Annotated in this window: 45 protein-coding genes and 3 tRNA genes (2 of these 48 cut by a window edge); 32 read left to right on the top strand and 16 right to left on the bottom strand. The window is 46.7% G+C overall.

Translation table 11 applies throughout. The annotated features are described in order from the left end of the window. From H6A28_RS00490 to H6A28_RS00475, 4 genes are all read left to right on the top strand, one after another. Positions 1 to 772, top strand: the 3' portion of a protein-coding gene (locus H6A28_RS00490; RefSeq protein ID WP_204478539.1) for an aconitate hydratase. Its footprint begins 1,484 nt before the window's first position; only the last 772 of its 2,256 coding nucleotides appear in the window; the start codon falls outside the window, past its left edge; its stop codon occupies positions 770 to 772. A gap of 7 nt (positions 773 to 779) precedes the next feature. Continuing rightward, a complete protein-coding gene (gene icd, locus H6A28_RS00485) occupies positions 780 to 2,045 on the top strand; it encodes an NADP-dependent isocitrate dehydrogenase (RefSeq protein WP_204474843.1) in 1,266 nt (421 codons plus the stop codon). 49 nt (positions 2,046 to 2,094) lie between these two features. Beyond that, entirely contained in the window at positions 2,095 to 3,435 is a 1,341-nt protein-coding gene (locus H6A28_RS00480; protein WP_204478538.1) for a citrate/2-methylcitrate synthase, read from the top strand. Positions 3,436 to 3,561: 126 nt separating this feature from the next. After that, positions 3,562 to 4,479: a DMT family transporter gene (locus tag H6A28_RS00475; RefSeq protein ID WP_204478537.1), complete on the top strand. Its 918-nt coding sequence runs from the start codon at positions 3,562 to 3,564 to the stop codon at positions 4,477 to 4,479. A gap of 25 nt (positions 4,480 to 4,504) precedes the next feature. On the opposite strand, the gene H6A28_RS00470 is transcribed toward H6A28_RS00475, so the two are convergent. Together H6A28_RS00470 and H6A28_RS00465 are read right to left on the bottom strand one after the other, a co-directional pair. Beyond that, positions 4,505 to 6,355: a YgiQ family radical SAM protein gene (locus tag H6A28_RS00470; RefSeq protein WP_204478536.1), complete on the bottom strand. Its 1,851-nt coding sequence runs from the start codon at positions 6,353 to 6,355 to the stop codon at positions 4,505 to 4,507. Positions 6,356 to 6,361: 6 nt separating this feature from the next. Beyond that, complete coding sequence (locus H6A28_RS00465) at positions 6,362 to 6,706, bottom strand: hypothetical protein (RefSeq protein WP_204474848.1); 345 nt, start codon at positions 6,704 to 6,706, stop codon at positions 6,362 to 6,364. A gap of 217 nt (positions 6,707 to 6,923) precedes the next feature. On the opposite strand from H6A28_RS00465, the gene H6A28_RS00460 reads away from it, so the two are divergent. The 5 genes from H6A28_RS00460 to H6A28_RS00440 all read left to right on the top strand — a co-directional run bounded on the left by H6A28_RS00460 (position 6,924) and on the right by H6A28_RS00440 (position 11,239). Further along, positions 6,924 to 7,640 carry a hemerythrin domain-containing protein gene (locus H6A28_RS00460; RefSeq protein WP_239465207.1) on the top strand — a complete coding sequence of 239 codons (717 nt, stop codon included), beginning with the start codon at positions 6,924 to 6,926 and terminating at the stop codon, positions 7,638 to 7,640. Next, entirely contained in the window at positions 7,637 to 8,245 is a 609-nt protein-coding gene (locus tag H6A28_RS00455) for a response regulator transcription factor (RefSeq protein WP_204474849.1), read from the top strand. The genes H6A28_RS00460 and H6A28_RS00455 overlap by 4 nt, the downstream gene beginning before the upstream one ends. Positions 8,246 to 8,540: 295 nt before the next feature. Next, positions 8,541 to 9,281 carry a (Fe-S)-binding protein gene (locus H6A28_RS00450; RefSeq protein WP_204474851.1) on the top strand — a complete coding sequence of 247 codons (741 nt, stop codon included), beginning with the start codon at positions 8,541 to 8,543 and terminating at the stop codon, positions 9,279 to 9,281. Then, positions 9,278 to 10,645, top strand: coding sequence for a lactate utilization protein B (locus H6A28_RS00445; protein WP_204478535.1), 1,368 nt, complete (start codon positions 9,278 to 9,280; stop codon positions 10,643 to 10,645). Before H6A28_RS00450 ends, H6A28_RS00445 begins: the two co-directional genes overlap by 4 nt. Positions 10,646 to 10,651: 6 nt before the next feature. Further along, positions 10,652 to 11,239, top strand: coding sequence for a LutC/YkgG family protein (locus H6A28_RS00440; protein ID WP_204478534.1), 588 nt, complete (start codon positions 10,652 to 10,654; stop codon positions 11,237 to 11,239). Between the two features lie 308 nt (positions 11,240 to 11,547). Here H6A28_RS00440 and pflA read toward each other — a convergent pair whose 3' ends face one another. Both pflA and pflB read right to left on the bottom strand, forming a co-directional pair. Further along, positions 11,548 to 12,276: a pyruvate formate-lyase-activating protein gene (pflA, locus tag H6A28_RS00435; RefSeq protein ID WP_204474856.1), complete on the bottom strand. Its 729-nt coding sequence runs from the start codon at positions 12,274 to 12,276 to the stop codon at positions 11,548 to 11,550. A 79-nt stretch (positions 12,277 to 12,355) separates the two neighbouring features. Beyond that, on the bottom strand, positions 12,356 to 14,578 hold the full coding sequence (gene pflB / locus H6A28_RS00430) for a formate C-acetyltransferase (RefSeq protein ID WP_204478533.1): 2,223 nt from the start codon (positions 14,576 to 14,578) through the stop codon (positions 12,356 to 12,358). A 259-nt stretch (positions 14,579 to 14,837) separates the two neighbouring features. On the opposite strand from pflB, the gene H6A28_RS00425 reads away from it, so the two are divergent. The 5 genes from H6A28_RS00425 to H6A28_RS00405 all read left to right on the top strand — a co-directional run bounded on the left by H6A28_RS00425 (position 14,838) and on the right by H6A28_RS00405 (position 17,953). After that, positions 14,838 to 14,924, top strand: a tRNA-Ser gene (locus tag H6A28_RS00425). 23 nt (positions 14,925 to 14,947) lie between these two features. Continuing rightward, positions 14,948 to 15,023, top strand: a tRNA-Glu gene (locus H6A28_RS00420). Positions 15,024 to 15,032: 9 nt separating this feature from the next. After that, positions 15,033 to 15,119, top strand: a tRNA-Ser gene (locus H6A28_RS00415). A 231-nt stretch (positions 15,120 to 15,350) separates the two neighbouring features. After that, a complete protein-coding gene (locus H6A28_RS00410; protein WP_204474860.1) occupies positions 15,351 to 16,700 on the top strand; it encodes an alpha-L-fucosidase in 1,350 nt (449 codons plus the stop codon). Between the two features lie 14 nt (positions 16,701 to 16,714). Further along, complete coding sequence (locus tag H6A28_RS00405) at positions 16,715 to 17,953, top strand: PNGase F N-terminal domain-containing protein (protein WP_204478532.1); 1,239 nt, start codon at positions 16,715 to 16,717, stop codon at positions 17,951 to 17,953. A gap of 97 nt (positions 17,954 to 18,050) precedes the next feature. Here the strand turns inward: H6A28_RS00405 and H6A28_RS00400 are convergent, their stop codons facing one another. Then, on the bottom strand, positions 18,051 to 19,622 hold the full coding sequence (locus tag H6A28_RS00400) for a S41 family peptidase (RefSeq protein WP_204478531.1): 1,572 nt from the start codon (positions 19,620 to 19,622) through the stop codon (positions 18,051 to 18,053). Positions 19,623 to 19,816: 194 nt separating this feature from the next. Continuing rightward, entirely contained in the window at positions 19,817 to 21,145 is a 1,329-nt protein-coding gene (locus H6A28_RS00395; RefSeq protein ID WP_204474864.1) for an OmpP1/FadL family transporter, read from the bottom strand. 212 nt (positions 21,146 to 21,357) lie between these two features. On the opposite strand from H6A28_RS00395, the gene H6A28_RS00390 reads away from it, so the two are divergent. Together H6A28_RS00390 and ffh are read left to right on the top strand one after the other, a co-directional pair. After that, positions 21,358 to 22,680: an MATE family efflux transporter gene (locus H6A28_RS00390; protein ID WP_204474866.1), complete on the top strand. Its 1,323-nt coding sequence runs from the start codon at positions 21,358 to 21,360 to the stop codon at positions 22,678 to 22,680. A 65-nt stretch (positions 22,681 to 22,745) separates the two neighbouring features. Further along, positions 22,746 to 24,071 (top strand): signal recognition particle protein, encoded by a 1,326-nt coding sequence (gene ffh / locus H6A28_RS00385; protein ID WP_204474868.1) that lies wholly within the window; start codon positions 22,746 to 22,748, stop codon positions 24,069 to 24,071. A gap of 72 nt (positions 24,072 to 24,143) precedes the next feature. Here ffh and H6A28_RS00380 read toward each other — a convergent pair whose 3' ends face one another. After that, a complete protein-coding gene (locus H6A28_RS00380; RefSeq protein WP_204478530.1) occupies positions 24,144 to 25,331 on the bottom strand; it encodes an exo-beta-N-acetylmuramidase NamZ family protein in 1,188 nt (395 codons plus the stop codon). Between the two features lie 49 nt (positions 25,332 to 25,380). On the opposite strand from H6A28_RS00380, the gene H6A28_RS00375 reads away from it, so the two are divergent. Further along, a complete protein-coding gene (locus H6A28_RS00375) occupies positions 25,381 to 25,917 on the top strand; it encodes an HD domain-containing protein (RefSeq protein ID WP_204474871.1) in 537 nt (178 codons plus the stop codon). A 191-nt stretch (positions 25,918 to 26,108) separates the two neighbouring features. Next, positions 26,109 to 28,760, top strand: a complete 2,652-nt coding sequence (locus tag H6A28_RS00370) for a putative LPS assembly protein LptD (RefSeq protein WP_239465218.1) — start codon at positions 26,109 to 26,111, stop codon at positions 28,758 to 28,760. Here the strand turns inward: H6A28_RS00370 and H6A28_RS00365 are convergent. The 3 genes from H6A28_RS00365 to uvrA are packed head-to-tail and all read right to left on the bottom strand — an operon-like array spanning position 28,757 to position 33,711. Further along, a complete protein-coding gene (locus H6A28_RS00365) occupies positions 28,757 to 29,494 on the bottom strand; it encodes a nucleotidyltransferase family protein (protein WP_204474875.1) in 738 nt (245 codons plus the stop codon). The genes H6A28_RS00370 and H6A28_RS00365 overlap by 4 nt on opposite strands. After that, positions 29,491 to 30,921, bottom strand: a complete 1,431-nt coding sequence (locus H6A28_RS00360; RefSeq protein WP_204478528.1) for a RapZ C-terminal domain-containing protein — start codon at positions 30,919 to 30,921, stop codon at positions 29,491 to 29,493. The genes H6A28_RS00365 and H6A28_RS00360 overlap by 4 nt, the downstream gene beginning before the upstream one ends. Before the next feature lie 12 nt (positions 30,922 to 30,933). Then, complete coding sequence (gene uvrA / locus H6A28_RS00355) at positions 30,934 to 33,711, bottom strand: excinuclease ABC subunit UvrA (protein WP_204478527.1); 2,778 nt, start codon at positions 33,709 to 33,711, stop codon at positions 30,934 to 30,936. 440 nt (positions 33,712 to 34,151) lie between these two features. Here uvrA and H6A28_RS00350 point away from each other — a divergent pair, with 440 nt between their 5' ends. The 9 genes from H6A28_RS00350 (at position 34,152) to H6A28_RS00310 (ending at position 44,815) form a co-directional block, all read left to right on the top strand. Next, a complete protein-coding gene (locus H6A28_RS00350; RefSeq protein WP_204474879.1) occupies positions 34,152 to 34,664 on the top strand; it encodes an RNA polymerase sigma-70 factor in 513 nt (170 codons plus the stop codon). Between the two features lie 65 nt (positions 34,665 to 34,729). Continuing rightward, positions 34,730 to 35,551 (top strand): FecR family protein, encoded by an 822-nt coding sequence (locus H6A28_RS00345; protein ID WP_204474880.1) that lies wholly within the window; start codon positions 34,730 to 34,732, stop codon positions 35,549 to 35,551. Then, the gene (locus tag H6A28_RS00340; protein WP_204478526.1) at positions 35,548 to 38,124 is read left to right on the top strand and encodes a carboxypeptidase-like regulatory domain-containing protein; all 2,577 of its coding nucleotides are present in this window, start codon (positions 35,548 to 35,550) and stop codon (positions 38,122 to 38,124) included. Before H6A28_RS00345 ends, H6A28_RS00340 begins: the two co-directional genes overlap by 4 nt. 6 nt (positions 38,125 to 38,130) lie before the next feature. Beyond that, a complete protein-coding gene (locus tag H6A28_RS00335) occupies positions 38,131 to 39,096 on the top strand; it encodes a DUF4249 domain-containing protein (protein WP_204474884.1) in 966 nt (321 codons plus the stop codon). A 31-nt stretch (positions 39,097 to 39,127) separates the two neighbouring features. After that, positions 39,128 to 39,760, top strand: a complete 633-nt coding sequence (locus H6A28_RS00330) for a porin family protein (protein WP_204474885.1) — start codon at positions 39,128 to 39,130, stop codon at positions 39,758 to 39,760. A gap of 165 nt (positions 39,761 to 39,925) precedes the next feature. After that, positions 39,926 to 42,250, top strand: a complete 2,325-nt coding sequence (locus tag H6A28_RS00325) for an outer membrane beta-barrel family protein (RefSeq protein ID WP_204478525.1) — start codon at positions 39,926 to 39,928, stop codon at positions 42,248 to 42,250. A 10-nt stretch (positions 42,251 to 42,260) separates the two neighbouring features. After that, positions 42,261 to 42,791 (top strand): DUF4858 domain-containing protein, encoded by a 531-nt coding sequence (locus H6A28_RS00320; RefSeq protein WP_204478524.1) that lies wholly within the window; start codon positions 42,261 to 42,263, stop codon positions 42,789 to 42,791. 232 nt (positions 42,792 to 43,023) lie between these two features. Beyond that, complete coding sequence (locus tag H6A28_RS00315) at positions 43,024 to 43,815, top strand: hypothetical protein (protein WP_204478523.1); 792 nt, start codon at positions 43,024 to 43,026, stop codon at positions 43,813 to 43,815. A 325-nt stretch (positions 43,816 to 44,140) separates the two neighbouring features. Then, complete coding sequence (locus H6A28_RS00310; RefSeq protein WP_204474890.1) at positions 44,141 to 44,815, top strand: DUF5041 domain-containing protein; 675 nt, start codon at positions 44,141 to 44,143, stop codon at positions 44,813 to 44,815. A 142-nt stretch (positions 44,816 to 44,957) separates the two neighbouring features. Here the strand turns inward: H6A28_RS00310 and H6A28_RS00305 are convergent, their stop codons facing one another. Further along, positions 44,958 to 46,988, bottom strand: coding sequence for an NPCBM/NEW2 domain-containing protein (locus tag H6A28_RS00305; RefSeq protein WP_204478522.1), 2,031 nt, complete (start codon positions 46,986 to 46,988; stop codon positions 44,958 to 44,960). Positions 46,989 to 47,507: 519 nt separating this feature from the next. Between H6A28_RS00305 and H6A28_RS00300 the strand changes: the two genes are divergently transcribed. Together H6A28_RS00300 and H6A28_RS00295 are read left to right on the top strand one after the other, a co-directional pair. After that, positions 47,508 to 49,010 (top strand): glycoside hydrolase family 10 protein, encoded by a 1,503-nt coding sequence (locus H6A28_RS00300; RefSeq protein ID WP_204474892.1) that lies wholly within the window; start codon positions 47,508 to 47,510, stop codon positions 49,008 to 49,010. Between the two features lie 214 nt (positions 49,011 to 49,224). Beyond that, positions 49,225 to 49,833: a porin family protein gene (locus H6A28_RS00295; RefSeq protein ID WP_204474893.1), complete on the top strand. Its 609-nt coding sequence runs from the start codon at positions 49,225 to 49,227 to the stop codon at positions 49,831 to 49,833. Between the two features lie 155 nt (positions 49,834 to 49,988). Here H6A28_RS00295 and H6A28_RS00290 read toward each other — a convergent pair whose 3' ends face one another. From H6A28_RS00290 to H6A28_RS00275, 4 genes are read right to left on the bottom strand one after another with little or no spacing between them, the layout of a single operon-like run. Next, positions 49,989 to 50,762, bottom strand: a complete 774-nt coding sequence (locus H6A28_RS00290) for a prephenate dehydrogenase (RefSeq protein ID WP_204478521.1) — start codon at positions 50,760 to 50,762, stop codon at positions 49,989 to 49,991. 18 nt (positions 50,763 to 50,780) lie between these two features. Next, the gene (locus tag H6A28_RS00285) at positions 50,781 to 51,851 is read right to left on the bottom strand and encodes a bifunctional 3-deoxy-7-phosphoheptulonate synthase/chorismate mutase type II (protein WP_204474895.1); all 1,071 of its coding nucleotides are present in this window, start codon (positions 51,849 to 51,851) and stop codon (positions 50,781 to 50,783) included. A 24-nt stretch (positions 51,852 to 51,875) separates the two neighbouring features. Continuing rightward, complete coding sequence (locus H6A28_RS00280) at positions 51,876 to 53,066, bottom strand: pyridoxal phosphate-dependent aminotransferase (protein ID WP_204474897.1); 1,191 nt, start codon at positions 53,064 to 53,066, stop codon at positions 51,876 to 51,878. Further along, complete coding sequence (locus tag H6A28_RS00275) at positions 53,041 to 53,883, bottom strand: prephenate dehydratase (protein ID WP_204474898.1); 843 nt, start codon at positions 53,881 to 53,883, stop codon at positions 53,041 to 53,043. Before H6A28_RS00275 ends, H6A28_RS00280 begins: the two co-directional genes overlap by 26 nt. Before the next feature lie 354 nt (positions 53,884 to 54,237). Here H6A28_RS00275 and H6A28_RS00270 point away from each other — a divergent pair, with 354 nt between their 5' ends. Further along, entirely contained in the window at positions 54,238 to 55,407 is a 1,170-nt protein-coding gene (locus H6A28_RS00270; protein ID WP_204474899.1) for a MalY/PatB family protein, read from the top strand. An 87-nt stretch (positions 55,408 to 55,494) separates the two neighbouring features. Here H6A28_RS00270 and H6A28_RS00265 read toward each other — a convergent pair whose 3' ends face one another. Next, positions 55,495 to 56,448, bottom strand: coding sequence for a tetratricopeptide repeat protein (locus H6A28_RS00265; RefSeq protein ID WP_204474900.1), 954 nt, complete (start codon positions 56,446 to 56,448; stop codon positions 55,495 to 55,497). Positions 56,449 to 56,544: 96 nt separating this feature from the next. Here H6A28_RS00265 and H6A28_RS00260 point away from each other — a divergent pair, with 96 nt between their 5' ends. Next, the gene (locus tag H6A28_RS00260) at positions 56,545 to 57,252 is read left to right on the top strand and encodes a TapB family protein (RefSeq protein ID WP_204478520.1); all 708 of its coding nucleotides are present in this window, start codon (positions 56,545 to 56,547) and stop codon (positions 57,250 to 57,252) included. 192 nt (positions 57,253 to 57,444) lie between these two features. Further along, on the top strand, positions 57,445 to 57,671 hold the beginning of the coding sequence (locus H6A28_RS00255) for a 1-deoxy-D-xylulose-5-phosphate synthase (protein WP_204478519.1). Its footprint extends 1,534 nt past the window's final position; the window shows 227 of its 1,761 coding nt (coding positions 1-227); its start codon is at positions 57,445 to 57,447; its stop codon lies off the right edge, out of view.

Genomic DNA, 57,671 nt, shown 5'->3' with positions numbered 1-57,671 from the left:
CGTGAAGTTGGATCCTCCTACGGGAGAAACCTTGCCTTTGAAGGGCTTTACGGTGGATGACAACGGGTATGTGGCTCCTTCGGCCGACGGAGGCAAAGTGGAAGTCACCATTCAGCCAGATTCACAGCGCTTGCAGAAACTGGAACCGTTTGCTCCATGGAACGGTGAAGATTTCCTGGAACTGCCGCTGCTGATTAAGACACAGGGAAAATGTACCACTGACCATATTTCGATGGCCGGACCGTGGTTGCGCTTCCGTGGGCACTTGGAAAATATTTCCGACAACATGCTGATGGGCGCAGTCAATGCCTTCAACGGCAAGACCAACTGCGTATGGAATCAGCTGACCGGTGAATACGAAGCAGTTTCGGCGGTAGCTAAACAATACAAGGCGAAAGGCATGGGTTCTATCGTCGTAGCGGAAGAAAACTACGGAGAAGGCTCCAGTCGTGAACATGCGGCCATGGAACCGCGTTTCCTGAACGTGCGGGTGATTTTGGCCAAGAGCTTTGCCCGTATCCATGAAACCAACCTGAAGAAACAGGGTATGCTGGCGCTGACTTTTGCTAACAAGGATGATTACGACAAGGTGCGTGAACACGACCGGATTTCCATCTTGGGATTGCAGCATTTTGCCCCAGGACATCCGCTGTATGCCGTATTGACGCACGATGACGGCACGACAGAGACTTTCGAAGTGCTTCACACCTATAATGAAATGCAAATTAACTGGTTCAAAGCAGGTTCTGCCTTGAACACCTTTAAAAAATAAGAGAGATATGAGTAACAGCAAGATGTATATGGAAGACGGGAAACTGATGGTTCCCGACAATGTGGTGATTCCTTTTATCGAAGGAGATGGAGTAGGTGCTGAAATTACTCCGGTATGTCAGAAAATTGTCAATTCAGCAGTAGAGCTGGCCTATGTGGGCAAGCGTAGCATTGAATGGAAAGAAGTGCTGGCAGGTGGCAAGGCATTTGAAAAGACAGGTGAATGGTTGCCGCAGGCTACGCTGGATGCATTCAAGGAATATCTGGTAGGTATCAAGGGGCCGCTGACTACTCCGGTAGGCGGAGGTATCCGTTCGTTGAATGTGGCATTGCGCCAGACCCTCGACTTGTATGTCTGTCTGCGTCCGGTACGCTGGTTCAAGGGTGTGGTTTCTCCGGTAAAAGAGCCTCATAAGGTGAACATGTATATTTTCCGTGAAAATACCGAAGATATTTATGCCGGTATCGAATGGGAACAGGGTACTCCGGAAGCGCAGAAGTTCTATAAGTTCCTGCACGACGAGATGGGGGTTACCAAGGTACGTTTCCCGGAAACTTCTTCATTTGGCGTGAAACCGGTATCGAAGGAAGGTACACAGCGGTTGGTACGTGCGGCCATCCAGTTTGCGTTGGACAACGGGCTGCCTTCAGTGACACTGGTACATAAAGGAAACATCATGAAGTTTACCGAAGGGGGCTTCAAGCGCTGGGGATACGAAGTGGCTGAAACAGAATTCAAGGACCGTACTTTCACCATGAACGAATATGAGCGTTTGAAGAAAGACCTGGGTGAGGAATCGGCCAAGGCTGCCGTAGCCAAAGCCCTCAATGAAGGTAAACTGGTGGTGAAGGACTGTATTGCCGATGCGTTCCTGCAGAATACGCTGTTGCTGCCGGAAGAATATTCCGTGATTGCGACATTGAACTTGAACGGAGACTATATTTCCGACCAGCTGGCTGCCATGGTGGGCGGTATTGGTATCGCACCGGGTGCCAACATCAATTATAAGACCGGACATGCCATTTTTGAGGCGACTCACGGCACGGCACCGAACATTGCCGGACAGGATGTGGTCAATCCTTGCTCTCTGTTGTTGTCATCGGTGATGATGCTGGAATACATGGGCTGGAAAGAAGCTGCCCAGTTGATTGTGAATGCATTGGAAAAAGCATTCTCCAACGGAGAGGCTACAGCCGACCTAGCTCGTTTCATGCCGAAAGGAAACGCACTGGGAACTAAAGATTTTGGACAGAGAATCGTTGAACTGCTGTAAGGACAGCGATTCTTTTGTTGGAGTGATTAACGGATAAAAGAAGAAGTTTATGAAGAAGGAATACATCGTTTACAAACTTTCCGAATGTGCCAAGCAGGCATGCCGTATTGACAATGAACTGTTTACAAAGTACAACGTGAAGCGTGGCCTTCGTAATGAAGACGGTACGGGAGTACTGGTGGGACTGACGAAGATTGGTAATGTGGTGGGTTATGAACGTACCGACCAGGGACTGAAACCGATTCCGGGCAAGTTGTTTTATCGTGGATACGACTTGGACGACATTGCGCATGCTTTGTTGCGTGAGAAACGTTTCGGTTTTGAGGAAGTGGCTTATCTGTTGCTTTCAGGGGAACTCCCGGACAGCGAGCAGTTAGCTTCGTTCAAGGAGCTGATTAACGACAACATGCCGCTTGACAAGAAGACCACGATGAACATCATCGATCTGGAAGGTCAGAACATTATGAATATTTTGGCACGTAGTGTGCTGGAGATGTATACGTTCGACCCGAATCCGGATGACATTTCACGTGACAACCTGATGCGTCAGTCTATCGAACTGATTTCCAAGTTCCCTACCATCATTGCGTATGCTTACAATATTTATCGTCACAGCATTCATGGACGTTCCTTGCATATCCGTCACCCCCACGAAAATCTTTCGCTGGCCGAGAACTTCCTCTATATGATAAAGAAGGAGTATACACCGCTGGAGGCTCGTATGCTCGACTTGCTGCTGGTATTGCAGGCGGAACATGGAGGAGGTAACAACTCTACGTTTACAGTGCGTGTCACCAGTTCTACCCGTACGGATACTTATTCCAGCATTGCAGCCGGTATCGGTTCACTGAAAGGGCCGTTGCATGGAGGTGCCAATATTCAGGTAGTCAAGATGTTCCACCATCTGAAAGAGGTGATTTCTGATTGGACCAATGTAGATGAAATCGATACGTATCTGACCCGGATGCTGAACAAAGAAGCTTACGACGGTAGCGGACTGATTTACGGTATCGGTCATGCGGTGTACACCATTTCCGACCCGCGTGCGGTTTTGCTGAAGGAACTGGCCGGGGAATTGGTGGCTGAAAAGGGATGCGAAAAGGAATTTGCCTTCCTGGAATTGCTGGAACAGCGTGCCATTGAATGTTTCAAGAAAGTGAAAGGCACCAAGAAACAGGTATGTTCCAACGTAGACTTCTACTCTGGATTCATTTATGAGATGATGGGATTGCCACAGGAAATTTATACGCCTTTGTTTGCCATGGCCCGTATCGTAGGATGGACGGCACATCGCATTGAGGAGCTGAATTTCGAAGGTCGCCGCATCATCCGTCCGGCCTACAAGAACGTGTTGGAGGAAGTGGACTACAAGCCGATAAAAGACCGCTGATTATTGCGATAGAAATAGATGAAAGAGGCTGCAGAAACCTGATGAAGGTTTCTGTGGCCTCTTTTGTGTTAGGTATATCGGTCTGAATTGTGTACCTTTGCGGCACTTATTTTGACATTTCGCAGTATGAACAGCTTGAAAGGATTTTTCTATGGACTTGCCACTTCGGTGACATTCGGTTTGATTCCCTTGTTTACCCTTCCGCTGATGCAGAAAGGGATGATGTTTGATTCCATTCTTTTCTATCGGTTTCTTTTTGCCACCTTTGCTTTGGGGGTGATGATGAAGGTGAAGAAGGAATCGTTTCATATAGAGCTGCGGGATATTCCGCTGTTTCTCTTGTTGGGATTGTTTTACACAGGTTCGGCCATGTTCTTGTTCTGGGGATATGGTTTTATGGGGGCGGGAGTGGCCACTACCCTGCATTTCACCTATCCGGTGTTCGTCACCTTGCTGATGTGGATGCTGTTTCGTGAGAAGGCGTCTTGGGTAACATGGGTTGCCATTCTGCTGGCGGTGTACGGAGTGTCTGAACTTTCATTGAAAGGAGATGAATTGTCGTTTGATGTGTCGGGGGTGATTATCGTCCTGCTTTCAGCAGTATGTTATGCCAGTTACATTGTGGCTGTCAACAAATCCCGTCTGCGCGATATGAACGGGCGTAAACTGGCTTTTTATGTGTTTATTGTCAGCACGGTGATGTTTGCCGTGAAGGCGCTGACTAATCAAGGAATACAGCCGGTGCCGGATGCTGTGTCGGTAGGGAATCTGGTGCTGTTGGCCGTAGTGCCGACCGTCATCTCCAATATCACGCTGGTGTTGGCCGTACAGCATATCGGGGGTACGCTTACCTCTGTCTTAGGAGCCATGGAGCCGGTAACGGCAGTCTGTATCGGTGCCTTGATTTTCGGCGAATCGTTTACGGCGCAGGAAGCTTGGGGAATTTTTCTGATTCTGGTGGCCGTCACGTTGATTGTGCTGACCAAGACCATTCAGAAAACATTGTCAACGGTGGTCCGTAAGATTCGTCCGCGTCATGCCTGACATGGACAAATTCCACGTAGACTCCTTATTTCCCGTATAGTTTGTTGATCAGGTCGTTCCGGCCGATTTTCCTCAGTTCGTTGATGATGGCCTTGCGTTCTTCGGGCTTGTACCAGAAGAAGAACATGCGCTGGGCCAGCTTTTCACGCGGCGTTTTGGCTGAGTAGACGGGTTCCAAGGTGTAGGGATGCAGGCCGGTGTACCATGCCTCCGTGGACACGGTCATCGGTGTCGGCGTGAAATCCTGTACCTGCTCCAGATGGAAATCCAGTTTCTTGGTGATGACGGCCAGTTCAGCCATATCCTCTTCCGTACATCCGGGATGGCTGCTGATGAAGTAGGGGATAATCTGCTGTCGCAGTCCGGCTTCCTTATTGATTTTGTCGAAGATACGCTTGAACTCATAGAACTGCTCAAAGGGCGGTTTGCGCATGAGGTAGAGCACCTTGTCACTGGTATGTTCCGGTGCCACTTTCAGTCGTCCGCTCACGTGACGTGTAATCAGTTCGCGTGTATATTCTTTGGTACTCTGGTTGGTTTTCGCGTCCTTACTTTGGTGAAGCAGCAGGTCGTAGCGTACTCCACTTCCGATAAAGCTTTTCTTGATGCCCGGCAAGCTGTCTACTGCATGATAGATTTCCAACAGTGGATGATGGTCGGTATTCAAGTTCGGGCAGATTTTGGGGTGGATGCACGACGGGCGTTTGCAACGCTGACAGAGGGAGGTGTCTTTTCCTCCCATCTGGTACATGTTGGCCGAAGGTCCTCCCAAGTCGCTCAGATAGCCTTTGAAGTCGGGCATCTCGGTGATGGCCTTCACTTCCTTGAGAATGCTTTCCTTGCTTCGGCTGACAATGAACTTTCCCTGATGGGCTGAAATGGTACAGAAAGCGCATCCGCCAAAACAGCCTCGGTGGATGTTGACAGAGAATTTAATCATTTCGTATGCCGGAATCCGTTTGTTTTTGTATTTGGGATGCGGCAGACGGGTATAAGGTAGGTCGAACGACATGTCCAGCTCTCCTTGTGTCATCGGGGGATAGGGAGGATTGGTGACCACCGTCTGTTTACCTACCTGTTGCAGTATGCGGGCTGCGGCATAACGGTTGGATTCCTCCTCGATGTGGCGGAAATTCTGTGCCTGTTTTTTCTTGTCTTTTAGACATTCTTCATGGGAATACAGGGTAAGGTCACCTTGTCCGTTGGGATTCTCTGGCAGGGTGGCAGCTTCTTTCTGTGAAATCAGGTAAGCCGTCTGTGGAATGTCGTGCGGCAGGTCGCCAGCATGTGTTTTACCTTCCACTTTCAACAACCGTTCGCTCAGTTCCGTTATAGGCTTTTCGCCCATGCCGTAAATTAGCAGGTCCGCTCCCGATTCCACCAGGATGGAAGGACGCAGCTTTTCTTCCCAATAGTCGTAGTGGGTCAGCCGTCGCAGGGAAGCTTCAATACCTCCCAAAACCACCGGTACGTCGGGATACAGCTTCTTCAGAATCTGCGTATAGACAATACTGGGATACTCCGGGCGCATGTCATGACGTCCGTCCGGAGTATACGCATCTTCACTTCTCAGTCGCTTGTTGGCTGTATATTTGTTCACCATGCTGTCCATGCATCCGGCAGAGACACCAAAGAACAGGCGAGGGCGTCCTAATTTCTTGAAGTCGCGTAAGTCGTCGCGCCAGTTGGGTTGGGGGATGATAGCCACTTTCAGTCCTTTGGCTTCGAGCATGCGTCCAATGACGGCAGCTCCAAAAGAAGGATGGTCCACGTAGGCGTCCCCGCTGAAAATAATTACATCCAGTTCATCCCATCCTCTCAGTTCGGCTTCTTTTTTGGTGGTAGGCAGCCAGTCGGTCAGCTTGTATTCTTTCAAGGTAGTTTATGAATTGGAGTTTTCTTCTGTAGATTCTTCTTCGTCTTCTTTCTCTTCTTTTTCTCTTTCCCATTTGATGTAGAGCAGGATGAGCTGGTGCAATCCGAAGGCCTTCATGTTGTTGTGGTAGATGACGTCGATGCACAAGTCGAGCAAATCCTTGCTGTTCTCTTCCATGGAAGCAATCAGTGAACGGATGTTCAGCTTCAGCTTGTCGAGCACGGTCTCGTCTACGATGCCGTTGCTGTCGATGAGTTGTTGAAAGAGGGAATATTTTTCAATAGTTTCCAGATGTTTCTCAGATACTTCGATGCTCCGTGTGCCGGAAGCGTTGGCTTGTATGGTATACATAATACAATGATTTTAATGTTTCTGTAACAAAGGTAACTTATTTCTGCATATCGGGGGTAGTTTTTCCTCTTTTTATTTAGAGAATTTTTGTATTTTCTGACTGGGAAAATGTGCCGTCCCGGTTTATCTTTGTTGGGATTAAAAAGGCTATTGAAATATACCTAAAATTGGGGATTGTGCCTTTTGTGTGGATTCCTTTACTTTGCACCGTAAAATAATGAATACGATATTTATGTGTAACCATACCACCCGGATGTATAAGCCGACTGACAAGATGAGCGACCTGATATGCGAGAATTATGCGCTTTTACAGGTGTTGAGCCGTTTTGGCGTCTCGCTCGGATTCGGTGACAAGTCGGTACAGGAGGTCTGTGCCATGAACCATGTGGACTGCAATACGTTTTTAATTGTAGTGAACTTTCTCGGAGAGGAGAGCAACCATATCCATGACCATTTGAGCGGGCTTTCCATTCCAGCCTTGATGGACTACCTGAAGAGGGCTCATTCTTATTTCTTGGATTTTCAGTTGCCCACCATCCGCCGGAAACTGATTGAGGCCATCGACTGTTCGTCGGAAAATGAAGTGGCTTTTCTCATTGTCCAGTTTTTCGATGCCTATGTACACGAGGTACGGAAGCACATGGAGTATGAGAATGAGAAAGTGTTTACTTATGTAGAACACTTGTTGCAGGGAGAGCGTTTGCCGGACTATAGCATCGGAGTGTTCGCACGTCATCACGACCAGATAAACGCCAAGTTGACAGATTTGAAAAATATCATTATCAAATATTATCCGTCGGGCGGTGACAACCAGCTGTTGAATGATACACTGTTCGATATTTTTAGTTGTGAGGAAGATTTGGCTTCACACAACCGGGTGGAAGATTACATCTTTGTACCTGCCATTATGGAGCTTGAAAAAGAAATAAAATGAAATCGCAGGAAACAATATACATTGCAGTAGCCGAAAAATCAATGATTGTCCGTAGCGGGTTGGTGTCTGTGTTAAGACGTCTGCCCGACTTGACCATACAAGTTATTGAGATTTCTTCGGAAGAGGGCTTGCGGCATTGTATGGAGGCGCATAAACCTCAGATATTGGTGATAAATCCTCAGTTTGGAGGATGGTTCGACGTTGTTGCTTTCAAGCAGGAGTATCCGGAGGCGCCGATGAAATTTGTCTCATTGATTTATACGATGGTAGATGCCAGCCAGTTGAAAGGATATGACGATTCCGTGGGGTTGTTTGATGACGTGGATTCACTGGCGCACAAGATTTTACAGCTGATGAATATGGCGGGAGAAGAAGACGGTGAGTCGGATTCCTTGAGTCAGCGGGAAAAGGAAATTGTGGGTTGTGTGGTACGTGGCATGACCAACAAGGAGATTGCCGAGAAGTTGTATATTTCCGTGCATACGGTCATTACTCACCGGAGGAACATCACCCGAAAGTTGCAGATACATTCGGCTGCCGGATTGACCATCTATGCCATTGTAAACAAGCTGGTGGAATTAAGCGAAGTAAAAATGAATCTGTAAGTGAATCCTGTTGTTTGGATCGATTCTAAAATACCCAATTTTAGGTATTGCCCGAAAAAGCGGATTCCCGTATCTTTGCAGTGTTAGTCATATAGAAATTACGTAAACCACAAAAGTAAAAGAAGTTAGTTATTAGTTGGGTGCGCCCTGCGAAGTGATTCGCGGGGCGCGCGCATTTGTAACATTTTGTTGTCCGAATTGAAATCATGTTCAAAATGCAAAGGAAAATTTTCATATCCGAAGAAAACCTCTTACTTTTGCCAACCGAAAGAAGACTAATAACTGATTTAGATATATGAAAGTAGGATTATTTATTCCCTGTTATATCAATGCCGTTTATCCACAGGTGGGAGTAGCTTCTTTTAAGTTGCTGAAGAGTCTGGGAGTGGACGTAGATTATCCGCTGGATCAGACTTGCTGCGGACAACCAATGGCAAATGCGGGGTTTGAAAACGAGTCTGTAGAGCTGGCTAAGCGCTTTGACCGGCTTTTTGAACAGTATGATTACATCGTAGGCCCGTCGGCCAGTTGCGTAGTGTTTGTACGCGACCATTATGGCAATCTGTTGGCGAAAGAGTCACACCGTTGTGCCAGTGAAGAGAAAATTTATGATATTTGTGAGTTTATCCATGATGTGGTAAAACCTACTTCTTTGAAGGCATCTTTTCCGCATAAAGTGAGTATCCAGAACAGTTGTCATGGAGTTCGCTTGATGCATCTTTCTTCTCCGAGTGAATTGAACATACCTTACTATAATAAACTGCGCGATTTGTTGTCGCTGGTAAAAGACATCGAGGTAGTGGAACCGGAACGTCCGGATGAATGTTGCGGTTTTGGAGGTATGTTTGCTGTGGAAGAACATGCCGTGTCCGGACAAATGGGACGCGACAAGGTGCAACGTCACATTGATACGGGAGCCGAATACATTGTGGGTGCGGACAGTTCTTGCCTGATGCACCAGAACGGAATCATTTCCCGTGACAAATTACCCATTAAAACCATTCATATCGTAGAAGTTTTAGCAGCAGGATTATGAGTACGAAACATTCAAAAGCTGCCGAGAAGTTTCAGGAAAACAGGGAACTGGCAGCCTGGCACGACCAGACGTTGTGGATGATGCGTGCCAAACGTGATAAGATGAGCCGGGAAGTACCGGAATGGGAGCATTTGCGTGACATGGCTTCTGCCATCAAGATGTACAGTAACAGTCACCTCGACCAGCTCCTGCAGGAATTTGAAAAAAATGCGCAGGCAAACGGGGCCCATGTATATTGGGCGAAGGATGCCGATGAGTATTGTTCTATTATTTATAATATTCTGCACGGACACAATGTGCATCACTTCATCAAAAGCAAGTCCATGTTGGCCGAAGAGTGTGGATTGAATGAGTTTCTGATGCAGAAAGGCATCGACGTGGTGGAAAGTGATTTGGGCGAACGAATTCTTCAGCTCATGCACAAGAAGCCGAGTCACATTGTGGTGCCTGCCATCCATATCAAGAAAGAAGAAATCGGTGAATTGTTTGTGAAGGAAATGGGTACGGAACCGGGCAACAACGATCAGACTTACCTGACACATGCCGCCCGCAAGAATCTGCGTCATAAATTTATCGAAGCAGAAGCTGCCATGACCGGTGCCAATTTTGCAGTGGCTTCTACCGGTGAGTTTGTGGTATGCACCAACGAAGGAAATGCCGATATGGGAACTTCACAGCCGAAACTGCAGATTGCCGCTTTCGGACTGGAGAAGATTGTGCCCGACCGGGAAGCCTTGGGGGTATTTACCCGTCTGCTGGCACGTTCGGGTACAGGACAGCCGATTACAACTTATACCTCTCATTATCGCAAGCCTCGTAAGGGAGGAGAATTGCATATCATTATCGTAGACAATGGACGAAGCAATATTCTGGCCGATCAGGAGCATGTGAAGACGTTGAACTGCCTGCGTTGCGGAGCCTGCATGAATACGTGTCCGGTATACCGTCGTTCAGGAGGTTATTCTTATACGTATTTCATTCCGGGACCTATTGGTATCAATTTGGGTATGCTGAAGGCCCCGTTGCATTATTACGACAATGTATCGGCTTGCTCTTTGTGCTATTCTTGCCAGAACGTATGTCCGGCTAAAGTCGATTTGGCTGACCAGATTTACCGTTGGCGTCAGAAACTGGATGGCTTGGGTGTGGCCAGCTCTTCCAAACGCGTGATGTCGGGCGGAATGAAGGTGCTGATGGAGCATCCGGGACTGTTTAATTTCGCCTTGGGTCATGCTTCATGGGTCAATTCATTCCCTCGTGTAATGGTTTACAATGGCATGAACGACTGGGGAAAAGAGCACGATATGCCGCAGTTTGCCAAGGAAAGTTTTAATGATATGTGGAAAAAGGGTAAAGTAAAATAAGTATTCATGAGCAGTAGAGAAGATATATTACAGAATATCCGTCGGAATACACGGGTACGTTATGAGAAGCCCGACTTATCGACACTGGAAAAAGAAGCGATTACTTATGCCGATCCAGTAGCACAGTTTTGTAAGACAGTGGGCGAGGTTGGCGGACATGTAGTAGAAGTGAAGCCGGGAGAAGATGTGAATGTGTTGATTCACAACCTGTATCCGGATGCCAAACGCATTGCATCCAATCTGAAAGAGATTACCTGCGCCACTTTCCATCCGGATGATGTGGCTTCTTCGGCCGAACTGGACGGGACCGATTTGGCTGTAGTACGTGGACGGGTAGGAGTCTGTGAAAATGGAGCGGTTTGGATTGAACAGGACGTAGAGCAGCGTGCCGTGTATTTCATTTCTGAAGCGTTGATTCTTTTGCTTGACCGGAAGAACCTGGTCAACAATATGCACGAAGCTTATCAGGAAATTGATACGGGTGAATACGGTTATGGGGTCTTTATTTCAGGCCCCTCTAAGACCGCAGATATTGAACAGGCCTTGGTGTTGGGTGCACACGGTGCCCGGGAATTGACTGTGCTGTTATTCTGATTGAATCATACAATAAGGACTTAAAAAAAGGTCGTTTCAAACTTGGGTTTGGAACGGCCTTTTTAAGTATCACCTTGCAGGTTTGATTAAGTTTTGATGCGTTTTCTCTGAAATGCAAAGTCATAAATGCCTCGTCATGAACGTGTCAACCTCTCGTCACGAACGTGATGAGACCTCCGCACGTGCGCGTCAAGACCTCGTCACGTTCGTGTCGAGGTAAATGCGAGGCGGCTTTTGGAATTTCTCACTTCATCCATCGGATTTGAATGACTGGATGGATGCTGAAATGCTTTTTGTGAGTAGAAAAATCAGTTCACGTAAACTGTCTTGAAATATTTACTGAACAGCTGTTTGGCCTCGTCTAACTGTTCCTGGGTATTGAGTTTGACATCCTTTAATTGATAATCCATTTTCATGGCCTCATATTTGTGCACACCCAAGGTGTGGTAGGGAAGGATTTCTACTCGCTCAATCATTTGATAGTCTTTAAAATATTCTCCTAATGCTTCGATGTCTTCCTTGAAGTAGCTGTAGTTTTGCACCAGCACATAGCGAAGCCAGAAGGGTTTATGGTTTTCTTCAAGCCAGGCTGCGGTCTTTAAGGTTTGCGCATTGCTCCGGCTGGTCAGCTTCTTGTGGCGTTCGTCATTGAATTCTTTGACATCCAATAAGACGAGGTCGGCCAGTGAAAACAGTTCCTTGACATCTTCGTTCCAGATGCCGCCGTTGCTGTCTACACAAATGTGGATGCCTGCTTCTTTCAGCATGCGAAACAAAGGAATCAGGGCCTTTGCCTGGAAGGTAGGTTCTCCGCCGCTGAAGGTGATGCCTCCTTTTTTCCCGAAGAAGGGCTTCTGGCTTACGGCCATTCTGAGAATTTCTTCCGGAGCGGTTTCCTTGCTTTCGCCTTTGGCATCGATGGTATCGGGGTTGGCACAATACAGACACCGGAAGTTGCATCCTTGCAGGAACACTACCAGTCGGATTCCGGGGCCGTCGTAAGTGCCTAATGATTCGTATGAATGTACTCTGATCATGGTGGATAAAAAATAATAGACACAAGCCACCTCTTTTTGCTGGGGCAACTTGTGTCTAAATGAAACTTTATTTAGCGAATTACATGCGTTCGTGGAAGCTGCGTGAAATCACTTCCAACTGATGCTCACGGCTCAGTTTGATGAAGTTCACGGCATAACCTGACACACGAATCGTCAGTTGCGGGTATTTTTCCGGATGTTCCATGGCATCTTCCAGCATTTCCCGGTTCAGTACGTTCACGTTCAAGTGGTGGGCACCCTTTACAAAGTAACCGTCCATCATTGTCACGAGGTTTTCGATACGGTTCTCCATATCCACGCCCAATGATTTCGGTACGATGGAGAAGGTGTTGCTGATACCGTCCTGTGAGTCGCGATAGCGCAATTTGGCTACAGAACTCAGAGAAGCGATGGCACCGTTCTTGTCACGTCCATGCATCGGATTGGCTCCGGGAGCGAATGCTACCCCTTTGGCACGTCCGTCAGGAGTAGCTCCTGTTTTCTTTCCGTACATCACGTTGGAAGTAATGGTCAGAATAGACAGTGTCGGTTTGGCGTTCTTGTAAACCGGCAGTTTCTTCAGTTCTTCGTCGAAGTAGTAAATCAGGTCGACAGCCAGGTGGTCTACACGGTCGTCATCATTACCGAAGCAAGGGAATTCGCCTTCGATGTCGAAGCCTTCTGTCAGGCCGATGTCATTGCGGCGGGCAGTTACTTTGGCATACTTGATGGCTGAAAGTGAATCCACGGCGATAGACATACCTGCTACACCGTAAGCCAGGTTGATAGCCGGGTCAGTGTCTACGAAGGCCATCTGTGCCTTTTCGTAGTAGTACTTGTCGTGCATATAGTGGATAATGTTCATGGCTTCGTTGTATACACGGGCCATTTCTTTCAGCACTTTCTTGTAGTTGGCCAATACTTCTTCGAAGTTCAGCACATCGCTGGTCAATGCCGGAATGCCCTTCACCATCAGTGTTCCTGTATTTTCACAACGTCCACCGTTGATGGCCAGCAACAAGGCTTTTGCCAGGTTGCAACGTGCACCGAAGAACTGGATGTGGCGGCCGATGTCCTGATAAGAAACGCAGCAGGCAATACCGTAGTCGTCTGAGTTGCGTACTTCACGCATCAGGTCATCGTTTTCATATTGGATAGAAGAGGTGTCGATAGATACCTGTGCACAGAATCTCTTGAATCCTTCCGGCAGTTCCGGACTCCACAGTACCGTCAAGTTCGGTTCAGGTGAAGGACCGAGGTTGTACAATGTCTGCAGGAAACGGAAAGAAGTCTTGGTGACTTTGGTACGACCGTCATTGAAACGTCCGCCGATAGATTCGGTTACCCAAGTCGGGTCGCCTGCAAAAATATCGTTGTAAGCCTGCATGCGCAGATGACGTACCATACGCAGTTTGATGACGAACTGGTCAATCAGTTCCTGTGCGTGAGCCTCATCCAGCAGACCACGCCTCATATCATATTCAATGTAGATATCCAGGAAGGAAGACACATTACCCAACGACATGGCCGCACCGTCCTGTTCTTTTACGGCAGCTAGGTAAGCCATGTATACCCATTGTACAGCTTCCTGTGCATTCAATGCAGGACGTCCTAATTCCAGTCCGTACTGTTCGCCCATGATCTTGATTTCCTTCAGGGCTTTGATCTGTTCTGCCACTTCTTCGCGAAGGCGGATGCGGGCATCCGTCATCGGACCTGTGAGGTGGCGCAGGTCATTCTGTTTGGCTTCAATCAGACGGTCCAAACCATAGAGTGCCAGACGGCGGTAGTCACCGATGATACGTCCACGGGCGTAATTGTCGGGCAATCCTGTCAGGAAGCCAAGAGAACGGAATGAACGGATTTCTTCTGTATATGCATCGAACACACCGTCATTGTGTGTTTTGCGGTAATGGGTAAAAATGTCTTTTACTCTGGGGTCTACTTCCACGCCATTTTCGCGGCAGGCTTTTTCTACGACTTTGATACCGCCAAAAGGTTTGATGGCACGACGTAAAACTTCATCTGTTTGCAAACCTACGATGACTTCGTTTTCCTTGTCAATATATCCTGGTGCGAAAGAAGTGATGGTGGATACAGTAGATGGGTCAAGAGAGCGTATTCCGTTGTTTGCGCGTTCTTCTGCCAGCGCTTCCAAGCATTTGTTCCAAACAGCTTTTGTACGTTCGGTTGGACCCGTTAGGAATGAAGCGTCGCCTTCGTAAGGCGTAATGTTTGTCTTTACGAAATCGGTTACGTTGATTTCATGGTTCCAACGACCCTCTTTGAAATTCATTGCCATAAAATTAAAATATTAAAAAGTGATGTGAATTTGGTTTCTCTAACCGTGTGCAAAGGTAGTGAAAAAGCCGTTGTTGCACAATACCTATTTTGTGGTATATTATTATTTGTATTAATTACAAAAATAGATGAGATTTAGAAATAGACCCGATAGGGAGGGGATTGCTTCATAAAAAAAGTCTGTAAAAGCTTGCACAACTCAAAAACTCACTCTATCTTTGCACCGCATTTGAGAGAAAATGCGTTTTCCCAAAAAGTTTGGAAGTTTGGGTGAGTGGCTGAAACCAGCAGTTTGCTAAACTGCCGTACGGGTTACCGTACCGGGGGTTCGAATCCCCCAGCTTCCGCTTTTGTATTGGGAAAGAGAAATGGCGCTTTCGTCTAGTGGCCTAGGACGCGGCCCTCTCACGGCTGAAACACGGGTTCGATTCCCGTATGCGCTACCATCAGCTACTGGAAGTTTGGGTGAGTGGCTGAAACCAGCAGTTTGCTAAACTGCCGTACGGGTTACCGTACCGGGGGTTCGAATCCCCCAGCTTCCGCTAGTTCTATTGTTTTTTAGAGTAAAGCATCATACTTTAGCGAGTATGGTGCTTTTTTTATGGGTTTTGGGTTTATGAAATGAGAGAAAAATTCCTGATGAGCAAAATTGTAGTGGATAAATCCGTATCTTTGAAAATCGAGGAAATAGGTTGTTTTTGCACACAAGATCTTTCTTGTAAAAGTGCAGGACAGGTTCTCATGGAGTTAATTGTTAATTTAAATCTTTTATTATGATGAAGAATCAATTATTTGCGACCCTGCTGTCTTTGTGTATTGTGGGGACCCCAGTTTGGGGACAGACATCGGATAAAGTATCGCAGGATGTGCAGAAGGAAAAAAGGATGGAGTGGTTTGCCGATGCGAAGTTGGGCATTTTTATCCATTGGGGAATTTATTCAGTGAAAGGGGTTTCCGAGAGCTGGTCTTTTTTCAACAAGTATCTGCCTTATGAAGAGTATATGAGTCAGAAGGATGGGTTTACGGCCTCCAAGTATGACCCCAAAGCATGGGTAGATTTGATAAAGGAGAGTGGCGCACGCTATACGGTCATTACCACCAAGCACCATGATGGGGTGGCTTTGTGGGATACCAAGGCCGGATCGTTGAGCACTGTGAAATCAACGGCTGCGAAACGGGACTTGCTCAGTCCTTTTGTGAAAGAAGTCCGTAAGCAGGGACTGAAACTGGGATTTTATTATTCGCTGTTGGACTGGTCGCATCCGGATTATCCGAACATGACACGGACCGATGTGCGTTATACGAATGATTCTGTACGCTGGAAACGGTTTGTGGAATTCAATATGGCCCAGTTGTCGGAATTGAACAAGACGTGGAAACCGGATTTGTATTGGTTTGACGGAGATTGGGAACAGACGGCTGAGGCTTGGAACTCGAAGGGAATTGTGGAGTTGCTGCGGTCGGACAACAAAGATGTGATTATCAATTCCCGTATCCAAGGCTATGGCGATTATGCTACTCCTGAGCAGGGAGTGCCTATTGTGCGTCCTCAGGATAAGTATTGGGAATTATGCATGACCATGAACGATTCCTGGGGCTATCAGCATACCGATACCAATTATAAATCTCCTTTTATCCTGTTGCGTACGTTTGTCGACTGCCTGAGCATGGGAGGAAACCTGTTGCTGGATATCGGTCCGAAGGAAGATGGAACCATTCCGGAAGAGCAGGTAGCCATCCTGAAGGAGTTTGGCCGTTGGACCAAGAAGCACAAAGAAGCCATCTATGACACCCGTGCGGGCATCCCGACGGAACATTTTCAAGGATATACTACCTTAAATAAAGGTGGAGATATTCTGTATTTGTATTTGCCCTATAAGCCTAACGGACCGATTGAGGTAAAAGGGTTAATGAACAAGGTGAACCGGGTATGGGTAGTAGGTAATGGGGCCATGTTGTCCTATAAGGTATACAACAAAAACTATTGGAGTGAGGTACCGGGCAATTTGTATATAGAGGTTCCCGACCGTGTATTGGATTCGCAGATAACCGTTGTGGCCGTGCTGTTGGACGGACCGGTGAAATTGTATCGGGGAGCGGGACAGGTCATTGAAAGTAATTAATATCTACAGAAGTTATGAAAATAGTAAGCATGTTTGTTTCCTTGTGCGTGGCCTTGAATGTATATGCGGCAGGACATAAGGAACTCCCGGCCAAGGGAGATTTGAACTTGACTGTGTTTAATAAGGAGAATATCCATTTCGCACCGGATACGTATGCCAATTATTCCGCAGCGGATAGAAATGGAGTCATTCATTTGGTGAACGGGCGAATCATTCTGAAGAAGATTCAGATTCCCGATTACCAGCGGGATGTGACGGTCAGTGTGAAAGTGACATTGGCTTCGAATGGCGACCGCTGGGATAAGTCGGGTTCTTGCTTCGTGATACCGAAACATTCGGCCATTAATCTGTTGAGTATTGCGCAGGGAAAAAAGAAGTTCCCGGAAATAGACAGCCTGAAATTGGAGAATATGGTGGGAATCGTGCCGGGAAAAGATTACCTGCCTACGATTGAACTGATGCGTTTCATGACACCTTTCGGAGTAGGACATTTCAGTGAGAATGATGATTCGTTGTCGAGCAAGCGCCGTCCGGTTTATATACCCAAATGGGAGAAATGTGTACAGTGGGAACAGGATATCACCGACTTGTATCCGGCATTGAAAGGAGAGGCTTATGTCGGCATCTTCATTGATACTTGGACGACGGAAGGTTATGTGGCCAGCATGGAGCTGAAGATAAAGGAAACCCCGGTGACGTGTGAGAAACTGGTGCGCCGTCATGTGGAGCCCTTGATGAATACGGTATATTATATCGGTCAGACGTATCCGGATATCTTTGCCCGTAAGTCGGTTTCTACTGATTTCGTATTACCGGAGAATGCAAAGAATGTCCGTCTGAAATATATTGTGACCGGTCATGGAGGCCATGAAGGAGGAGATGAATTTGTGCAGAAGCGAAATATTCTCTCTGTGGATGGAAAAGAGGTTTATAACTTTATTCCTTGGCGGGACGATTGTGCTTCTTTCCGTCGTTTTAATCCGGCTACGGGAGTGTGGTTGATCAAACGTCTGGCGGCTTATATTAGTGAGGAGGGCTATAAAACCAAGGAAGTGGAAGAACCCTTGGCCTCTTCCGACTTGTCTCGTTCCAACTGGTGTCCGGGTTCGGACGTAACGCCGGAAGAAATCTGCCTGAAAGATTTGAAGGCCGGCAAGCATACCTTTACGCTAAGTATTCCGGATGCACAGGCGGCAAGCGGCAATGAATTGAATCATTGGCTGATTTCTGCCTATCTGGTGTGGGAAGAATAATTCTTTGAGAAGTATCCGTATATTTACGGGAAGAAAAAATCCGCTGGCTAACTTTTAAGGTTGGTCGGCGGATTTTTCTTTTTTGAGTATGATTGTGTTATTGAAGTCCTGTTTTGAACAGTATATTGTGTGTGGTTTTTGAAGGCAATGTTAGAATGCGTTTCCCAAAAGTCGCACTTTCAATTTGGGGCAGTTTACGGAACTGGGAATCCATGCTGCGGCTGAGGCTTGCAGATGCCGTGCCTTCATTATATGTGCGCCCGGCTTCGATGAGTGCTTGTTTCAAGAGGGGTTCGTTTACATCGCCTATGACATAAGGTAGTCGTGGATCGTCTGCAATGGCAATGTCAGGGGTTAAGCCGTCGGGCATGCAAGGTGTTTCTCCTAATGAGTTCTGGTAAATGCTTATCATGACGTAGGCTCCCCAGTTGTTGAGTTCGGCAGGCGATTTCACGTAGAAGTCTTTGGCTGAAAAGAGTAAACCGGTACAGTATTTTCCATGCGACTGGCTTCCGATAAGTTCAATCTGCGTGTAAGGCATCAATCCTCCCAAAAGGGCTTCCGATGCAGATGCCGATCCGGAACTTATCAGACCATAAATTTTTTCCAAACCGATATTGGCATCTTTGGTACTCACTTTTACGGTTTGGTCTTGATCCTGATACTCAAAATCAGTCCCAAAACGAGATTCAAAATCTATCCCTTCTTCCTGATAATATTGAGTCAGGATTTTGTTGTAAACTTCTTTCTCAAAAACTTCTTGGTTGGTTACGGCAGCTTGTGGGGCAAACATGGAGGCCAGCACCTGTTCTGTAATCACATATCCTCCTCCATTGTAGCGTAAATCCAGGACGAGTTCTTTGACTTGCTCAGCCTTGAATTTACGGCTGATTTCAATGAGTTGAGGGATGGAAGCAAGATCGAAACTGGTGTAGGCCAGATAGCCCACTTTTTTACCGTTGAATTCATAGATGGAATCGCAAATGACCGGATTCTCATACATGGAAACGGCGGTTAGCGATACTTCCTTGTTTTGGTCGTAAATAGTATGACTTTCCGGGTCCATTAGTCCGAGTGTGACGGTCAATGTATTGCCATAATAGAGATTCTGGTAATTGCTGGAATTAATGATTTGGCCGTCTAAAGTGAGGAGGATGTCTCCTCGTTTGAGTCCGGCTTTAGCGGCAGGAGAATCTTTGTATACGAAGTTGACGACCCCTACGTATTGTTCTCTGTTTTCTATCTTTGACATATCGTAAAAAGTCAGGTTCCATCCAAATGAAGTGGTTATACCGTTCATTTCACTGGTGACGGAAGTTAGATTGTTGGTCAGCATAGACCATTTGTCTATGTATTTTTCTCCTTCGTGGTATCTTATGCGGTCGAATGTCCCGATGGGGTCGTTGTTAGTCTCAATGTTCCATTGGTTCAGGTCATCACGAATTTCCTCGTTCCATACATAAAAAGTCTTCAAAACGTCTTTCCCAAACATGTTGGCATAATAGGTTTCATAGGATATGCTTTGTGACGAATCGTCATTCTTATCTTCGTTATTGTCGGATGGGTTAGTGGTAGAGCTGTTGTTTTGTGGATCTTCATCCGTACATCCGGTAAATACCACACTCCCTAATAAGGTAAATAAGAGTACCCATGATAGTTTTTTGCTCATAGTTTAATTTTTGAAGGGTTTGTAAGGATATTAGGTTACAAATATATAAAAAGTGAAGAATAAAGGAAATGAGTACTGGCTTTTTTTCATGGAGTGAACAATCATGTAACGATTTGTTCAAAAGAGAATGTGGATATAAAATTTCCGCTTCGCATCAAAAGGATTGGATATCTGTGATACGAAGCGGAAAAGGTTTAAAATTTATAGTTCAAGCTCAGGCCGAAGACTTTGTTGGTACGATAGTAGACATCTGTGCCGCTGAGGCCGGTACCGTTGTAGCTGGCCACTTCCTTGGTGTACTTGTCATAGTGGGTCCAGAAGTAAGCCACATCGATGCTCCATGCCTGTGTGAAGTTGATTCTGGCGCCAAAGCCTAACGAATAGGAGTCACAATAGAAACTGGTGTCGGTCTGGAATTCATCACTGAGGCCATAATTGGTCCGTTGGTAACCTCCGCTGACAGTCAGCCGTTTGGTGATGTCCCATTCCACGCCTGCCAGGTATTCATGTGTACCGTGTTTCAGGGTTTTCTGTCGGTCGTTCAGCATGCCTGCCTGTTTGTCATCGAAGAAATGATATTCTACTGAAGCACGAAGGTTGGGTAGAATTTCGTATCCGGCGGCTACGCTCAGGAAAGCAGGTATGTCGTTTGGGGTCTGTTCACCATCGGCGTAGGGTTTCATGATGGCTTCCGGAGTACCCGCAGGTACTTCCAGTACATTCGTTTTGTTTTCGATGTTCAAGTTTGTCTTGAATTCATATTTTGCTGCCAGGTTCCAGCGTCCCAGTTTGGCATTAATTCCGAGGATAGGAGTCAGTCCCCATCCGCTTTGGTCACACTTCAGTTCCAGATTGGCCAGTTGGCTGCCACCCAGATTTTCTTTCATATACGCTTTCAGGTAGCCTTCGTATCCACTTTGCACGTAGTTCATTCGTCCGCCTGCGAAAACACTCAGCCAGTCATTGATTTTATAGCTTAATCCCAGTTGCAGCCCGTAGATATACTGCTTGCCGTCCATGGCGGTGTGGATGTCGTACATTTGCGGAGTGACTTTCCCTCCCGTCTGCTGACTGATCATTCCCATGGCCAGGGCATCAAACATGGGAAGACCGTTGCTGAACGAAGCCTTTCCTCCGCCTCCCGTAATGGCGAAGCTGGTAGAAATCACCCATTTGTCTTTTTTATAAAGTCCTTGGAAACTGGGGATAAGAGGGGCAGATGCGGTTCCTTTGTATTGGCGGTTGGTTCCGGCGCCGTCTGCTTGTTGAAAGAGTGGGAACGTAGCATTTATTTCGCGTGTTTGATAAGCACTTTGTCCAGTCAGTGACAGATAAAATCCTTCGTGGGGCAAGAAGGAAAGTCCGGCAGGATTGCTGTACACACCGTCTATATCGATGGAAGCTCCTCTGGCAACCATACGGAGGAAAGCGGCATGCTGATTGGTATTGGTAAGATAATCTCCCGCAAGCGCCGGGAAGGAAAGACTCAGTGTCGCTGCACTGAGGAAAAGAATCTTTTTCATTTGTTTTATAGGTTGTTTGTTAAAAATAGGCCGCAAAAGTAATTTAAAATTGCTCAGTAACCAACAAAATGTGCAAAAATTATTTTAAATGAAATTGTTTTATTTGAAACAAATTGGCGGGGAGCGATTTCTAACCTTTTCCTTCACTTCTTGTGCGAAATGTGTATCTTTGCAAAAGTATACGGTTTTTACTCAATTCTATTTCCTGACGTATGTACACCAATAAAGAAATCTGGCATGTGACCTATCCGATTTTTCTGGGTTTGTTGGCTCAGAATGTGATTAACGTGACCGATACGGCCTTTTTAGGACGTGTGGGCGAGGTTGCATTGGGAGCATCGGCTATGGGAGGGTTGTTGTATATCTGTGTATATACCATCGCTTTTGGATTCAGTGTCGGTTCACAGATTCTGATAGCCCGTCGTAACGGTGAAGGCAATTATAGGGCCGTGGGACCGGTCATGTGGCAAGGTTCCGCTTTCAGCCTTGGGATGGGTGCCTGTTTACTGGTCTTGATGTATTTTGCGGCCGAACCTTTGATTCGATTGCTGATTACCTCCGATTCCATTTATGAAGCGACGTATGAATTCTTTGTCTGGCGCATTTGGGGATTCCTGTTTGCCTTCGTGAATGTTATGTTCCGGGGATTGTATATCGGGATAACCCGTACCAAAGTACTAACCTTGAACGCGGTGGTTATGGCACTGGTGAACGTGGTGCTTGATTACGGATTGGTTTTTGGAGAATTGGGCTTGCCGGAGATGGGGGTACGGGGTGCTGCGCTGGCTTCGGTTATTGCAGAAGCTTCTTCACTGATGTTTTTCCTGCTATATACCTATTATAAGGTAGATTTGAAAAAATATGGCTTGAACCGTTTCGGGCAGTTCGACTGGACGATGGTGTGGCGTATTCTTCGCATTTCGTGTTTTACAATGGTGCAGTATTTCCTGGCTATGGCCATCTGGTTTGTCTTCTTCATGGCCCTGGAACGTTTGGGACAGCGGCAGCTGGCAATCGCCAACATTGTACGCAGTGTGTACGTGGTGTTGCTGATACCCGTGCAGGCTCTTTCCACTTCGGCCAATACATTGGTCAGTAACCTGATTGGGGCAGGAGGAGTGGCGGGAGTATTGACGTTGCTGCATAAAATAGCTCGCATGTCTTTTTTGATTATGGTGGTATGTGTGGCACTTTGTGTGGCTTTTCCTGAAAGTATCCTGTCAGTTTATACCAATGAAGAAGCTTTGTGGCACGAGTCTGTATCGGCATTGTATGTGGTATGTGGAGCCATGCTGATTTCTTCGCTGGCCAATGTGTACTTCAATGGCATATCCGGCACGGGAAACACACAGGCTGCCTTGGTGCTTGAAGTCTGTGTACAAGTGTTCTATGCTCTTTATGTGGTAGGGGTAGGCATGATTCTTCAGGCACCGGTGGATATCTGTTTCACGACCGAGGTTATTTACTATATATTGATGCTGACTTTCAGCCTCATTTATCTGAAAAAAGCAAAATGGCAGAATAAAAAGATTTGAGCATACTGATTTTTTTGTAATTTTGCACGCTGGAAAATTTTGATAATAAATAAAAAGCAACATATATGTTCGATAATTTAAGTGAAAGACTGGAGCGGTCGTTTAAGATATTGAAGGGTGAAGGAAAAATCACCGAAATCAATGTGGCCGAAACCTTGAAGGATGTCCGTCGTGCCTTGCTGGATGCGGATGTGAATTATAAAGTAGCGAAGAATTTTACTGATACGGTAAAGGAAAAGGCGCTGGGACAGAATGTTTTGACAGCTGTCAAGCCGAGTCAGTTGATGGTGAAGATTGTACACGATGAGCTGACGACCCTGATGGGAGGAGACACCGCAGAAATTGAACTGAAGAACCGTCCGGCTGTCATTTTGATGTCAGGTTTGCAAGGTTCTGGTAAGACTACTTTCTCTGGTAAGCTGGCCCGCATGATGAAGGCCAAGAAGAACCGCAAGCCTTTGCTGGTGGCCTGTGACGTATATCGTCCGGCAGCTATCGAACAGTTGAAGGTGTTGGGACAGCAGGTAGAAGTACCGGTATATAGTGAACCGGACAGCAAAGATCCTGTACAGATTGCTTTGAATGCTATTCAGGAAGCGAAGGCGAAAGGTTACGATTTGGTAATTGTCGATACCGCCGGACGTTTGGCTGTCGACGAGCAGATGATGAACGAGATTGAAGCTATTAAGAAAGCTATCAATCCGGATGCCACTCTGTTCGTGGTAGATGCCATGACCGGACAGGATGCGGTGAATACGGCTCGTGAATTCAACGAACGTCTGGATTTCACCGGAGTTGTATTGACCAAGTTGGATGGTGATACCCGTGGTGGTGCGGCTCTGTCTATCCGTACGGTGGTCAACAAGCCAATTATGTTTGTCGGTACAGGTGAAAAACTGGATGCCGTAGACCAGTTCCATCCAGCTCGTATGGCCGACCGTATTCTGGGTATGGGTGATATCGTTTCTTTGGTAGAGCGTGCACAGGAGCAGTACGATGAAGAAGAGGCTAAGCGTTTGCAGAAGAAAATCCAGAAGAACCAGTTTGATTTCAACGACTTCCTGACACAGATTCACCAGATAAAGAAGATGGGTAACTTGAAGGAACTGGCTTCCATGATTCCAGGAGTAGGAAAGGCCATCAAGGATATCGACATTGACGACAACGCCTTCAAGAGCATTGAAGCCATCATTTATTCCATGACACCGGAAGAACGTACTCATCCGGAAATTCTGAACGGTACACGCCGTACGCGTATCGCCAAAGGTAGTGGTACCAGCATTCAGGAAGTGAACCGCTTGCTGAAGCAGTTCGACCAGACTCGTAAGATGATGAAGATGGTGACAGGCAGCAAGATGGCTGGTATGATGCAGAAAATGAAGAAAAAATAATTCTTGAAATTAGAAGAATACAGAAAAGCGGACAGCAGAATCTTCCAGAAAGAGACTGCTGCCCGCTCTTTTTTATTCATACAGCAAGTATTTGGCGCGGATAGCTCGATAAGCTTGCAAATCTTTTTCCCATGTCTGGCGAATTTCCGTTTCGGTCTTTCCTTGTAGGATGTCCTTGCGTACTTGTGAGGTCCCCATCAGCAGGTCGAACCATTGGGGACGGGTAAAGAACCGTTTGGTGGCATCCGGATAGAGGGACTGGTAGGCTTGATAGAACTGGATGACGTATTGTAGGGAAAAACCTTGGGGGAGATGCTTTGCTGTGCGTAAGTCTATGCCGTAGCAGGTACGGTCGCGGTGCAGGGGATGCTTGTCGAAGCCTTCCAGTGCTTTGGGGGTGAAGTGAAAGGAAAAGACTTTACTCAAATCGGGTGAACCAGCTACTTGGAATGGAAAGAGAGTGCCTCTTCCTACACTGACCGAGGTCCCTTCAAACGGGCAAAGAGAAGGGTAGAGTGCAATGGATAGGTCATTGGGAAGGTTGGGAGAGGGCTTGACCGGAAGTGAATAGGGCTGTCCGTGTCTCCAGCCTTCCACGGGGATGAGGTGCAAGTCGCATTGCAGTTGGTTGCCCAGCCATCCTTCTCCGTTGATCATCCGGGCCAGTTCGCCCAGCGTGCATCCGTGAAGTACCGGAATGGGAAGCATACCCACAAAACTTTTATAGGCTTTTTCGCGTACCGGACCGTCTACATAGTCGCACGGATTGGGGCGGTCCAATACAATCAGTTCCTTATGGTTCTCTGCACAGGCTTGCATCACGTAGTAGAGCGTACTGATATACGTGTAGAACCGGGCACCTACGTCCTGCATGTCGAAGACAATTACGTCCGTGCCTGCCAGTTGGGAGGGAAGAGGCTTCTTGTTTTTCCCGTAAAGGGAACGGATGGGGACTCCCGTCCTAAGGTCTTTTCCGTCTTTGACCACTTCTCCGGCATCGGCGTTTCCACGGAATCCGTGTTCTGGAGCAAATACCTGTACGATTTTGAGGTAGGTAGACAGGGTGTCCAGCAAATGGGTTTTCCCGCAGAGAGAGGTATGGTTGACTACCAGCGAAACCCGTTTTCCTTCCAGTAGTGGAAGTAATTTATCCAGTTGGTCGGCCCCGTTGCGAACGATGGCTTGTACTTGAAGGACCCAAAAGCAGAGACAGCAGAGCGTCAGTATGTAATTCCATCGGAATCTTTTCGTGTAACTCATGGATTTTTTATAGATTTGTGAGACGTTTTACAAATATAGCATCTTTAATATGAATCCACTTGCATTGATAGATAAATATTATCCGGTAGAAAATGAGTTGAGACACATCCTACTGGTACATAGTCGTTCGGTCGCCGACAAGGCACTGGCCATGGCCCGGAAACATCCGGAACTGAATTTAGATTTGACTTTTATCGAGGAAGCCGCCATGCTGCATGACATTGGTATTTTCGAGACAGATGCCGACGGTATTTACTGTTTTGGTAAATATCCTTATATCTGTCACGGCTATCTGGGAGCAGAGTTAGTGGCACGTGAAGGGTATCCGCGTCATGCCTTAGTGTGTGAGCGTCACACGGGGGCTGGTCTTTCATTGCAGAGTATAATTGATCAGAATCTGCCGATACCTCACCGTGATATGATTCCTGTCAGCTTGGAAGAACAGATTATCTGTTTTGCCGATAAGTTCTATTCAAAGACCAAACTGGATAAGGAGAAGAGTGTGGAGAAGGCCCGGAAGAGCATCGAGAAGCATGGAGACGAAGGGCTCACCCGTTTCGATGCCTGGTGTAAACTCTTCTTATAGAACTAAAAATACATAAATAAGAAAGGGTTTGGCGTTTATTTATCGGATAATGCTTACTTTTGCACCGCATATTGCGTAAGAAAACGGTAATGACATCATTTAAAAGAACCATATATTTACTGCTATCCTTGTTTGTTTTTGGCTTTTTCTGCTCATTCTATGCCGAAGCGCAGCGCGTGAGAGGAAAACGTATGCGGGGAGGGGACCGAAATTCTGTGACAGCCGATTCTCTTCAGCGGGATTCATTGGCGATGGATTCGCTGGGAATAGATACTTTGGCCGCAGACACTGCCAAGAAGAAGGAACCGCTGGATGCTCCGGTGACGTATGAAGCCAGCGATTCCATTGTCTTTACCAAGGGAGGCTATGCGCATCTGTATGGGGAAGGAAAAGTCAATTACCAGAACATTGAGCTGACTTCGGCTATTATCTCCATGAATATGGACAGTAGTACGGTCTATGCAAGAGGCGTGACCGATACAACGGGTGTGGAGAGTGGTAAGCCGGTATTCAAGGACGGAGATACCCCATATGAATCCAAGACTATGCGTTATAATTTCAAGACGAAGAAAGGATTCATCAACAATATTGTGACTCAGCAGGGTGAAGGATACGTAACCAGTGAGGAGGGTAAAAAAGGAGCCAATGACGAGATTTATATGCGTCATGGTAAGTATACTACGTGTGATAACCATGAACATCCTCACTTTTATCTTCAACTTTCCATGGCGAAGGTCCGTCCTAAGAAGAATGTAGTGTTCGGCCCAGCTCAGTTGGTGGTGGAAGATGTGCCGCTACCCATTGCCGTACCGTTTGGTTTCTTCCCGTTCAACAGCAGTTATTCTTCCGGTTTCATCATGCCGACGTATGGCGATGAACTGAATCGTGGTTTCTATCTGCGCGATGGAGGTTATTATTTTGCCATCAGCGACAAGATGGACTTGAAGGTGTTAGGCGAAATCTTTACAAAAGGGTCATGGGGACTTTCGGCTGCATCCAACTATAACAAACGCTACAAATACAGCGGTTCTTTCAATGCCAGTTACCTGGTGACGAAAACCGGTGAAAAGAACATGCCCGACTATTCGGTGTCGAAGGACTTCCGTATCCAGTGGAGTCACCGGCAGGATGCCAAGGCCAATCCGAACAGTTCGTTCTCGGCCAGTGTGAACTTTGCCACCAGTAGTTACGACCGCTCTAGTTTGACCAGCTTGTACAATCCGCAGCAGTACGCTCAAAATACCAAGGCTTCCAGTGTGAGCTATTCCCGTAACTTCCCGGAAATCGGTTTGAACATTTCTGGTGCCTTTAATATCACACAGAATACGCGTGACTCTTCTTTGAGCATGACCTTGCCGGATGTCAACATTTCGTTGAACCGTATCTATCCGTTCAAGCGGAAGAAAGCGGCAGGCGATGAACGCTGGTATGAGAAAATTTCTTTGCAGTATACCGGAAGTATCACAAACTCTATCAGTACAAAAGACAATTTGCTGTTCAAGACTCCGTTGACTCAGTGGGAAAATGGTATGCAGCATAAGATTCCAGTTTCGGCTACTTTCAACTTGTTCAAATACATCAACATCGTGCCTTCGTTCAATTACACGGAACGCTGGTATTTGCGGAAGGTGAAGCAGAGTTACGACCCGAGTCCGGCTTCTACAGACCATGTGCGCCGGGATACCATCAATGGTTTCAACCGTGTGTACGACTATAACTTGGCGTTGCAGATGAACACCAAATTGTATGGTATGTATAAACCATTGTTCATGAAGAGCAAGGAAATCCAGATTCGCCATGTCTTTACACCGACAGTCAGCTATACGTATACACCGGATTTCGGTAAGGCACGTTATGGCTATTATGATACCTATACTTATACCGACGAAGATGGGGAAGTACGTACCGTGGAATATTCACCGTATGAAGGAGCTGTGTATGGGGTGCCTGGAAAGAACATGTCGCAGAACATCAGTTTCTCGGTCGATAATAACCTTGAAATGAAGATGAAGTCGGACAAGGATTCTACAGGTTACAAGAAAATTAGTCTGATTGACCAGTTGGGAGCTTCTCTTTCTTACGATGTGGCCAATAAACGGTGGAGTGACTTGAGCATGAACCTTCGTCTGAAGTTGACCAAGAGCTATACGTTCAATATGAACGCTTCGTTCGCCACCTACGCTTATCAGTTTGATGAAAACGGTAACGTGGTGGTCGGTGACCGTACCGAATGGTCTTATGGACGTTTCGGACGTTTCCAGGGATACAGCGGTTCGTTCTCTTATACCTTGAACAATGACACCTTCAAGAAACTCTTCGGTAAGAAGGAGGATAAGGAAGATAAGGATAAGAAAGGAAAAGATGATTCGGAAGACGAGGAAGAGGATACGGAGGAAAACGAAGAACAGGACAATAAATCCAATATGCGAAAGACAGAAAAGGCTTCTGTCGATTCAGACGGTTACCTGGCCTTTAAGTTCCCGTGGAGTATCAGCTTGAGTTATAGTTACAGCATTCGTGAAGACCGTACGAAGGATATCAACATCAAGAAGATGCGTTATCCGTATTCATTGACTCACTCTTTGAACGTGTCGGGTAACTTCAAGATTGGTAGCCGTTGGAACATGACGTATTCTACCGGATACGACTTTACTTCCAAGGAAATGTCTATGACCACCTTGAACATTACCCGTGACTTGCACTGTTTCAATATGAGCTGTGGATTGGTATTCGGTCCGTTCACTTCCTACAACTTCTCCATCCGTGCCAACTCCAGTATGCTGACCGATGCCCTGAAGTGGGATCAGCGAAGCAACACGGGTAGTGCCGTGACGTGGTATTAATGGTGTAAAAATTCTTCGGCCCGGGCCAGCGTGTCCGGCTTGCCGATGTCAATCAGTTGCAAATCTTCCTTCACGTATCCGCCGAGCAGGAGCTGCCGGCAGTTATGCAGGTAAAAATCCATGATGGGGAACTTGCCGTTCCATTGCTCTCCTTCCATGTAATGAAACAATTCCGGTGAAATCACGTGGATGCCGCTGAACGCATATTCGCGGTATTTTCCCGGTTCATATACCAATCCTTCCGGTTTGGTTTGCAGGGTGTCTTTGTGAATCCAGCCCTGCAGACGGTTGTCTGCATCGAACAGCAGGTAGCGTGAGGTCTTGCGCGGACTGACTAACAAGGTAGCCAGATTCTGGCTCTTCCGATGGAACTCGTAGACTTCTTTTAGGTCGGCATTCGACAGGATGTCCACATTGTGTACCAGGAAGGGTTCCGTTCCCGTGAAGAACGTAGCCGCCTTCTTGATGCCTCCTCCTGTATCCAGCAACATTTCACGTTCGTCACTAATGTGGATGGTCAGTCCGAAATCCTGATTGGCTTTCAGGAAATCGAGAATCTGTTCCCCGAAATGGTGGATGTTAATGACCAGTTCGGTAAATCCCGCTTCTTTCAGTTTGAGAATTACATGCTCCAGCATGGGGCGTCCGGCCACCGGTACCAAGGCTTTGGGCATGTGGTCGGTCAGCGGTTTGAGCCGGGTACCCAGTCCGGCGGCAAATATCATGGCTTTCATTTGGCTTTCAGTAATTGGTCTATTTGTTGTTCCCGATGAATCAGGTGTACGTTGATTTTGAACTTCTCATACAGGTGTTCGGCCGTATGCTGTGCGGAATATACCGAGCGGTGCTGTCCGCCGGTGCAGCCGAAGCAGATCATCAGGTGCGAGAAGCCTCGTTCCAGGAAACGCTGCACATGGGCATCTACCAAGGCATCGGTGTGGCGCAGGAACTCCGTGATTTCTCCGTCTTTTTCTAAAAACTCGATGACCGGTGCATCCCGTCCTGTGAGCGACTTGTATTGTTCATAACGTCCGGGGTTGTGTACGGCACGACAATCGAACACATATCCTCCGCCGTTTCCACTCTCGTCTGTCGGAATCCCTTTCCGGTAGGAGAAACTCATCACCGTCACGGTCAGGTTGCGGCGGTTGCGGACAATGGCAAACTGTTTCAGTTCCGTCATGCGCTGCAGCACCTCGCAGAGATAAGGATATTCCGGGAAGCCCTCCTGCAACAGCTGGCGCAGGTTCTCGATGGCAAAAGGAATGCTTTCAATAAAATGGGTTTTCTTTTCAAAATACCCGCGGAATCCGTAGGCGCCCAGTACCTGCAGCGTGCGGAACAATACCACATGGCGCAGACGGGATAGAAATTCTGTCTTTTCTATTGACTTGTACGGGCGAAGGGCATCCAGATACTCGTCTATCAGTTCTTGGCGGAGACTGTCCGGATAGTTGGCCTTGGCCTGCCAAAGGAAAGAAGCTACATCGTAATAAATCGGTCCTTTCCGTCCTCCCTGGAAGTCTATCAGGAAAGGCTCTCCGTTTTTTACCATGATGTTCCGGCTTTGGAAATCGCGGTACATGAATACTGGTTGGGCTTCCATGCTTCCCATCAGGGTCTGGCAGAGGGCATCGAAATCGTCTTCCAGCAAATCTTCCCGGAACTCTACGCCCGTCGCTTTCAGAAAACAATATTTGAAGTAGTTCAAGTCCCACAGAATGCTTCTATGGTCAAACTCTACGGCTGGATAGCATTTCCCGAAATCCAGCCCTTTCGCCCCTTCAAACTGCACGCGGGGCAACAGCCGGATGACCTTTTTCAGCAAGTTTCGTTCCACTTCGTCAAATTCTCCCGTCTCTCTTCCGTGGGCGATGAGCTGGAACAGGGAATCCGTGCCCAAATCATCCTGCAGGTAGCAGAGTCCGTCGTCGGAAACAGCATGTACTGCCGGCACGGGTAAATGCTGTGCCTGGAAATGATGCGAAAGGTAGATGAAGGCTTCGTTCTCTTCGCGTGAAGTACCGCACACCCCGATGAGGGTCGGGCTGCCTTTCAGACGGTAATAGCTTCGGTTTGAGCCAGCTCCCGGCAGTGCCTCCACACTTTCGGGGGCATGTCCGGTCAGTTGGCTGTATAGGGTTTCAAGTATTTGAGTCATGTATTTGATGCGTTAAGATTGCGGATTGAGTTTTTCGGCCAGGTATTGCCCCGTATAGGAAGCCGCACATTTCGCTACTTCTTCCGGCGTACCGGCCACTACCAGGTTGCCTCCCTTGTCTCCCCCTTCCGGTCCGAGGTCAATGACATAGTCGGCACACTTGATGACATCCAGGTTGTGCTCGATGATGACCAAGGTATGGCCCCGGCTGATGAGGGCGTCGAAGGCCTCCAGCAGTTTCTTGATGTCGTGGAAGTGCAGACCTGTGGTCGGTTCGTCGAACACGAAGATGGTAGGCTGTGCCTTTTCGATACTGAGGAAATAGGCCAGTTTCACGCGCTGGTTTTCTCCTCCGGAAAGGGTAGACGAAGATTGTCCTAACTTGATGTAACCCAGTCCCACATCCTGCAACGGACGCAACTTCTTGACAATCTTCTTCTGGTTGTGTTCCGTAAAGAACTCGATGGCCTGGTTGACCGTCATTTCCAGTACGTCGTAGATGTTTTTCCCTTCGAACTTCACTTCCAGTGTGTCGTTCTTGAAGCGTTTGCCGTGGCAGGATTCACACTCCAGCACCAGATCGGCCATGAACTGCATTTCGACCGTCACCGTACCTTCTCCCTTACATTCTTCGCAGCGTCCGCCTTCCGTGTTGAATGAGAAATAGCCTGCGCTGTATCCCATTTGCTTGGCCAGCGGCTGGTCGGCAAACAGTTTCCGGATTTCATCGTACGCCTTGACGTAGGTCACCGGATTGCTTCGGGAAGATTTTCCAATCGGGTTCTGGTCCACAAACTCGATGTCACTCACCTGATGGATGTCGCCGCCCAGTGAGACAAATTCACCCGGACGTTCGCTCGACTCGCTGTATTCCCGCTTCAGGGCTTTGTAGAAGATGTCGCGTACCAGCGTACTCTTTCCGGAACCGCTGACACCCGTCACCACCGTCATCACGTTGAGCGGGAAGCGTACGTCGATGCCTTTCAGGTTGTTCTCGCGTGCCCCCTTGATTTCGATGTAGTTGTTCCACGGGCGATGGCTGGCAGGAGGGTCGATGGTTTCTTCTCCTAACAGGTATTTCACGGTATAGCTGTCGCTGCCTTTGTGCAAATCTTTCATGTCGCCTTGGTATACCACCTGTCCGCCCAGTCGTCCGGCTTTCGGACCGATGTCGATGATGTAGTCGGCCGCGCGGATGATTTCCTCGTCATGTTCCACTACTACCACCGTGTTGCCCAACTGTTGCAACTGGCGCAGCACCTTGATGAGGCGGGTGGTGTCGCGGCTGTGTAATCCGATGCTCGGTTCGTCGAGGATGTACAACGAACCCACCAGGCTGCTTCCTAACGAGGTAGCCAGGTTGATTCGCTGGCTTTCACCTCCGGAAAGCGAGTTGCTCAACCGGTTCAGGGTCAGGTAGCCTAGTCCCACATCCGACAGGAAGGTCAGGCGGTTCTTGATTTCACTCAACAACCGTTGTGCCACGAGGGCGTCGTGGGCATCCAGTGTGAGCGTACGGAAAAACTCCTGCAATTGCGTAATCGGCATTTCCACCAGTTCCGAAATGTTCTTTCCACCCACTCGCACGTAGCTGGCCTCCTTTTTCAGCCGGCTACCATGACAGGTGGGGCAAATCGTTTTTCCCCGGTAGCGGGCCAGCATTACGCGATACTGTATCTTGTATTGGTTTTCCTCCAGCATCTTGAAGAAAGAGTCGATGCAGACCTTCTCTCTCGGTCCGTGCCAGAGGTAATCCTTCTGTTCCTGCGTCAGTTCATAGTACGGAGTGAAGATGGGGAAATCGTGGGCCGGCGCTTCCCGCAGGAATTCGTTCAGCCATTCTCCCATTTTCTCGCCTCGCCAGCAGAGCACGGCCCCGTCGTACACACTCAGTGCCCGGTTGGGGATTACTAAATGTTCATCAATGCCGATAATCTTGCCGAAGCCTTCACACGTAGGGCAGGCTCCCAGTGGTGAGTTGAAGGAGAACATCTGGTCGTTCGGTTCTTCAAACTTGATGCCGTCGGCTTCAAATTTGGTGCTGAACACATGCAGGCGGGTGTCGTCCGACAAGTAAAAGCGGAGCATGCACGTGCCGTCGCCTTCGTACATGGCCGTTTCGGCAGAATCCGTCAGTCGGCTGATGGCATCCTTGCTGTCGTCGCAGCTCATGCGGTCGACCAGCAGATACACCTTGTCGCTTTCGTGGTAGGTATAGTCCTCAATGCGGACCATTTCGCCGTCCACCTCCAGTCGGGTGAATCCCTGCTTCATGTCCATGTCCAGCTGTTCCGCCATGCTTCTTCCGTCGCGGGGAAGGATGGGCGTCAGCACGGTGTAGCGCGTACCCTTCGGATACGACAGCATGCAGTTCACGATGTCTTCCACGCTGTCCTTCTTCACCAGTTGTCCGCTTATGGGCGAATAGGTCTTTCCCACCCGTGCGAAAAGCAAACGCAGGTACTCATAAATCTCGGTCGATGTGCCTACGGTGGAACGCGGGTTGCGGCTCGTCACCTTCTGTTCGATGGCGATGGCCGGAGGAATCCCCTTGATAAAGTCACATTCCGGTTTGCTCATACGTCCGAGAAACTGGCGGGCGTAGGCAGACAGGCTTTCCACATAACGTCTTTGCCCTTCGGCATACAGCGTGTCGAATGCCAGCGACGACTTTCCCGAACCGGACAATCCGGTAATGACTACCAGCTTGTTGCGGGGGATACGTACGTCGATGTTTTTCAGGTTATTCACCCGGGCACCCTTTATGGTAATAAAATCATTTTCTGACATGTGTCTTTTCTTGTTAGATGAACGTGCGAAGTTACGAAAAATAGCTGGAATTATCAAAGCGAATACTTCCGGACGGAAAGAAGTCTTTTACGTTTTCCGGTGCGGAGCCGTACGTTTTCCTTGCGCGAAACGTAGGTTTCCGCATCGGGAAACGTAGGTTTTGCGGGAGGGAAACATAGAAAGTGCTTTGAGGTTGGACAGAAAAGGTAAAGTCTTTTGGGAAATAGGTTTATGATTCTTCTGCAATTCCCTTTTCGATGCGGTGTGTATGGTGGCTGAAGTTTACTCCCAGTTCGGAGTCTTTTGACATATCGTTACTTAAAGAATGTATAAAAGGCTGTCTTTGTGTTTAAATATAATAAAAAACGGGTCCTTTCATAGTGATAAACTTTCGATTTTGAGTTTTCCTAAAAATGCGAATCTATCAATCACATTTGGGCATGGACATCAATACAAAAATATTCAGAGAGCATTTCATTCAATATTACCGTCCGCTTTGTCTATTCGCACTTCATTATCTGAAAGATATTGATGATGCGGAAGATACGGTACAGGACTGTTTCATGGAACTGTGGAGGCGGAAGGACAGGGGGGTGGACGCAAGTGGCCTTAAATCGTACCTGTACTCCATGGTAAGAAACCGCTGCATAGACATTTTGAAGAAAGATTCATTGATTGACAGCAATGTGCAGCCTTCCGACCTTGAAGAGATTCTTTCGGACGAAGAATGTGAAGAATGGGCTTACGATGAGGCCCGTATGTGGACGGCCATAGACGCTTTGCCGGAAAAGTGCAGGGAAGTGTTTCTGCTGGCCAAGAGGGAGGGGTTGAAATACGAGGAAATAGCCGTCAGATTGCACATCTCCGTTCATACGGTGAAGAACCAGATGAGCAAGGCGATTAAAACCGTGAAGGCAGGAGTGCAAAAGGTGTATCTGTTCTTTTTCGGATAATTTTTTTGTTTCCGGCATAGGATTTTCTGCCGGACATTCAGTATTAGCTAAAAACACATTCAATCATGAAAGATAAAGAAGAAAGAAAACTCCAGTTTGTCCTTCGGTATTACACATACGGGAAACTGGATACCCAGAAGGCCTTACGAAAAATAATTGGTGAGAGACAGTCCCATCCGTTCGGCAGGCGCTGGCTGTATTTTTCGGGTATAGCCGCGGCGATATTCCTTTGTATCGTGGGGTATCATACCCTGTGGAATGGAAAGGAACCTCATATCGTGTGTCTCACGGCAGAGGCAGGAGTGAGCCGGCATTTTCTGCCGGACAGTACACTGCTCGTCCTTTCCAAAGGGGCCACGGTGTCATACGATGCGGATACATACGGAAAAGAATGTCGGGCGGTGAACCTGTCCGGGAAGGTATATTTTTCCGTCCGCAGGAATGTGCATGCTCCTTTCCTGGCCACAAGCAACTATGCCCAGGTGAAAGTGCTGGGTACCGAGTTTGAAGTGGACGAATCCAGACAGGACACGGCTACTCGTGTGTATGTAAGATCCGGTAAGGTGGTGTTCAAGGCCCGATACGGCAAAAACGGGATTGTCCTCACGAAAGACATGTGCGGCGTGCTGACCCATGGCGACGAAATGCCGGTGGTGAGCCGTCCGGCCTTGCCCAATCCGTCGGCATGGGCGACAGGTAAATTCGTTTACCGGAACACCCCGATTGAGGAGGTACTCAAAGAACTTTCCCTTTATTATGGCACACCTCTGTATTCGTCGGCACATTACCGGAAAATTACGGGGGAGTTCAAAACGGATAACCTGGAGGAAATCATCGCGTTGATTGAAAAGACACTGGATATAAAAATCACAAAAGAAAGCAGATGAAGACAAGCATCCTATCTTTATTTTTTCTGGCTTCTTTGATGAATGCCTTATCCCTGCATGCACAGTATCGGGTCACTGTAGAAGAACTGATGGAGCAGGTGAAACAAGTATATCCGGTCAGCTTTGTGTACGATGCTTCTATCAAGCTCGACATTCCGTATGCCGGTAAACATCTCGATATGAACAGTCTGGAAAGTGCCCTTTCCACTTTATTCGAGCATACAGGTATCCAATGGGAGGTGAACGGCGAGTATGTGATACTTAAGAAACTGTCTTCCTATACGTTAAGTGGATACGTCTATCAGGAAGACGGAGAGACGGTCATCAATGCCACCGTGTGGGATATGACCTCCCACACAGGGACGCTGACCAACGAGCACGGTTTTTACAGCCTGACCTTGAATGAGGGAACCCATAAAATCCGATTTTCGCACATTAGTAGCGGAGAACAGCTGGAAGAAATTACGTTGAGGGGAAATAAAACAAAAAATATTTGGTTGAAATCGGATTACCAAATCAAGGAGGTGGTCGTAACCGCCGATTTGAATTCTCCTTTATATACCACCCAGACGGGGAAGGTATCGCTTACGGCAAAGGATTTTGTGAATGGAAATAACTTTATGAGTTCGCCCGATGTGGTGAAGAAACTTCAAAACCTCTCGGGAGTGGCCAGCGGGACGGAGCTTATCTCCGGATTGTACGTGCATGGCGGCAACAACGATGAAAACCTGTTTCTGCTGGACGGTACTCCCTTGTATCAGGTGAATCATGCCGGAGGATTGTTTTCTGCATTTAATACGGACATTATCAAGAATATCGATTTCTATAAGAGTGGCTTCCCGGCACGCTATGGCGGACGGCTTTCTTCGGTGGTCGATGTACGTACCAATGACGGAAACATGAAGGAGTACCGGGGCAGTTTCGCACTGGGACTTTTAGAAGGAAGAATACAGTTTGAAGGACCGATTGTGAAGAACCGTACTTCGTTCAATGTGGCTCTGCGCCGTACGTGGATGGACTTGCTCACGGCTCCGACTCTTGCCATTATAAACTCCAGTCGTCGGAACAAGCAGAATCTGCGGTATGCGTTTCATGACCTCAATGCAAAGGTGACCCATATTTTTTCGGAAAAAAGTCGTGCGGATATTAGCCTTTATTCGGGGAATGACTTTTTCAAGTTCAGGCATAAAGAATACCTGTTTGACCCGGAGCCGACCAATGTAGACAAGTTCAGTCTGCAATGGGGAAACTTCACCGCATCCGTCAACTGGAAATACATTTTCTCGCACAAAATGTTTGCCAATATTACAGGGGTTTATACCCATAATCAGTCGAAATTCGATTACCTGAGTGAAGAACAGTTGGGGTATATTGAAGGATTGAAGGGAGCCATCGTAAAAGAGCAGCGCAATCGTTCCACCATCCATGATTTCGGCTACCGGATGGAGTTTGACTATCGTCCGAATGCTTGGAATCATATCCGTTTCGGCTCCAACTATATGCACCATCTTTTTGTGCCCCAGAATTATTATTCCAAGTATGACGATGCTTCTCCAAACGCGCTGACCAACCAAATCACCAGCCGATACAGGAGCAATGAATTCACGCTTTATGCAGAAGATGACCTGTCGATAGGCAAACGCGTGAAGCTGAATGGAGGGATACATTACACATTATTTGGCATATCGGGTACGAAATATCATTCGATAGAGCCGCGTGCGGCAATTAACCTTAGGCTGTGTGATAAAGTCAGTCTGAAGGTTTCGTACACGGAGATGAGCCAGTTCATGCACCAGCTTTCGGCTACTTACCTGAACCTGCCTACTGACTATTGGGTGCCTTCTACCGCACGCATTACGCCGATGAAATCGCGGCAATGGGCCGCAGGAGTCTACGGCAAACTGCCGTATGGCATTCGGTGGAGCCTGGAGGGATTCTATAAGACCATGGACAACTTGATAGAATATGACGGCAGCAGTGGCATGCTTAACCCGGCGGCAGACCGGTGGGAGAACGAGGTGAGAACCGGAAAAGGAAAAGCCTACGGGATGGAGACGGATGTCAGTTACAGCAATGGGAGAACCTCGGTCGATGCCTCCTACACCTTGTCGTGGAGCAAGCGGTATTTCCCGGACTTCTATCCCGCATGGTATCCTGACAAGTTCGACAACCGGCATAAATTCTCGGTCTCTATCTCGTATAAGTTCAATGACCGGATTGATGCCTACGCCTCGTGGAACTATCGGAGTGGGAACCGCATCACCCTTCCATCGCAGCAGGTGGATGCTCCTGTTCTACCGGGAGTGGAAAGGACAAATGAAGGGATGCTGGTTTACGAGATGCCCAACAATGTCTCCCTTCCGGCCTATCACAGGTTGGATGTAGGGATTAACTTCCGCAAAACCACGAAAAGAGGTTTCGAGCGCATCTGGAATGTCAGTCTGTATAATGCGTATTGCCGGATGAACCCGCTTTATGCCACCGTACAGCAAAATCCGGACGGTACGTTTGTGGGAAAAGCCCACGGAGTGTTTCCTGTCATACCGTCCTTCAGTTACACACTTAAATTTTAAATTCGTATGAGATACAGAATGTGGTTTATTCTTTTAGGAGTCTTTGTATGCCAGTCGTGTACGCACGACTTCAGTCTGAAAGAAATGGGTGTCGAGAGCAAGGTCGTACTTTTCTGCATGCCTTTTACGGGGAGTGATACGACCTTGATACAGGTGGCCCGGAGCCGGGTGATTCACCGCCAGGAGACAAGTACAGACGGCAAGCCTACGCTGGTGTTCAAGCTGAACGGAGAGGAGAAAGCGATAAAATACACGGAAACAGCTACCGAGTTGCTTCCGGCTCAGTCGTATTATGTGTTGGGCAGGCTGAAAGAAGATGATCGTATCGAGATGGAAGTCTCGTATCCCGATTTGCCGCTTGCCAAGGCACAAACGGTGATACCGAAGGCCTTTCCATTGGAGAGACTGGAGGTGGTGCTGACAGACGGCAATTATGGCAGGGGCATACAGTTTCGCGTCTCTTTCACCGATACGGCCGGTACGGAAGATTATTATGGGATGAGAGTCATTAAGAAGAAAAAGACGGTGTATTCGATTCCCGAAATGCGGGATACCATACAGTATATGCCTGTAGACCTTGATCTGGAAAAGGAACCGTTGCTTTCAGAAAAGATCGGATTTGATGATGTGTTCGATATTTCGAAAGAGTATTACCGTTATCTGTATTGTTGGGATGACAGCAAGATAGACGGGAAGAGCTATATGCTGAAGGTGAGTACATATTACGATCCCGGTTATGAAGATGAAGAGCAAAAGGAAACCATCGCGTATAAAATTTATTTGTACAAGCTGTCGAAAGAAATGTACACTTATCTGCAAGCGCTCAATCGTATCCAAAACAATGATTTGGGAAAATATGGGTTGGCGCCCATCCGCAGCCATTATACCAATGTGGAAAACGGCATCGGACTTTTAGGAGGATGCAATGTGTACGAAAGCGATTGGATAAACTCTCCGAAAGAAAAAGAATGATGATTGATAATGAATTTAAAACCATAAGATTATGAAGACAAGATTTTTACTTACGCTGGCAATATGCGCGTCGTTGTTTGCCTCGGTGCAGGCACAGGAATTCAGGTACGGACTTTCAGTAGGATATAATCATCACTCCACCAAGGAAAACATGCCTAAATCCGGTTTTCATGCCGGATTGAAAGGGGAATATGCTTTTCGTGGGGCGGCGAAAGGGTTGTATGTGGATATGGGACTTATGTTTTCCTCCTACGGCTGGAAAAGTGTGCCTTATTATGTGATGAATGAAAATACTTACGAATATGAAAGTAGGCCTTACTATCTTCATATTCCCATTCACTTAGGTTATAAACTGAAGGTCGGGAAGAATGTCAGTCTGTTTTTAGATGCCGGTCCCCACTTCAATGTCGGTCTGTTCGGTCAAATGAAGCAGATAAGCAGCAATTTGGGAGAGCCGGAAGTCGTCAAAACAGTTTCCTCTAATGTGTTTAAGGACGGAACGATGCCCCGCTTCGATTGGGGAGTGGGCTTTCGTGCCGGAGTGGAGATAGCCCGCCATGTACAGATAGCCATAGGATACGATTGGGGCATGACAAAGACTTATCAGAATAATCCCGATACCAAGTTCAGGACGTTTGTGGCTTCGTTGACGTATTATTTTTAGGGAGAATAATAATAGTTTTTGTGATTCATTAAACAATAATCGTTTGCTGAAAGGATTATTTAGGAGACGGGTGGACTGTTGTTCCATAGATAATATCTACTTTTGAAAGCTGTTCTTGAAATACTATCTTACGTGTGGGATGAAAATTTAGCAGTGATTTTATTCATGAAAAAACTATTTTTAGCTATAATAGTCAGCCTGATTTTGCTGCCAGCTTACAGTCAGTATGCTGTCAAAGGAAAAATCATGGACCCAGAGAATGCAGTGATTCCAATGGTGAATGTGGCATTCCTGAACCAGTCGGACAGTACCCTTGTCAGCGGAGCGGTATCCGATTCTTGCGGAATATACAGCACATCGCTTGCTGGGGGCGACTATCTTATCCGCTATTCTTATCTGGGTTATAAGACACTGTATAAAAATATTCAAATCAGCGCGAATCTTACTTTTCCGGTGGTGCAGATGGAAGTGGCACAGACGGAGCTGGAAGGAGTGGAGGTGACTGCATACAAGAAGCCTTTCAAGCTGGATCGGGATGGCCTCATAGCCGATGTGCCGAATACGATTCTCGCCAAGGAGACCACGCTGAATGACCTGCTTTGTAAGATACCGGGCATACAGCAGCGGGGTAGTGAGATTGAAGTAATCGGGAAGGGAACGCCCACCTATTATCTCAACGGCAGGGAGGTGACAGATTGGACTGAACTGGATAATCTGGCTATCGACCAGATTCAATCCGTCAAGCTGGTTACGAATACAGGTGTGCACTATCATTCAGAGCAGCGGGCGGTGATTGAAATCAAGACCAAACGGTTGGGAGAAGGACTGGCCTTTAATGTCAAGGGGAATCTGTTGCAGGGAACGCATTTCAGTCAGAATTATCAGATGAACGGAAGTTACAACTATAAGAACTGGGATTTCTTTCTCTCCTACAATTATAACCGTGGAAAGAAGGATTCGGATCTTGATATTTACCAGCAGACCCAAAGTGACACGGTCTGGAACCTGACCAATCTGAACCGGAAACGGATCTTTCAAGAAAGCCACGCCTACACGGGAGGGGTCTCTTATCATTTTTCGCCGGAATCGGAAATCGGGTTGAAATATGAAGGTAAATACAGTCAGGGTAACACTTTCTCGAACGATACTCTTTCCATGATACCGGACAAAGGAGTTTCTACCTTCATCAGGAATCTCAGTGAGGTGGGTGACAAGTCGGTCAGCAACCATCTTAATCTGTACTATACAAACGACTGGGAGAACGGCTGGAGGATGAATGCATACGGAGATTATCTTCATAAGACCGACCGCAGCCAGGGTAATATCCGTGAATGGGAAAGTGACCGTTCGGAAACCTCTATGGACTATTACCGCAAGGCAGACTGGGATTTGTTTGCGGCCAAGTTCTCTTTGTCGTATGAAACGGAGAAGGCGGGAACTTTCAGCCTCGGTTACGATTTCAGCCACACCAGCGGAACCGACTATATAGAATATGTCCGTGCGTTGAATAATGGCCGTACACGTAATACGGAGATGAAGAATTCGGTTTACCTTTCATACGATTATACTTGGAAGAACTTGTCGTTGGGGACAGGGTTGCGCTACGAACAGATACGGAGCGACCTGAAAGAGACCCATGAAAACAAGAGTCAGGATCAGACTTATCACAATCTACTGCCCTCTGTATCGCTGGGTTATAATACGGAGAATCTGCAGCAGTCTTTTACTTATTCCATTCATACGGAGCGTCCGCCGTTTGATATGATGAACGATAATGCGGTGTACACAGACCGGTTTACCTATCAGAAAGGAAATCTTTATCTGAAGCAGGCCCTGACTCACGACCTGAACTATATGTTGTTTTATAAGTTCCTGTTCCTGAATTTGAATTATACCCTTACCCACAATCCGCTGATAACGGCTTTCTATAGCATGCCGGGAAACTCAGCGGTGACGGTCAGCTACATGGATAATTTCGATAAAATGCACAATTTGACGGGTATGGTCAATGTGCAATATCCTGTGAAGTGGTGGATGCCTTCTCTCACGCTGACTTGCATGAAAACCTTCTTTCATTACCCAGGACCGAGTGGAATTACCCTGAAAGCAGGACGTCCGCTGGTGATGCTGAACTTCAACAACAGTTTCACACTTCCTTCCGGATTCCTGTTGTCTGCCGACTTTAATTATGGCTCCAAAGGATATTATCAGTTGTATGAATCGAAGGGTTATACCTCCTTCAACCTGAGCCTGAAGAAATCGTTCCTGAATGACAGGCTTCAACTTTCGCTGGATGGATACGACATCTTCAACAAGAACAATACACGTGCTTCAGCCCGTCTGAATGATATTATCATGTACAGTGTCGGAAAGGATGATACGCGGAAAATCGGCTTTACAATCACCTACCGTTTCCGTACCGAACGGACAATGAATAACCAGAGTGCGGCTGAAAGTGAAATGTCGCGATTGAATATGGGTAATCAATAGGAAACGACGAATGAACAGTATCCAACGCTATCTGGTATTAAATTCCTTGTTGTTGGGAGTGATACCGGCCATGGGCCAGCAAAAGGAAGACAAGGAAATCAAGCTGAATGAAGAGGCGATAAAGCACATTCAGTTTGACTTCCTTCCAGAGAATATGGAGTATTATAACAAGCCCCTGGAAGCTCCGCTGGAAAAGAAGTGGATGGAAGTGGACAACCCATTCGAAAGAGGTATCCCCCGAAATTTGACAGACACCTTTATGGTAAGGAAGCCAAAGGGATATATCCGTATGTGTCCTTATTCCATTTGGACAAAGCGAGGTGAGGACCCTGTATATGATGTAACCATGGAAGGCCGTCCTCCAGAACTCATTATGAATGAGGGACCGGACCTGAGCAAAAAGATTCAGACAGATTACGGGCATACCCTTAGACCTTCCACGGGCAGAATGTACGATATGCTGAATAACTCCACCCCTATTGAAGTGGGCAAAATCTTCAAGAAATATATAAAACCGATTTTTAAGAAAGATAAAAAGTGAATGTATTTCTTATGATTCTGAGTTTATCTCAAATTTTCAATTTGTGAAGTTTCTGGTAAACTATCGTTTCTCAAGGTAAACATCCCGTGAACGATGGAGGAACAGTGGCAAAATCTGTTTGTTAAATTAAATAGTCTAAGTAAAATAGATCCTTTCTAATCATCTGTTTTACAATATAGTTTTTTATATTTGTAGTGTATTCATTAACATAGCCAACGGTATGAGTATCAGGATGTTTTTAATTATAGTATTATATTGTACCACAGTCAGTGTATATGCTCAGGAAAATATCTCCGTACTGAAGAAAGATAGTCTGAAAACCCTATCGAATGAATATGTAGGGAGTGAAAATCCAACGGTGAAACCATTCGCTGTAAAAGAAGAGATGCCGGACATAAAGGCAGAAACGGATATTCCTCAAATGGAGACGCAAGAAATAAAGCTCCGCCGTCCATTTTATATGCCTTACTACACAAATCCTTCTCCGATGTTCTATGGCGATTACAGTACAAACGGAATGATTGCTCCGAATTTGTACGGCTATGGTTCACAATCTACATTGCCCGGAATTGGAAGAATCAACGAGGCCTCACTGATGTATCGGTATGATATAAACGACTTTTGGGAAATTCAGGGAGGAGTGAATGCTACAAAGTATAATTTCCCATTCAGTATAGGTCAGGCTTTCGGTGCGACAGGAGCCCTCATCTACAGACCAACCGACAAACTGAGTTTCAGAGCTTTTGGAACATACGCTCCCACAAGTGCCTACGGGTTTTACATGAACCGTTACGGAGGGACTATCGGCTATGAGTTCAACGATCGTTGGGGAGTAGAAGTGGGCGCTGAAAGAGTTTACGACCCCATGAGAAAAAGTTGGAATACCCGTCCTATAGCAATACCTTACTATAAATTCAATAAAACTAAGATAGGCTTGGATGTGGGAGGTATTCTATATGAAATAGTAAGAAGCGTGAAATTTAATAACCAAGGGGGCAATCCGACTATCATGCCGGGAAGATAGCTTTTAGTGCTTTATGTGAAGACTCAATGTTTCCCTGATTAGCAAATTGCCGGTATTCCTTTCTACGAATACAATCTTGATACCGAAAACATAACCTATTTGGGTACAGTAAGCGATTTTTGTCATTCACTTTCTATGGGAATAGGATTGGTTTTCCGAGCGCTGACAGTCATTTGTCCTGAGGTCCGTTTTTTATATAGGGGGAACCTTCTTTTAAAATATTAATGCCTATATTTGTGAGAGTTCATATAGGAAAAGTGATATTGAAACTATAGGAAAGAACGTAAGACGCTATTAGATTGTTACCTTCTAAAAATATAATACAATGAAAAAGGGAGTAGGGCTGGTATTTATTTGCCTTTGTTTGTCCGCGGGACTATATGCACAAGATTCATTAAAGGTAAATGCAAAACAAATTGGTGTGGAGGATATTGTAGATGTACTGAATGTGATGCATGTAAAGATGTTCCATTTTAATCTGAGGCCGTTTCTGGTAGATACCTATGAAGTACAGGTATATGTGGAGGAACATGAAAAAGGAAAAGTTCCCAAACGTGTCGAGCAGTTCCGGATGGGGAAAAATAAGGAGCTTTTGAAAGATTTCTGGAGCGACAAGGATTTGCTGGAGGACGCAGAGGTGAGGGATAAAATTACAGATTTGTCTTTATTTCTGACAGGCAGAAATGACTCTACTACTTTGCTAACCATTAAAATTCCTAATGTGATGACTACAAATGTGGCATTGAAGTTGCATCCGTTAGGGAAGGATAAGGTGTATTTTTACGAAGACAGACCTTATATTTTACGGAATAATCCGGATGCAGACAGTCTGAACATACCTTTAATCTTATACGGCTCTGGATGGGTAGATGAACAATACGGATTTATGCGTTTTTGCGGGGAAAGAGAAATTGACGGGAATAATAAGAATGGAATGATATTGTCGAATGTGCCACATTATTATGTGGTGGGAGTGGAGTTATACAAGAAAAAGGAGTGAGAGATAGCAGAAAAGAACGCCAAGAAATAGAAATTCATGATAAACCGTTGTCATGCGTACTGAATGATACGGTGGTTATCAGTGGTAAAAAATAAAAGAGACCGTTTCGAAGAATGAAACAGTCTCTTTCGATGCTAAAAATTTATTTGTGAGCGGGTTTGAATTTATAGAGTAATACTCCATGGGCTGGAACATGAAGTGAAAGGGATTCCTGGCGGGTATCGAGTGTCTTGATGTCCTTTTGTCGCCAGAGGTCGCGTACTGTTTGTGTACCGGTGATGCCCAATTTGTCAAACTCATGGAAAGAAATGTCTGCTTTTTCCCGGTCGAAGTTACAGAAACCGACCGCTTTTCCTCCGTCGGCCAGTTCTTTTACGTAAATTCGTAGTTCTCCAATTTGATATACACACGTGGCTTGTTTGCCAAGAGGGTCCTGATCAATGGCTATGACTTCATTGTTTGTCAGCAGGTTGAATGTGAAGTCATCCAGTTTCTCCAAATCGCATCCTATTAAGAGAGGAGCGGAAAACAGACTCCAAAGACTGAAATGAAGATATTGTTCGTCGGGCTTCAGTTTGGTTTGATGTGGATTTCCCCAACCTACAATGCCGAGGACCAGCATATCTGGATCGTTCCAGTTTCCAGGTTTGGACCAGGCTGCGGAACGGTCTTGGGAGAGAGCGATGTTTTTTACGCTTTCCCAGGTATCGGTAATGTCGTTGGTCGTACGCCAGCTTTGTCCGCCTACGGAGTCTCCCCATTTCCATACGTCACCCATGCCATACTGGCATAAGTTATAGACGATGTCTCTGGGTTGCTGCCGTAAATAATCGCCCATAATTTTGAAGGGTTTTCTGCCTACGAGGGAGTCTCCTCCTCCTTGGAAAGCCAAAGAAGAGACACTGTAGGGGTCGGTGTCCAGATTGCGGTCAAGTACGCCTCCATAGCTGCACCAGTCGTATTTCAGGTAATCAATTCCCCATCTGGCGTACTGCTCTGCATCTTGTTTCTCATAACCGAAACTTCCGGCACACCCTCCACAGGTCCATGGCCCGGGGGAGGAATAAATGCCCGTTTTCAATCCAAGTGAGTGTATGTAATCTGTCAGTCCTTTCATGTCGGGGAATTGTGCGTTGGGGATAATGTAACCCTGTTCGTCGCGCAGTTTGCCTCCCCGGGTAGGGTCGTTGGGGTCACGGTGATGCTGCCATGAATCGTCGATGTTTATATAAGTCCATCCATAGTTGATTAATCCGCTTTTTACCATGGCTTCGGCAGCCTTTTTCACTTTTTCAGCTGATACTTCATGTCCGAAACAATTCCAGCTGTTCCATCCCATGGGTGGAGTGAGAGCGATTCGGTCGCCGCACTTGATTTGGAAGGTCTGTTCGGCTTTCCCTTTGGAATTCTGTGCTTTCAGTGTTACTGTATATGTACCTGATTTATCCAGCTTTCCGGTGATGAGGCCTGTCTCCGGATTTATTTCCAGTCCTTTGGGAAGGCCTTGGGCAGAGAACTTCATGGGACGGTCGCCTGTAGCGGCTATCTGGAACTGGAAGAGGGAGCCTGGACGGACTCCGAATACAGAGGCATTGTTTATTCTTGGGGTAGCCGGAGCCGGGGGAGTCAGTATATAGGGTTCTGTGGCGATAAACTTTATGGTTGGGAAACTTTCGGGGCCCGTGGATTGGATTTTGGCATCGGCCCAGTCTGCATGGTCGTAATAATTGTTATCGTTCCCTTCATCTACAATCAGTTCCAGCATTTTTATTCCTTCCAGCGATACGGAACAAGGTTTGGCGGCATCTCCGGCAGTCATGATGCCACTGGACCATAATTGTTTGCCGTCGCCAATAACAATGAACTCAGCGGAAGGTTTATGGGCCAGAATTTCATCATCCATTCCTACGTGAGCTGTGAATAAAGTGGCTTTTCCATTCAGTTGGATGGCCAGTTCGCTGACGGAATGAGTACCTACTCCACGTTCGAAGGTCTGTCCTCCGATGGTAAGGGTTTTCCCGTCTACAGATTTGTTTTTCATGGCTACTCCATTACCTTGTGTGACAGCCGTTAAATCCAGGTCGTCAAGCCAAACGGTTTTTGATTGTCCGTAAAGCATGGTTGTGCTGATCAGAAGTAAGCCTGCGGTAATTAAGATTCGGTTATTTTTCATGTGTCTTGTTTATAAAATGAGTTGTGAATTTCATTTAAAGGTCATTTAAGTGTATGATTACTCTTCAAATATACATGTATTATTTGAATTGAGAATGAATGTTTGTGTGAGGAATCTCTGTTTCAGGTAGTTGGAAGTGAACGTCTGTGGTATCTTATTGTTCGTTCTGATTCTCCTGTTGGAGGCTTGATTATACTTGGAAATGTTTCAGTTCTTTCGGTATGGATACTTTTCTGTTTTGCTTGCTTATTGTAGTTTCATTCATGCTCGGATAGACAAATCATATTTATGTAAATAATTCTTAATTTAAAAGAGAGGCTGTAGTATACTTTACCTGTCTGGATTTTTGTTTGCTGTGGGGGGGAATGGCGAGCTTGTCGTCGGCCTTCAGACAGAATAGAAACTGCTACGTTCAAAAGCGTGCTTTTGGTTTGGTCCTTCTCTTACCTTTCTGTATCTTTGCGACTTAATTGGACTATTGTTTGAAAAAGGGAAAAGAATATGATAAAATTTACAGATATGAAGACTAAACTATTGATGCTGTTTGTCCTGTTGGGAAGCTTGTGGGCAGGCAGCTTGCATGCGCAGGTGCGTTATCCCAAACGGGAGTTCCGCGGAGCATGGATACAGTGTGTGAACGGGCAGTTTCAGGGAATGCCTACGGAGAAGATGAAAAAAGTATTGGTAAGCCAGCTCGACAATTTACAGAAAGCCGGTATCAATGCCATCATTTTCCAGGTGAGAGCGGAAGCGGATGCCCTGTATAAATCACCCTACGAACCGTGGAGTCGTTTTTTGACAGGTGTGCAGGGGAAGGCCCCTTCGCCCATGTGGGACCCGTTGCAGTTTATGATTGAGGAATGTCACAAGCGGAATATGGAGCTGCATGCGTGGATCAATCCGTATCGGGCCAAGACGAAAGGGACAGGGGCATTGTCGCCGATGCATCCTTATAACCAGCATCCGGAATGGTTCGTACAGTATGCCGGACAGTTGTATTTTGACCCGGGACTGCCGGAATCCAGAAAATATATCTGCAAGATTGTGCGCGACATTGTGAGCCGTTACGATGTGGATGCCATTCACATGGACGACTACTTCTATCCGTATCCGAATCCGGGAGAGGATTTTCCGGACAATATCAGCTTTGCGGCGTATGGCCGTGGATTTACTCGTCGGGCCGACTGGCGCCGGGATAATGTGAACGTGCTGATTAAGGAGATTCATGAGACGGTGCGCGAATGCAAGCCGTGGGTGAAGTTCGGGGTATCTCCGTTTGGTATTTACCGGAACCGGAAAAACGACCCGAACGGAAGTGACACCAACGGATTGCAGAACTATGATGACTTGTATGCCGATGTGCTGTTGTGGGTGAACAACGGCTGGGTAGATTACAATATTCCGCAGATTTACTGGGAAATTGGTCATCCGGCTGCCGATTATGAGACGTTGATTCGTTGGTGGGCACGTCATGCGGCTGCTCGTCCGTTGTATATTGGTCAGGATGTGGTGCGTACGGTATCTAAGGCAGATTTGATGAACCCGAACCAGAGCCAGATTCCTGCCAAGTACAATTTGCAGCGTTCCTTGCCGACCGTTCAGGGAAGCTGCCAGTGGTATGCGGCTGCCGTAGTGGAAAACAAGGGGCATTACCGCGATATGCTGGTGAAGGAATACCACAAGTATCCAGCCCTGCTTCCTACTTCGCCGTTCATGGACGACAAGGCTCCTGGAAAGGTGCGTAAGCTGAAACCCGTGTGGACGGCAGACGGTTACATTCTGTTTTGGACGGCACCGAAAGCCAAGACAGAGATGGACAAGGCTTATCATTATGTGGTGTATCGCTTCGATAAGAAGGAAAAGGTGAATTTGAATGACCCGTCTCACATTGTGGCCATCACACACGATGAATTCTACAAGCTGCCGTATGAAGACGGAAAGACGAAGTACCGTTATGTAGTGACTGCACTCGACCGTCTGCACAATGAATCGAAATCGGTATCAAAGAAGATTAAGTTGTAAAGCGTAGGAGTGTAAAAAATAGAAGTGTTCCTTTTTGTTTATTTTCTGGTCTGTTTTTAGTGAAAATGAACAAAAAGGAACACTTGTTTTTTATATATAGAAAGGTTTAGAGTTTGGTGAATGGAAACATGGCCGAATGGCGAGTCTCCATGTTTCTTTAAATAAATGAATTTGTTTCGAGGGAGACAGAAACTTAACTTAAAGATTTTTGGCTATGAAGAAAACATTATTGACTTTGTTATTGGGCTTGCTGGCCGTTACGGGTTATTCTCAAGCAAGATTTGACATCCATGGAGGTATGTCAATGGCAAACATCACCAACAGTGAGGCGGATATGAAAGTAGGTTATACGGTGGGAGTCGGTATGGATTATGCTTTTAATGAGATGTGGTCTTTCCAGTCTGGATTGAATTTTACCAGCAAGGGCTGTAAGGTGAGTGAGGGAGGAGTCGATACGAAGATGAATCCGGTTTATCTCGATATTCCTTTGCTGGCAGCAGTAAAGTTTAATATTACAGAGGGAAACCGTTTTGTCGTGAATTTTGGTCCGTACGTAGGATTTGGTTTAGGTGGAAAAATGACCGTCGAAGCGAGTGGGGCAGAAGTAGGCACCAAGCTGTTTAAAAAGGTTGGTAAGAATGATGAGGCCATGATGAACCGTTGTGCTGTGGGTTTGCAGTATGGTGTCGGGTTTGAACTGGACGACCATTATTTGATTAACCTGACCGGACAGTATGGATTTACCAATATGATTAAGGAAAGTTTTGCCGACGAAAGTAACAAGAATCTGGCTTTCTTGTTGACGGTAGGCTATCGGTTCTGATTGCAGATGAATAATCTTGTTGGAGATAAAAGGAATCTATTTGTGATTATATAAAAATCCTCCTGTTTTTAGCTTTAGTTTGTTTTGCATTCTATGGCTAAAGGCAGGAGGATTTTTATTTTCGTAATTTTAGCTTGAGATTTTTTCTCAGTTTATTATTTGATGTTCTTACGGATTTTGGTCAGGTAGGCGTGCATGCCTTCTGCATCTTTCCGACTGATGATGTCCAGCAGCTCGTTCAGTTCCGTACGGATACCTTCCACTTGTGCCGGAGTGCGGGGATTGAACAGGATTTCTTGCAACAGGAAATCGTCTTCACTTAGCACACCTTGGGCAATGGCCATGTGGCGCTTGAAGGTGGTACCCGGAGCATCCTGATGTTTCATGACGGCCGCAAACACGAAGGTGGAAACGAACGGGATGGACAAGGAGTAGGCCACGGTTTCGTCGTGTTCCTCGAACGTGTATTCAAAGATATTCAGCTTCAGACGTTGGTAGAGGTCCTTGAAGAAAATCTTGCCCAAGTGGTCGCCTTCCTTGATGATGATGGCGTTTTCGGTGCTCAGTTTGTCGAGGTTGGCAAACGTGGGACCGAACATCGGGTGGGTAGACACATAACGGAAACCACAGTGCTCGTAAAACTCCTGCAAGCCGGTTTTCACGGAAGCAATGTCGCTGATGATGCAGTCCTTTGGCAGGAGCGGAAGCACCTGGTTGAACGCATCAAGGGTGTATTTCACCGTGGCGGCATTGATGACCAGTTCCGGCTGGAATTCCTTGATTTCCTCCAGTTTGGTAAAACGGTAGCAGTTGTACATGAAGCGCAGGCGCTGTGGATTTACATCGTACACGGCTACCTCATGTTCAAAACTCAATACATCCGTAAAGAAGGAGCCCATTTTTCCGGCTCCTAAAATCAATATCTTCATTTTTTGTTCTTCTCGTACTTACTTATTGATGATTTCCATTTGCTGACGGACACTTTCTTCGTGAATCAGTTCAAACACTTGCTTGATGAAGTCCGGGTCCATGCCACAAAGTGAACCTTGTGCACCTCGCTTGTCCAGGATTTCGTTGTAACGTCCGGTCTGCAGGATGGTCATGTTGTGTTCCTTTTTGAAGGTTCCGATTTCACGGCACACCCGCATACGTTTGGCCAGAATGTCCATCAGTTCATTATCGCATTCGTCAATCTGGCGGCGCAGTTCGTTCAGATTTTCGGTGCTTTGGTGTTCGGAACGGATGACCAGCAGGTTCAGGATGTAATCGAGTACATCGGGAGTGACTTGCTGTGCGGCATCGCTCCATGCGCATTCCGGATTACAGTGTGATTCGATGATGAGGCCGTCGAATCCCAAATCCATGGCCTGCTGGCAGAGCGGCGCAATCAGTTCACGTTTTCCGCCGATGTGGCTCGGGTCGCATAGGATAGGCAGGTTCGGAATACGGCGACGCAATTCGATAGGAATGTGCCACTGCGGCAGGTTGCGGTATATTTTCTTGTCATAAGAAGAGAATCCGCGATGGATGGCTCCGATACGTTTCAGTCCGGCATTGTTGATACGTTCCAAGGCACCAATCCAGAGTTCCAGATCCGGATTGACCGGATTCTTTACATAGACCGGAATGTCTACGCCTTTCAAGGCATCGGCAATCTCCTGTACGGCGAACGGGTTGGCAGTGGTACGAGCACCAATCCATACGATGTCTACGTCGGCTTTCAGGCATTCGTACACATGTTTGGCGGTAGCGACTTCGGTAGCCACGTACATACCGGTTTCTTTCTTCACTTCTTTCAGCCAGGAAAGTCCTTCCACACCGATACCTTCAAAGCCTCCCGGTTTGGTACGGGGTTTCCAGATTCCGGCACGGAAAATCTTGATGCCTTTGTCGGCCAAGGCTCTGGCCGTGGTCATGACTTGTTCTTCTGTCTCGGCACTGCAGGGACCTGCAATGATCAGAGGGCGTTCCTGAGAAACACCTTCCAGTTCGATGGGTAATAAATCCAATTGTTCCATGGTAGTATTTGATTTTTGTAATGTTTATTTGTTCATAACTGCTTGAATGCGTTTCAGCGCTTCTTCCAGTTGGGGTTCCTTGGCACAAAGCGAAATGCGGATGTAGCGCTTTCCGTTGCTGCCGAAAATGAATCCTGGAGTGATGAAAACACGGGCTTCGTGAAGGATTTTCTCGGTCAGGTCTTCTACATCGGCATAAGAATCGGGGATACGGCCCCACAGGAACATACCTACTTGTTCCGGGTCGAAGGTACATCCTAAGGTATGCATAATTTCTTCGGCCAGTTTCCGGCGGCGTGCATAGGTACGGATGTTGGCTTCTTCGTGCCATTCTGCACTGTTGCGGTAGGCTTGAGCGGCCGCCAGCTGCAAGGGACGGAAGGTTCCGGAGTCGATGTTGCTTTTTATCTTCAGAATCCACTGTACGAAAGTGGCATTGGTTGCCAGCATTCCCACGCGCCAGCCCGGCATGTTGTGGCTTTTGCTCATGGAGTTGAACTCGATGCAGCAGTCCTTGGCTCCCGGAATGTTCAAGATGCTGAGAGGCTTGCGGTTCAGGATGAAGCTGTAAGGGTTGTCGTTCACCACCACCAGTTGGTGACGGCGGGCAAAGTCGACTAACTTCTGATAGAGTTCCAGTGTGGCATTGGCACCGGTCGGCATATTTGGATAGTTGGTCCACATGATTTTCACCCGGCTCAAATCCATCTTCTCCAGTTCGTCGAAGTCGGGTTGCCAATGATTGTCTTCCCGCAGGTTGTAGTTCACGATTTCACTGCCTAAGATCTTGTTCAGGGAAGTGTAGGTAGGGTATCCCGGATTCGGAACCAGTACCTGGTCGCCCGGATTGACCAGTGCCAAGGTGACATGCAGGATTCCTTCCTTGGAACCGATGAGCGGCTGGATTTCCGTAGCCGGGTCCAAGTCTACGTTATACCATCTCTTGTACCAGTCGGCCATGGCCTTGCGAAGTTCCGGTATTCCTACCGTAGGCTGGTAGCCGTGTGCGTCCGGCTTGCGGGCATTTTCGCACAACACGTTGATGGTTTCTTCAGAAGGCGGCATGTCGGGACTTCCGATTCCCAGGCTGATGACGTTCTTTCCTTCTGCATTCATTTGTGCCACTTCCTTCAGTTTTCGGCTGAAGTAATATTCGCTGACACTGCTTAACCGGTCGGCCGGTGCTATTTTATAAGGTTGATTCTCCTTCTGCATATTCTCCTAAAATTTTAAGTGCTTTGGTTAATGGCATGACTGCGTCGATTGATTGTTTGTATCTCAGGTAGTCGTTGAACAAGACATCCACGTAGAACAGGTATTCCCATTCGCGTCCGATGATGGGCAACGACTGTATTTTGGTCAGGTTGATGTGATAGAATGAGAAGATGGACAAAACTTGTGAGAGACTCCCTTCGCTATGGGGCAGTGAAAAGACGATGTTGGCTTTGTTGATTTTTGAACGGTCTTTCAGTTCATCGGCCATCCAGGGGTCACATATTACTAAGAAACGGGTGAAATTGTGCTTGTTGGTTTCGATGCCTTCCTGCAGGATTTTCATGCCGTAAAGTTCGGCGGCGTATTTGGAGCAGATGGCGGCATGTCCTTTCAGTCCCTTTTCCTTGATGTCGCGGGCGCTGCCTGCGGTGTCTTCTGTTTCTACCACTTTCAGTTGTGGGTGATGTTGCAGGAAATCCCGGCATTGTGCCAGTGCCACCGGATGGGAGTTGACTTCGGTCAGTGTGCTCCAGTCTTCTCCGGGCAGACACATGATGCTGTGGCTGATGCGCAGCTTATGTTCTCCGATAATCGTTGCCCCGCTGTCTCTGAGCAATTCGTAATTGTGAAGGAGGCTTCCGGCAATCGTATTTTCAATGGCAATCATTCCGATAATGCTGCTGTCTTTCCGAAGGTTGTCGAACACTTCTTCGAACGTGTTGCAGCAAATCAGTTCGATTTCTTCGTCCTTGAAAAATTTGTGGGCTGCAATGTCATGGTACGAGCCCGGAACTCCTTGTATGGCTATCTTCTTCATGTTGTATAACTCTAACTATAAAAAAAGTCCCGCTCCATAGAAGCGGGACTTTGTATTATCATTTCAATTAATTTTCTTTTTACCGTATGCATGCAAACTCCCGCTTCACTTCATTGCTAAAGTAAAAGAAATAAAAGTAAAAGAAGAAGTAAGATGCAAATGTTCTCATGTTCTTGTTATTTTGTTGTTATTTCTGCTGCAAAAGTAATACTTTTCTTTAAAAAACAAATATTACATCAAAATTTTTCTTCTCATTTTTAAAAAATACGTTCATAATGCCGGATGTGAATGTATTTTCTTACCTTTGTTGTAAAGAGATATTTCATTTATAAAACAGCCAAACAGATAAAAGACATGAACTATAATTTTGATGAAGTGATAGACCGTCGGGGCACTTGCTGCGAAAAAGTAGACGGTATGGTGAATGTATGGGGACGTTCAGATTTGATTCCCATGTGGGTAGCTGACATGGATTTTGCGACTCCTCCGTTTATATTGGACGCTATCCGTAAGCGTTGCGAACATCCGGTGCTGGGATATACTTTCCGTCCGGACAGTTATTTCCAGTCCATTATCGACTGGGTGAAGAAGCGCTATGGTATGACGGTGAAGAAAGAGGAGATTAATTTTGTACCCGGCATTGTGCCCGGACTGGGGATGGCCATCAATTGTTTTACGGAACCGGGCGATAAAATTATGATTATGCCGCCGGTGTATCATCCGTTTGCCTGGCTGGTAACGCGCAACAATCGTCGGCTGGTGGAATGTCCGCTGAAAGAGGTGGACGGACACTATCGCATGGACTTGGATTTGATTCGCCGTTCCATCAAAGGTATACGGGTGTTGATTCTCTGTAATCCTCATAATCCGGGTGGGGTAGTATGGAAGAAGGAAGAATTGCAGGAACTGGCAGAAATTTGTGCCGATGACAATGTGATTGTATTCTCCGATGAGATTCATGCTGATTTGACCTTGCCTCCTTTCCAGCATACGCCGTTTGCCATGGTTTCAGAAAAGGCACGCAATAACTCTGTTACCTTTATGGCGCCCAGTAAGACCTTCAATATGCCGGGAGTAGCTGCTTCGCATACCTTTATTTATAATGAGGTACTCCGGGAACGCTTTGAAACGTATCTGGATGCCGGCGAATTGAATGCCGGTCATGTGTTTGCCTGGCCTGCCGTGACAGCTGCTTATACAGAAGGAGAGGAATGGTTGGCACAGTGTCTGGCCTATATTCAGGGGAATATTGATTATGTGGCAGACTATATAGAGACTCACATGCCTAAGATGAAGGTGATGCGTCCGCAGGCTTCTTACCTGATTTGGTTGGATTGTCGGGAACTGGGACTTTCGCACGAGGCACTGAACGCTTTCTTTGTGGACAAAGCCGGACTGGCCTTGAACGATGGAGAGATGTTTGGTAAGGAAGGAGCCGGTTTTATGCGCATGAACGTGGGATGTCCGCGGGTTACCGTGGAAAAGGCCTTGCAGCAGTTGAAGGCGGCTTACGACACGCTTTGATAAAGAGAATATATAAGAAAACGGCTGTGGAATGCTTCTTTGAAGAGGTTTCCACAGCCGTTTCTCTTATATATTATATAGTATAGATTAGTAAATTCCCGTCTGCAAGTTATTCTTTTCAAAATTATCGAAATGACCGGAAATCAGGTTTTCTTTTTCGGGAGCCAGTTCGATGGCTTTTTTCATGTCTTCCGTAGCTCCGTCCTTGTCGCCCATCAGCAGGCGTACCCGTCCTCTTTCCTGATACAGCTGGGCATCCTGCGGAATCAGTTCGATGGCTTCCTGATAGTTTTCCAGAGCTTGGTCCAGTTTCTTCTCTTCTGTCAGCAGACTCCCTTTCAGCAGGTAGGCCTTCACGTGGAAGGGGTTCAGAGAGATTACCTGATCCAGACATTTTTCGCCTTCTTCCGTCTGTCCGAGCTGGATGTGGATAGTCGCTTTCAGTAGCAAGGCTTCTTCCTGTTCCGGATTAAGTTTCAGCACTTGTTCCAAGTCGTCCAACGCATCTTTAGCCTGACGCATTTCCCACAATATTTCGGCCCGTAGCAGGTACGCTTCGGTGTAACTCTCGTTTTGGGCGAGGGCTTTGGTCAGCATCACAATGGCCTGTATTCCGTTTTTCATGCCATGCGCCGCTTTTCCAGCCAGATAATAGGCTTGTGCGTTTTTATCATCTATGGCGATGGCTTTCTGGCAAGCATTGTTCATGCCGTCATAATCTTCCTGCAAGAAGCATACGCTGGCCAGTGACAGCAAGGCCTGTATGTTGGTTTCATCTTTTGCCACGAGTCGGTCGAGAGTGATACGTGCATCGTCTGTGCGGTTGGCCTGAAGATAGGCACTGGCCAGCAGTCCCAGTGTTTCGTTTTCATCGTTGAGTGCTACAGCCTCTTCAAAACATTTGATGGCGTAGTCCAGTTTTCCCATATTGCGGGCCCGGATGCCGTCGTATTTCAGAATGTCGAAGTTTTTCTTGTCTTGCTTTTCCTGTTCGTTTTCATCGGATTGGTTTTTTCCGAATAAAGATGATAATAATCCCATGTATAGTTGATTTAATGTTTTTTCAGTGGCAAAGATAGACAGAAAAAAGAAAGAAATTTGTATGTTTGCACCGTATTTTGTTTAAAAAAGGAAACTATGAAGAGGCTTATGTTTTTGGTTGCGGCCATTTTAGGCTGCCATTCTATGCAGGCACAATATTTCTGTACGACAGAAGGAACAGAATTGCACTATGTAAATTATGATGAAATCGGTCAAAGCACCTCTAATGAAACCATGACGGTGAGCAAGGTGGCAAAGGCCGACGGGAAGGTGCAGGCTTCCTATTATGACAAGATTGTCACGACGAAGGCAAAAAACAATACCAGCTATACGTTGTTCAATTGGAGTTATGATGGAACAAACACGGTTTGTACCGAAGATTTGATGTATGGTCCGTATATCGATTCTGATTCCGATCCGGAAAAATACAACGAGGCAGCCCGTTTAGGCTTATTGGAGAAACTGAAGTTCAAAGGAGACAATTCGTTTACTATCAAAGATGAGGCTAAAGGAGGCGAGAGCATTCCTGACCGCTCGTATCAGGTGGTACGTAACATGCTGAAGAATGAAGTGAATATTTCCGGTGCGGCTTATATGGGAAATGAAACCATCAGCACCACTGCCGGAAAGTTCGATTGTGTGAAGATTTCTTATTTGCAACGTACGAAAATCGTATTGAAAACCACTACGCTCCGCGTGACAGAGTGGTATGCAGAAGGAGTCGGACTGGTAAAATCAGAGGCATACGATACCAAGGGCAAGTTGGACAGCAAGACTTTGCTGGTCAAGATTGTGAATAAGTAAATGGCAGATACTATATTGCTACAAAGAGACTGTTTCACCGAAAGGATGAAGCGGTCTCTTTTGTTTTGTCGGGATAGTCGGGAATTCGGGTATAAAAAGCCGTAATTTATATACCTTCATCGGGCGGAAGAAACGCTATTTTTGCTTCGTGAATTTGCGTCTTTAATGTGTAACTTGTTTAAATATTATTTTATGTATCTGGAAAAAATCAATTCACCGGCCGACGTCAAAAAACTGTCGGTAGCAGAGATGAATGAATTAAGCCATGAAATACGCCAGGTTCTGTTGCAGAAACTGAGCGCACACGGAGGACATTTCGGTCCCAATTTCGGAATGGTGGAAGCGACGATTGCCTTGCATTACGTGTTCCACTCGCCGGAAGATAAGATTGTGTTCGATGTCTCACATCAAAGTTATGT

Source organism: Bacteroides mediterraneensis (assembly GCF_016900355.1).
In the GTDB taxonomy this organism is placed as follows: Bacteria; Bacteroidota; Bacteroidia; order Bacteroidales; family Bacteroidaceae; genus Phocaeicola.
Note: the sequence above shows the minus strand (reverse complement) of the source record. Positions and strands in the feature narration are given on the sequence as shown.

Bases quoted from the DNA above. Each gene is read 5' to 3' on its own strand.
- H6A28_RS00265 (WP_204474900.1), bottom strand. From the start codon at position 56,448: ATGGGATTATTATCATCTTTATTCGGAAAAAACCAATCCGATGAAAAC.
- H6A28_RS00370 (WP_239465218.1), top strand. From the start codon at position 26,109: ATGCGGGGAGGGGACCGAAATTCTGTGACAGCCGATTCTCTTCAGCGG.
- H6A28_RS00460 (WP_239465207.1), top strand. From the start codon at position 6,924: ATGAATACGATATTTATGTGTAACCATACCACCCGGATGTATAAGCCG.
- H6A28_RS00260 (WP_204478520.1), top strand. From the start codon at position 56,545: ATGAAGAGGCTTATGTTTTTGGTTGCGGCCATTTTAGGCTGCCATTCT.
- icd (WP_204474843.1), top strand. From the start codon at position 780: ATGAGTAACAGCAAGATGTATATGGAAGACGGGAAACTGATGGTTCCC.
- H6A28_RS00375 (WP_204474871.1), top strand. From the start codon at position 25,381: ATGAATCCACTTGCATTGATAGATAAATATTATCCGGTAGAAAATGAG.
- H6A28_RS00340 (WP_204478526.1), top strand. From the start codon at position 35,548: ATGAAGACAAGCATCCTATCTTTATTTTTTCTGGCTTCTTTGATGAAT.
- H6A28_RS00395 (WP_204474864.1), bottom strand. From the start codon at position 21,145: ATGAAAAAGATTCTTTTCCTCAGTGCAGCGACACTGAGTCTTTCCTTC.
- H6A28_RS00445 (WP_204478535.1), top strand. From the start codon at position 9,278: ATGAGTACGAAACATTCAAAAGCTGCCGAGAAGTTTCAGGAAAACAGG.
- ffh (WP_204474868.1), top strand. From the start codon at position 22,746: ATGTTCGATAATTTAAGTGAAAGACTGGAGCGGTCGTTTAAGATATTG.
- H6A28_RS00400 (WP_204478531.1), bottom strand. From the start codon at position 19,622: ATGAGCAAAAAACTATCATGGGTACTCTTATTTACCTTATTAGGGAGT.
- H6A28_RS00405 (WP_204478532.1), top strand. From the start codon at position 16,715: ATGAAAATAGTAAGCATGTTTGTTTCCTTGTGCGTGGCCTTGAATGTA.
- pflA (WP_204474856.1), bottom strand. From the start codon at position 12,276: ATGATCAGAGTACATTCATACGAATCATTAGGCACTTACGACGGCCCC.
- H6A28_RS00290 (WP_204478521.1), bottom strand. From the start codon at position 50,762: ATGAAGATATTGATTTTAGGAGCCGGAAAAATGGGCTCCTTCTTTACG.
- H6A28_RS00390 (WP_204474866.1), top strand. From the start codon at position 21,358: ATGTACACCAATAAAGAAATCTGGCATGTGACCTATCCGATTTTTCTG.
- H6A28_RS00440 (WP_204478534.1), top strand. From the start codon at position 10,652: ATGAGCAGTAGAGAAGATATATTACAGAATATCCGTCGGAATACACGG.
- H6A28_RS00315 (WP_204478523.1), top strand. From the start codon at position 43,024: ATGTTTTTAATTATAGTATTATATTGTACCACAGTCAGTGTATATGCT.
- H6A28_RS00270 (WP_204474899.1), top strand. From the start codon at position 54,238: ATGAACTATAATTTTGATGAAGTGATAGACCGTCGGGGCACTTGCTGC.
- H6A28_RS00305 (WP_204478522.1), bottom strand. From the start codon at position 46,988: ATGAAAAATAACCGAATCTTAATTACCGCAGGCTTACTTCTGATCAGC.
- H6A28_RS00410 (WP_204474860.1), top strand. From the start codon at position 15,351: ATGATGAAGAATCAATTATTTGCGACCCTGCTGTCTTTGTGTATTGTG.
- H6A28_RS00320 (WP_204478524.1), top strand. From the start codon at position 42,261: ATGAACAGTATCCAACGCTATCTGGTATTAAATTCCTTGTTGTTGGGA.
- H6A28_RS00455 (WP_204474849.1), top strand. From the start codon at position 7,637: ATGAAATCGCAGGAAACAATATACATTGCAGTAGCCGAAAAATCAATG.
- H6A28_RS00465 (WP_204474848.1), bottom strand. From the start codon at position 6,706: ATGTATACCATACAAGCCAACGCTTCCGGCACACGGAGCATCGAAGTA.
- H6A28_RS00360 (WP_204478528.1), bottom strand. From the start codon at position 30,921: ATGACTCAAATACTTGAAACCCTATACAGCCAACTGACCGGACATGCC.
- H6A28_RS00335 (WP_204474884.1), top strand. From the start codon at position 38,131: ATGAGATACAGAATGTGGTTTATTCTTTTAGGAGTCTTTGTATGCCAG.
- uvrA (WP_204478527.1), bottom strand. From the start codon at position 33,711: ATGTCAGAAAATGATTTTATTACCATAAAGGGTGCCCGGGTGAATAAC.
- H6A28_RS00345 (WP_204474880.1), top strand. From the start codon at position 34,730: ATGAAAGATAAAGAAGAAAGAAAACTCCAGTTTGTCCTTCGGTATTAC.
- H6A28_RS00380 (WP_204478530.1), bottom strand. From the start codon at position 25,331: ATGAGTTACACGAAAAGATTCCGATGGAATTACATACTGACGCTCTGC.
- H6A28_RS00350 (WP_204474879.1), top strand. From the start codon at position 34,152: ATGGACATCAATACAAAAATATTCAGAGAGCATTTCATTCAATATTAC.
- H6A28_RS00450 (WP_204474851.1), top strand. From the start codon at position 8,541: ATGAAAGTAGGATTATTTATTCCCTGTTATATCAATGCCGTTTATCCA.
- H6A28_RS00285 (WP_204474895.1), bottom strand. From the start codon at position 51,851: ATGGAACAATTGGATTTATTACCCATCGAACTGGAAGGTGTTTCTCAG.
- H6A28_RS00295 (WP_204474893.1), top strand. From the start codon at position 49,225: ATGAAGAAAACATTATTGACTTTGTTATTGGGCTTGCTGGCCGTTACG.
- pflB (WP_204478533.1), bottom strand. From the start codon at position 14,578: ATGGCAATGAATTTCAAAGAGGGTCGTTGGAACCATGAAATCAACGTA.
- H6A28_RS00275 (WP_204474898.1), bottom strand. From the start codon at position 53,883: ATGAAGAAGATAGCCATACAAGGAGTTCCGGGCTCGTACCATGACATT.
- H6A28_RS00325 (WP_204478525.1), top strand. From the start codon at position 39,926: ATGAAAAAACTATTTTTAGCTATAATAGTCAGCCTGATTTTGCTGCCA.
- H6A28_RS00310 (WP_204474890.1), top strand. From the start codon at position 44,141: ATGAAAAAGGGAGTAGGGCTGGTATTTATTTGCCTTTGTTTGTCCGCG.
- H6A28_RS00480 (WP_204478538.1), top strand. From the start codon at position 2,095: ATGAAGAAGGAATACATCGTTTACAAACTTTCCGAATGTGCCAAGCAG.
- H6A28_RS00300 (WP_204474892.1), top strand. From the start codon at position 47,508: ATGAAGACTAAACTATTGATGCTGTTTGTCCTGTTGGGAAGCTTGTGG.
- H6A28_RS00280 (WP_204474897.1), bottom strand. From the start codon at position 53,066: ATGCAGAAGGAGAATCAACCTTATAAAATAGCACCGGCCGACCGGTTA.
- H6A28_RS00330 (WP_204474885.1), top strand. From the start codon at position 39,128: ATGAAGACAAGATTTTTACTTACGCTGGCAATATGCGCGTCGTTGTTT.
- H6A28_RS00475 (WP_204478537.1), top strand. From the start codon at position 3,562: ATGAACAGCTTGAAAGGATTTTTCTATGGACTTGCCACTTCGGTGACA.
- H6A28_RS00365 (WP_204474875.1), bottom strand. From the start codon at position 29,494: ATGAAAGCCATGATATTTGCCGCCGGACTGGGTACCCGGCTCAAACCG.